Here is a 57,671-nt window from a genome sequence, read left to right as displayed (position 1 = left end):
TTGGACGTTGGGGATATTTCCCAGCAGAAGACAAAGTAAGAGCCGACGAGATCAATCAAGCTTTTGCTGATAAAGACGTAAAAGCGATCATCGCGCTAAAAGGTGGATGGGGTGCTGCACGCACACTTCCTTATCTTGATTTTGATCTTATTAAAAATAATCCAAAAATTTTAATGGGTTATAGCGATGTTACGGCATTATTAAATCCTATCTATGAAAAAACAGGTCTTATTACTTTCCACGGTCCAATCGCAGGTGGCGCATGGAATAAATTCACACAAGATAGCGTTCGTGAAATCCTATTCGAAGGAAAAGCACAACATATGGTCAACCCGCAGGAAAAAGGCGAATATTTGACCGTCCGCAATAACCGCATTCAAACTGTTGTTTCAGGAACTGCAGAAGGTCGCATGGTTGGTGGAAACTTAACTGTTCTAACTGCCCTTCAGGGAACGCCTTATTTTCCGACAATCAAGGATAACATACTGATCCTCGAAGACGTGGGTGAAAATATATACCGCGTTGATCGCATGTTAACACAACTTGCGCTTGGCGGTCATCTTGATGAATGTGCTGGCGTTGTTATGGGCGGATGGACCGATGTTGGCACAGATGGCGGTTATGGCGATTTCGCACTGATGGATATTTTTGAACATCATTTTGCATCACGTGACAAACCTGTGTTTACTGGCGCATTGTTTGGCCATATTGCGGACAATCGCACCATGCCAATTGGCTGTAATGTAAAAATCGATGCGGATGCGGGTTCAGTAACTATGCAGGAAAGCGCTGTTTCTTAATTTAATATCGGTGGCGTTTCACCCATGTTATCTATAGCTGGCGGCTCTGACTGGGTCGCCTCTTTTTCTTCGACAACATTTTCTTCAGGTAATATTACTTCACCTTCAGCGGCGTCAGTCGCTTCTTGTTGTTCAATTCTTTCCCTTGTTAAAAGCTCTTCTTCTGCCTCTTCTCGGGCTGTTGGTTCATTATCGCTCCCGCCTAATGCGCCGAAAATCTTCCTGAATATTCCTGGAGCCAATGCCATTAAGGGGTTAATATTTACTTCCGGATCATCGATTGTTCCACGCATATTATATGTCGCCGCGAATATCCCCTCATCTTTACCCCCTGTTAAAATGGTTCCAAGAAGCGGAATATTGCTTAATAGCGAATTCAACCCATAAGCCGGAATAATCGTTCCTTTTAATGATATTTCATCATATTTCTGATCCACATAACCATCCAATGTTACACCAAGTGTCGGTCCTTTTGCTGTACCATCAGAAACACGGAATATTTCATCATATTGCTCAAAATTTCCTTCAAAAGTTGCAAATGACAAACCGTTTTCTTCTAACTCTTCCTGAGCTCTGGCGAACTCTTTTTCTTTTAAAAGCTCGCTAAAGGCTGCTGAATCTGCAACTGTGAAATCACTGGCTTCAATTGTTCCTTTTAGGGTATACCCTTTTTCCATTTTGATCATATCCGCTGCAATCATCAGATTTCCTTGATCACCGCTGGTAAAGAAATCAAGCGCACGTAAAGCATTACCGGCATCATTCGTAGAAAGTGTTAGCTTCTGATCAAGGTCATCAATTTCTTCACCGCTGGTGATAATGATGGACATGTCCTTATCTTCGCCCCAATGACTATCATAAGCGAAATCGATCACTTCGTTATTCACATAACCAGTTAACACAGTCGCTCTTTCCACAACGATATCATTGTACATCCCTACTTTTCCAATAGCGCCGGATAGATTAAAATCAGGTAGATCCGTTTCTTCCTCATTTTCATCGATTGGACTTAAAATAATATCCATGATCGGAACAGCATTAAATTCATTGCCCTTTACGGAAACCTGATAGAGCTCATTTTCGTAATCCCAATCAAATAATGCGGAAAAATCATGCCCTTCCATCGTTAAGTCATCAATATATAATCGCGATGCACGTTCCCCATCATAGGTAAGCTGCAATTCAGAATTTAAATTTTCAGAATGAAACACAACATCATTCACATGAATTTTTTCATCTTCAAAATTAAGCGCAAATAATGTTTCAGCGTCATCCCCGTCTTCCTTAACCCAGCCAATAGGCTCAAATTCAATTTGAGTGCCGGTTAGGTTGATTTTACCTTCGCCAACTTTTAATCCTGCACCTTGACCAAGCAAGATAAGATTGGCCATCGCAGGACCATTTACATATGGCTCAAACGGCAAATGGAGTGTTTCCCATTCATCATTCGCAATCTCGCCATCAACAATATATGTGGTGGGATATTCGGACGACTTTGTAAAATCCTCATTCCAGATGGCATTAAAATCAATACCGTTAAGTAAGATGCTACCGTTTGATGATATACCGTCCCTGTTAACTGATAAAGTCATAGTTCCATCTGATAACTCTAACCCTTCAGAAAGTTCAGGAATATGTAGATCTTCAATATCAGCCTTTACATCAAACTCCACGTCTTTCAGTTTCAAACCTTTAATAAGTGGAAAATCTAATGTCAGGAATGCTTCTGCACGACCTAGTATACTGCCTTGTCTTATGCCATATAAACTTGGGTAACCAAGCGGGTCATAATCAATCACGTGAAGAATATCCTCAACGCGACCATTTACCGGAATTTCGAAATGAGCAAAAGATTCACCCTTTTTCGCGATATCATTAAAATGAAGCACAGCATCACGGATCATCGCATTCTCAACGACGCCACTTTGTATGTTCAATTGAAAATGATTTAGCTGCAATCTGGCTGTACCAATCATATCGGTAAGTTGCGGCATCGGTTTTAAAAAATGTGACACCCCGCCAAGCACTTTAAAGTCAAAAATAAATGCATCATCTGGCATTTGATCCATGGCCCACATTTCAGGGCGAATATTCACATCAATTTGCCCTTCTGGAACGATGCCACCTGTAATGTTATTTTCAATCCAAGTTCTGGCTCCGATTAGAAGCCCCGGCGGCCAGTATGTTTTCAAATTAATAAGTGGCATACTCGCCACATCAGCAACAATCATCACATCAGGGTCATTGCTGATTTGTCCGATAGTCCCTTCTGCGTTTAATTCCGCACCATCAAATTTTAAAAACAAGTCTTCAATGGATAATTCATCATCAAGCGTTATGAATTGCCCAATTAAATATGCCTCATCGATTTTGATCGGTTCATCATAAAGATCCAGCGGGTTAATCATCCCTTCACCGACGTCAAATTCGAAATCAATGACCGGAAGATCAAAATCTTTATCAATAGAAAGATCTACAATACCGCTTATTGGAATATCAAGTGTGGCGAGGTCAGCTAATCCTTCAACTTCGCCAGCGATATTAGTCGGAATAAAATTGGAAAAACGTAATTGGCTGGTCGCTTTTTCATAAGGGATGCTATATTGCACCGACATATGAAGCGGGATATCATTATCAGCTTCAAAATCAATCGTGCCATCCAGCATTAAACTAAACCCATCTTCGATACGTTTAATATCAAGTGCAGCATCTGGGATATGCCAGATATCGCCTGACAATTCATCTTGTAAATTAATGGTGGTATTCGCGAGATATACTTGTTGTAAATACCCGGTTGAATTTAGCGGATCTGGCGGCAGTAATATCTGTCTGGTTAATTGCGGAATTAAATCCGGTGAATTATTAAATTCATCCAGAAAAGCACGCATAGTTTCAATGAATTCATCCTGATCAAATGGTTCACCCGACCATGCTTCTTTAGGGAGTAATAAATTTAGTTCAATACCACTAAATTCCACGAACATTGGGGCGATAACCCCTCTAAAGATCGCAGCCATACTAAACTGCATTCCCGCCCGCGGGATCGTGACAACAGTTGATGTGCTTTCGTCTTCAACATTGATGTTTAAGAAACGTATTTCAAAACTGCCACTTCCAGTCGGGTTATCATCCGATCCACGCCACGTAAGAATACTGCTTTCAAATGAAACATTTGTGCCGATATTTTGGCTGATCAATAAATTTGATAGAAAGGGTGATCTGCCGTCTAATTCAACGGGGCCGTTACTAACCCGCCAGAAAAACAGAATCATAGCGATCGTTATGAGCGCAAACACCACAAGGAATGTTTTCACAATATATCGTAACGGCTTAATTACCATTTATTTCTCTTAAAATTATCTATGTTTCACTTGCATGAACACTCTTTGGTCATCATTATGACAAAACTTGTCAATTTTATGATTTTGGATTTTTCAATGCCCAAGGTGTCAATAGAAACATCAGATATAACCTTCCACTTCCCTCTTATATCGGACGAAACTTTCGCCACGCAGAAGTTAGATGATTTTCAATCACTTTACAATGATAGTTCCGCTGATGTGATCAAAAATATTCTTGGAAATAAGGATCATAAAAATCTAATACTGGCGATATTTTCTAATAGCCCCTATTTGACGCGATTATTATTCGTTCATTCTGAATTTGCCCTTCGTTTATTTAATGAAGATCATAACGATCTTTTAAATGAAGAACTTAAATTTCTTGATAATGCGCTTGAAGATATAAATAACATTTCAGATTTGATGGTTAAGCTTCGCATTGCCAAGGCACATATTGCCTTAATCATCGGTTTTGCTGATCTTAGCGAGAAATGGAAATTACCCAAAATCACAAGGGCATTAAGTGATTTTGCTGAACTTGCATTAAGGTTGTCAGTAAATTTCTTAATCAAAGACGGTATCAATTCCGGTAATCTTGACCATGATTATTCATCCGATGATTTCTCCACCAATTCGGGTTATGTCATTATGGCAATGGGTAAACTTGGGGGATATGAGCTAAATTATTCAAGTGATATTGACCTGATTGTTCTGTTTGATATGGATATTGTAAAATATTCAGGCAGAAGATCCCCGCAGGATTTTTTCATCAAAATGACGCAAAAGTTGGTCAAGATCATGTCTGACCGCACAGCAGATGGATATGTATTCAGAACTGATTTGCGTTTAAGGCCCGATCCAGGCGCAACACCCGTCGCCCTGTCGATGGAGGGGGCAGAGGTTTATTATCAAAGCGTCGGTCTAAACTGGGAACGTGCAGCCATGATTAAGGCACGCCCAATTGCTGGTGACATAGAAGCGGGACTTGGTTTTCTGGAACGTATCAGGGGTTTCGTATGGCGTAGGCATCTTGATTACGCGGCCATTGAAGATATCCATGCAATCAAAAAATTAATCCATGAACATCATAGCCATCGTGACATAATGTTAGAAGGACATGATGTAAAACTTGGACGTGGCGGCATACGTGAAATCGAATTTTATGCCCAAATTCATCAACTTATTTCAGGTGGTCGTGAGCCGATGTTACGCATTGCGCCAACCTGTCTTGCGCTAGATGCTTTGGCCTTGAATGGAAAATTAAGCAAAGAAGAAAATGACACCTTGCAAGAAGCTTATGTCTTCTTAAGAACACTGGAACACAGGCTTCAAATGATCAATGATGATCAAACCCACGAAATTCCGTTCGGTGAAGAAAACCTTCATCGCATCAGTAAATTTATGGGTTTTGAATTTTTCGCCGATTTTGAAGTCGCGGTTATTAAACGGTTTAACGCGGTTCACAAGCTTTTCAATGCACTATTGGAAGATACAAATCAAACACACGACGAAGACGATAAAACACTGTCATTCCCCCTTGATCAATATCATCCAGCAACATTGGAAGCCATTGAAACCGCGGGATTTCATGATGCAAAAAAAGCATATGAAATTATTCAAGGGTGGCTAGTTGGTCGCTACCGTGCGTGTCGCACAGATCGGGCACGTGATATTTTAAAGGTATTAACCCCAGAAATACTCAAAGCATTTGGGAAACACAGTGATCCGGATAATGTATTGGTCAAATTTGATGACTTTCTATCCCGTCTTCCTTCTGGTGTACAGCTATTCTCATTTATCAAAGCTCAACCTTGGCTCTTGGATTTATTGGCCCAGATTTTAGGGGTTGCGCCGTTCCTATCAAGTCAACTATCACGCAATCCATTGATGCTTGATGCCGTCCTTAATGCGGAAAATTTTAAAAAGAATTCTTCTTTACCCGACCTTCAAAACAGCCTTGATGAATTATTGATGACCGCACGTGATTTCCAGGACATTCTTGATTTATCCCGAAAATGGGCCAACGAAGCAAAATTCCAGGTTGGCCTACAAATCCTTCGCGGATCAACAGATATCATCCAATCCGGCAGAACACTGACCGACATTGCAGAAGTTATTTTAAGCACCATGCTTTTCCATGTGAAAAACGAATTTTCAAAAAAGCATGGCACGATTGAGAATTCATCACTTTGTATTTTGGGTATGGGTAAACTGGGCGGTTTTGATTTCACGACCACCTCTGATGCAGATATCGTTCTAATATATGATGCGGATGAAATGGATGTTATGTCCGATGGCCCCAAACCGCTTACAGTCAATCACTATTATGCAAGGCTTTCACAAAACTTCATTAACAGTATCACTGCCCTGACCGGTGAAGGAAAATTGTACGAAGTTGATATGCGACTGCGCCCATCTGGAACCGCAGGGCCGCTTGCTGTTTCCTTTGACAGTTTCAATGATTATCAACATGGTCAGGCATGGACATGGGAACATATGGCCCTAACAAGATCACGGGTTATTGCCGGGCCAGAGAATTTAAAAGAGAAAATTGAAAAATGTACATTCAATATCCTAACCCATAAAGGACGTGATCAAGAAAACTTGCTGCATGAAGTTGCTAAAATGCGAATTCGCATGGAAGAAAATCTTGGTACAGAAAATATTTGGGCTATGAAACAAGTGCGTGGCGGCATTATTGATATTGAATTTATATGCCAGTATCTGATCCTTGAATATGCATCAGAAAATCAAAATATTCTTAAACGCAATACATTGAAACAAATCAAAACCCTTACCGATGAGGGCTATATCAATCAAGAAAAAGGCAAATATCTTTATCAGGCCTGTTATACAATGCAAACCATACAAGCATTATTAAGATTATGCATGGGCACAACATCCAGAGACGACGACAGACCAAAACCACTGTTAAGTGCGCTTGCTGAAAGACTTGAATGTGATATTGATGATCTTGAGCCACAAATTCTTGCATTTCAAAAATCGGTTCTTGATTTATATAAGGAAATAATAGAAATTCCTGCGAGTAATTTAAAACCGCATGAACCAACCAATCCAATTGATACAAATAAGGAATAACCATGTTAGAAACAGGACAAAAAGCCCCCGATTTTAATTTACCTGATGAAACCGGTGAAAATGTGAGCCTTGCAGATTTTGACGGTAAAAATATTGTTCTTTATTTCTATCCAAAAGACAACACACCAGGATGCACGAAAGAATCCATTGCATTCAGTGAACTTAAAGGCGAATTTGAAAGCCATGATACGGTTATTCTTGGTGCATCAAAAGACAGCGTGAAAAAACACCAGAATTTCATTAAAAAACAAAACCTGACGGTTAAGCTATTAGTCGATGAAGAAGGTACACTTTGTGAAGATTATACCGTATGGGTACTTAAAAAACTTTATGGCCGTGAATATATGGGTATTGAACGCGCAACATTCCTAATCGGCAAGGACCGCACCATAAAAAACATCTGGCGCAAGGTAAAAGTTGCTGGCCACGCTGAAGAAGTTCTGGAAGCTGTAAAAGCATTATGAAAACAATAGCAGATGCAGCTTTTAATGCGTTAAGTGCCAAAACAGTTCAAGAAAAAATTGACCATACATTCCGCGGATCAAAAGCGTGGTTTGATGGCGAGCTTGCATCAGAATTTAATCAGCAGGCACCAGATAGACCAGGTCGCCCAGCGAAACCAGAACTACTTGCCCCCAAAGATATGCCAAAACGCCGCAATGCAGGGTCCGATGCAGCGCGCATTGCTATGCTACATGCAATTGCACATATCGAGCTTAACGCCATTGATCTTGCTTGGGATATCGTTATTCGTTTCGGTGAACAGATGCCAAAAGAATTTATTAATGACTGGGTTAAAGTCGCAGATGACGAAGCCCGTCATTTCGAAATGCTTGATGCGCGTCTCAAAGAAATGGATAGTTTTTATGGTGCCCTTCCCGCCCATGACGGATTATGGCAATCTGCTGAAAATACAGCCCATGACATTATGGCGCGCCTTGCGATCGTTCCACTGGTCCTCGAAGCGCGTGGCCTTGATGTGACACCATCGCTAATTAAGAAGTTCCAATCGGCCGGCGATCAAAAAAGCGTTGATGCGCTAGAAATCATTTACGAAGAAGAAATCGAACATGTACGTGCCGGACAGCGCTGGTTTAATTTTTTATGTGAAAATCAAGGGTTAAATCCACAGGAAAAATACCAACACCTTGTGATCACATATTTCGCCGGAAACGTAAAGCCACCCTTTAATAAAGCAGCCAGAGACACTGCTGGATTTGATGAAAGCTTCTATTTACCACTAGCAAAAAAAGGCTGATAAGCCGTTAAAATTGTTTGCATTCTTAACGGATTTGATATCAAATTCCCCTTTAATAAGTTTGATTCGTATCTATATCGGTTAATTCGATCAAACAATATAAATATATTTTGGTGGGTAGGAATTTTAAAATTAATAGTTTTATCAAAGACTTAAACGATAATATAAATCGTTACTTCCCTGACAGGCAGCTCTATTTCAGGGCCAATGGTGATGTGCGTTTTGTCACCGTCTCCAAAAATGTTCAGTTGATGATCGTTTCTGCACTGATATGTTTTTCCATCTGGTGTGCCTTTATTTCATATAAGTATATTTACCTTGATGAAATTTTGACCGCCAAAAATGGCGAAGTTGCAGAAGCAAACCGCAACTATGCTAAAATCGAGGCACAATTCACTGAACTTCAGCAAGAAATTCAAAAAACGGCGGCTGCACTTGAACAACGTCAGGCTTACATCCAGCAAGTGATGGAAGAAGATGGCGAGACGCTCATCCCAGCCGAAAGTTTTGATGATAGCAGCATCTTACCGGCCGGTGAATTTGTCGATGTAGATGAAAACAACGATCAAGAAGCAAGAAACAATAGACGTGATAACACTATAGAGCAGCTATTCATTGATCTTAAGAAAATTGAAATGGCACAAAATCAACAAGTTGCCAAACTATCCAATTCTATGGACAATAAGCTTGCGTTTCTTTCGGACACACTGACGAAAGCAGGTATTTCTCAAGATAAAATGATGGAACTTGCCAATGTGCCGCAAAGTGCAATTGGTACAGGCGGGCCGTTCATCGAAGCCTCTGAAATTATTGAAACTGATCTTAATAATACGTCTTTTGACACTCTTTTTCAAAAGCGTGCTAATCATCAAGATCTTATTCTGGCACTTGAACATCTTCCGATTTTAACGCCGCCGGAAAAACATTATGTTTCCAGCAACTTCGGAATGCGCCGTGACCCATTTACAAAAAAATGGGCCAATCACCGCGGCCTTGATATGGCAGCATGGCGTGGTACTCCAATAAATGCTCCGGGTGCTGGTGTCGTCACTATGGCTGGCCGAAATGGTGCATTTGGATTATTTATTGAAATCGACCATGGAAATGGATTTAAGACAAAATATGGCCATCTTTCAAAACTACAAGTGAAACGAGGCGATAAAGTTGACGCAGGACAGCTTATCGGAAACATGGGAAGTACGGGTCGTAGCACAAGCACCCATCTTCATTACGAAATCTGGTTTAATGGCGAAGCTATTGACCCACTGAAAGTTTTAAAGGCCGCGAAAGATGTTCAAAAAATCAAAGAACACAAATACGACGCATAATAGCCCAACACCATCACAGTCAAGGGACACAAGATCAATGAGACCACCTACAAATTCAATTCCATCCATCATCAGTTCAGACGTAATTATTAAAGGTAACGTCAGCACAGCAGGCGAAATCCAAATCGACGGCACTATCGAGGGTGACGTTAAAAGTAAAAACCTGACTGTTGGTGAAAACGGTAGCGTAAATGGCAAGGTAAATGCCGACGATGTGGTCGTTAAAGGCACCGTAAAAGGCAGCATCACTGGCCGCAGTGTCCGTCTTGAAAAAACAGCAAAACTAACCGGTGACATTTGCCATCAGACACTAAGCATCGAGGCTGGCGCCTACATCGAAGGGAACCTATCCCATCAAAGCGCACAACCAGCCGCAAGCAATGCACAAAAAGTAATGTCAGCAAATAAAGAGCCGAAAAAAGAAGAACCTAAAGAAGACAAGAAAGACCTTGTTGATCTGATTTAATTTATCTTAAATCATACGATTTTACGAACGGGCCTCTTGGCCCGTTTTTTATGTCCAAAAATATTATGTAAGTCTTGAAAAACGAAACTTCGAGTTAGGAAAATCAATACTCATAAATATCGCTACAATTACACCAAATGAAATCGCAACGAAGCTATTGGGAAAAGATAAAAGTGATTGCTGCGCTAACAATACTTGACTTGGTATCATTGTAAATATACTTCCTATTACCAGTAGCCCAATACTAATCCATTGATAAATTGTCAGGTTATTAACTATCAACGTTTGGGCCTCTCCCCGGAAACTTTCTTCTACAAATCTGAATATACTGAGCAACATTAAATATATTCCTATTATTATAGATGTTTGAGTTTCAATTACCATTAAACGAAACAAGATCAATCCAATGATTAAATTACCGATAATCGAATAAATCGGCGTTGGATGAATTGGCATACCTTTTAAGCTGGAAACACTACATACACGTGATTTTTCTTGATCAATCTTAATCCCGATGAAATCATTTGTTTTTCTACCGTGACAACATCCGTGAATAAGACAACGAACTCTTCCTATAGATTGGACCCAAGGTGCCGAAATACAAATTGCAGCAATTATAGTTAACCACGATAAACCTGAAAAATAATCCAAAAACATCCCGCCAATTATTGCACCAACCATACTCCCGAAATAACCAAATGGTCGTTTTAATTTTTCTGAACCTTCAACATACTGCCCCCAAAGCCCCGCCATAACTATTCCAAAAAAGCATAGAATAAATATTGGCAATAAGTATTCTTCACCCAAAATGTACGTGTTTAAAAAAATACAAACAGCGCCACCTAAACCTGTATAAAAAGCGTGATTAATAACTCTTATTGGCCCTACCCGCCATTCTTTCCATGAATTTGCAAGATTTTCACTTATTATTCTAATCGCAGCCCAAACTTGCTGATACGATGAAACAAATCCATATACTAATACGCCAGAAATTATATCCAATAATGCGTGCATTCCTGTAAGCCACGAACTCAACGCAATTAACCAAGCGATCATCCATATAAAAATTCGGGCATTTGGAAATCTATCACTCAGAAGTTTTGCGGATAAGAATGCCCAAATCACATGAAAAGCCGGAAAAGCAGTTGCCGGATTATCAATTGACTGCTGAAATTCTATTAATTCTCCCCAAATCGTTTTAGGTTCGAATTCACGAAAATCTGCAATAATGGGTACTGTTAAATAAAAAATTATCACTAGTATCGTTGCAAAAATTCCCGCAACAGAAAATTGCCTCAAGCTTCTTTTTGATTTTGCCAATAAAGGAGAAAAAACAACTAACGGATAGGTTAGAACATAAGGCAATCCCAGAAATTCTATCACAGGCATTCGATCATCAAAGGTAAATGAAGATATTAAGACAGGTTCAATTACCCCTATATAACTCACTACGCCTTCATATAAAACAAGCCAAGGAAGAAACACAAACAGTAATACTGAATAATAATCTTTGATATTTGGTTGTTCATTACTATCCGTAGGAATGGTAAGTTTATGTTCAAAATATATGTTGCCAAAAATTTTTATTAAAAACGGTCGCTCATATCCAAAAACAAGTGCCATGCAACTTAATATTACTATTGGAGTAATAATCCAAATTCCCCCTCTACATCCGAAGCTTAATGAAATACCAAGACACAATAAACAAAATCCAAAATATATTGGATGAGAAAGCCATTTAAACGCACCACTCGTAACATACCGTTTTGGCGGATATGCATTCATCGGAAGTCCTTCACCTTTGACCATAATTTCCCGAATGCCTAATGCTGATATTATAAAACCAATAAATACTAACATCTCTCCTAAGTAAGGAATATTAGGAACAGTAGGTAAATTCAGGTGCCCTAGGTTCTTTTCCCAAAAAATTAGATATGCAGGTAAAACAACAACAAATATCGCCCCATATAAGAATTTTCCAATATAATTATAAAAATTATGGCCAGGTGACTTTTTCATGTATTACCCATCCTATATCTTGATAATTACCATTTAAATCTAAGGTACCTTGGCTCAGATATTTTTCTTCAATTACATTTAACATTTCCAATGGTGCAACTCTTAATACAGGTGGTATTTTAGAGAGAACTGTATTTCCCAAATTGCCACTACGAATTATCTCTTTTTGTTTTAAAGCAAGTGAAAATTCATCACATTCAATTAATTGATCTGATATTTTGGCCCCTGTCATTATCTGACCATTAAAATTCAAAAGAATAAGAGGTTTTTTACCCTGCCATTCAATCCAGACAATAGAATTAGTTTCAGATACATATCTTCCCCAATAGAGTATTTTAAGGCCAATTTCCCATGGTTTTAATGTCATCTTCAAAAATTCAGAATAACCTAATCCTTCATAACTTTTTCCTGAATTTGTTTTTATTGTGACTTCAGCTTTGTTTTGCAAACATTCCCATTGAACAGAACCTGATGAATTATCTAATAGTGTATGCTGAAAAGATTCAGATTTTTGATTCCATTTTCCATCAATACCCAACTTGCAATTTTTCCAGTAAATACTATCATCTTGAATTATTGGCATTTCGGATGAATATAATACCGGACCTTGATTGATCCCATCAATATCCGCATGGTGAATTGTTGAAGCATATCCAAGTGTAAATGAACCATATTTTAATTTCGCGGCATATCCTATGATATACTGACCTTCTGATGTCACCATATCTAAATAATATTTTTCAAAGGAAAAATTATTATTCTTTTTTAATAGATTAGTTTCTTTTCCTACACTCATGAATAAGGGCGTTCCGTTCTAAATATGAAAGAAATACCTATTTGAATATTCATGACCGTTTTCCCCAATTTAAAAATCTATTCTATATCCTCGACCTCTTCGGTCGTGCCGTGCACTCTTGCGGCGAGAGCAGCATTTAAGAATGGATCAAGATCACCATCAAGCACTTTATCTGGTTGGCCACTTTCGACGCCTGTGCGTAAATCTTTCACCATTTGGTATGGTTGTAGCACGTATGACCTGATTTGATGACCCCAGCCGATTTCTGTTTTTCCGGCGTGTTCTGCGTTGGCCTCTTCCTCACGGCGTTGAAGCTCGGCTTCATAAAGGCGCGCTTTTAACATATTCATCGCTGTTGCACGGTTCTTATGTTGTGAACGGTCATTTTGGCACTGTACCACAATATTGGTTGGGATATGGGTAATACGAACGGCACTATCGGTTGTGTTCACGTGCTGCCCGCCTGCGCCGGACGCACGGTAAGTATCAATCCTTAGGTCACCTTCGTTGACCTCTACCTCAAAATTATCGTCAATCACCGGATAGACCCATACACTGGCAAAACTTGTATGTCTTCGTGCGTTACTGTCATACGGTGAAATTCGTACCAAGCGGTGAACGCCGCTTTCGGTTTTTAACCAACCGTATGCATTATCGCCTTTAATTTGAATGGTTGCTGATTTAATGCCTGCTTCTTCGCCGTTATGCATTTCCATTAGTTCCACTTTACACCCATGTGCGTTAGCCCAACGCTGATACATCCTAAGCAGCATATTGGCCCAGTCTTGGCTTTCTGTACCCCCTGCACCACTATTGATTTCAAGATAGGTATCATTGCCATCCGCTTCACCACTTAACAGTGTTTGCAGTTCTAACTCTTCTGCCTTTTCAGTAAGTTTATGAATTGCTCCTTCGGCTTCTGCGATGATTTCATCATCTTCTTCCATCTCACCAAGCTCTATTAGCTCAATATTATCATTAAGCTCGCCTTCAACCTCGCGGCAAAGGTTGATTGCCTGCTCAAGCTTTGTGCGTTCCTGCATTAATTTCTGGGCGTTTGATGGGTTATCCCAAAGGGTTGGATCTTCAGAAAGGGCGGTTAATTCATCGTATCTGTCAAGTGCGATGTCCCAGTCAAAGATGCCTCCTCAGCAGCTCCAAGGACTGCTTGATTTTATCAACAGAATTTTGAATTTCAGCTTTCATGAAATAAAGACCTAAATTTATTTTTATGATTAATAAATACCACCGGTTCCGGTGTTAAGTTTGGTCTTTGTTTGCACCAATGAATTAAATCCGTCAAGTACTTGTGCATTTTTCGTCGGGAATGATCCCTGACGGAATGCTTCAAGGATTGTGTTTTTCGCGCCTGCCCCGGCCAATTGCCCTGTTGTTGCATCAACACGCACGAGACGCACGCCTTCTGGAATACGGAATGGCGTTGGTGCCTCGTCCTTAAGCGCATCGCGCATAAAATCACGGAAAATCGGAACGGCTACTGATGAGCCCTCTTCCCCACGACCAAGGGAACGCGGCGCATCAAAACCGACAAACACACCGACCACCATGTCAGGGGAGAAGCCAACAAACCATGTATCAAAGCTGTCATCGGTTGTACCAGTTTTTCCCGCAAGCGGACGACGAAGCGCACGAATACGAACGCCCGTACCACGCTGCACAACCCCTTCCATCATAGAAACCAACTGGTAAGATGTTACAGGATCAAGAACATCATCACGTTCGTCCGGTAATTCCGGCGAATTTTGATATTGCCATTCTTCGGATACACAGCCAACACATGCACGGTCATCATGACGGTAAATTGTATTACCATACCGGTCCTGAATGCGGTCAATCAGGGATGGTTCAATTTTTTTACCACCATTAACGATCATCCCGTACGCCGCCGTTAGATCAAGTAACGTAGTTTCACCCGCACCAAGCGACATGGAAAGCAAATCCGGCATATCTTCTGTGATACCGAAACGTTCAGCGACCTCAACTACATTTTCCATTTTGACATTTTGTGCAATGCGTACTGTCATCAAGTTTCGAGATTTTTCAATACCAAGGCGTAATGTGCTTGGACCATAAAATTTATTACTGGAATTGCGCGGTTTCCATTTGCCCATACCGTAACCCTGATCAATCACGAATGGTGCATCAAGCACTAGACTTGATGGCGTAAAGCCCTGCTCAAGCGCCACACTATAAACAAATGGTTTAAAGGCGCTGCCTGGCTGACGCTTCGCCTGTGTTGCACGGTTATATTCGCTGCGGGTAAAATCATACCCACCAACCATGGCAAGTACACGACCCGTATGCGGGTCAAGCGCCACAAGCGCACCATTAATTTCCGGAATTTGACGAAGCCCGAAAGGAGAACCAATTGATGGTTCTTCCGTCTCGATAGCCTCAACGGCAATAATATCACCTTGTGCCAGAACTTCTGTAACAGATTCAACCTGTGGCCCACGGCGTTCACCCGGAAGCCATTTACGCGCCCATTTTACTTCAGCAAGGGAAATACTTTGTTTTGGTAATGCTTCAAATGTTTCACTATTCTTTAGGGCTTCTTTCGTGGCAATGATTGCCACTTCATCATTAACGTCAACGACCACAGCTTCTTGCCAGCTGTCAACACCAAGTGGTGTGCGTTTCTTTATAAATTCTTCTTTCCATGTTGGGTATGGGGCCGCAAATATATCCATATTCCCTAGTGGGCCACGCCAACCATGACGACGGTCATACGTCACAAGACCATTTTTCATTTCTCTTTCAGCAATTGCCTGAAGTCTTGGTGAAAGAGATGACCTTACGGCAAGACCACCACCATATAATTCATCATCACCATATGTTTTTTTAAGCTCGCGTCTTACATCTTCCGCGAAATAATTGGCTTGGAATGTACGGGCACGGCCACTTTCCACTGTTCCTAGTGGTAAGTTTTGCGCTGCTAGTTTTTCTTCCTCGGTGATGAAGCCTTCAATTTCCATGCGGCCCAACACCCAATCACGACGACCAACAGCATTGTTATAGCGTCTAACGGGATGATAATTACTTGGTGCTTTCGGAAGCGCTGCGAGATAAGCAATTTCCTGGACTTCTAATTCATCAAGTGATTTACCAAAATAGTTAAGTGCTGCGGCAGCAACACCATATGAGTTTTGACCAAGATAAATTTCATTTAAATAAAGCTCTAAAATCTGATCTTTGGAAAATGTTTGTTCAATCCTGTAAGAAAGGATCGCTTCTTTAATTTTACGTTCAAACCTGACTTCATTGGTAAGAAGAAAGTTTTTCGCAACCTGTTGTGTGATCGTTGATGCGCCAACCGGCCTACGGTTTGTTATGACATTTTTTACATTAACAAGAACCGCACGCAGTAATCCCTTAAAATCGATACCAATATGTGTGTAAAAGTTTTGATCTTCGGCAGAAAGAAAAGCCTGAATTACTTTTGGCGGAATGGCATTAATCGGAACAAATAAGCGCTTTTCACGGGCATATTCTTTAATCAAGCTACCGTCACCAGCATAAACACGGCTTACCACCGGCGGTTCATAATCCGCGAGCTGTTTATAATCAGGAAGATCACGTCCAAATGAGTATAAAATATATAATCCACCAACCACTGCGATAATGCCGCTCAGTAGCGTAAAGACGGCAAGGCCGCCTAATATATTTTTCCATTTCCTCGACAATTCGCTATCCACCGCTTCGTCATGTTTATTAACAGTATAGAATTTAGGCGCAAATTATGACAACCTTAAGGCACAATCAAGTGAATTCGCGTATATATTCAACTAATTATACGCGAAATTTTGTTGGAAATACTTATCCGTCGCTTTGAGGATCGCATTTCCGATTTTTTCATGGGTTTCTTTTTGCATTAATAGTTTCGCATCCGTTGGGTTGGTTAAGTATCCCATTTCAATTAAAACAGATGGCACATCAATCCCTTTAAGAACAGCAAACCCCGCTGAACGATGACTTCTTTTTCTAACACGAATTGATTTTTTAAGCTCTTTTGAAAGTTCCTGAGCGTATCTGTTCGAGAGATTCATTGTTTCTTGTTTCACCAAGTCGATAAGAATATTTTGAACGACATCAGTTTCATCCTGAAGATCAACACCGGCAATCACATCAGATTTATTCTCACGCGCGGCGAGCTTGGCTGCTTCACGGTCGGATGCTTTTTCAGTAAGGGTATAAATTGTCGCCCCCCTGACATCCGGGCTTCTAAACGCATCAGCATGAATAGATATAAAAAGGTCCGCATTATTCACATGCGCAACACGACTTCGGTCACGTAATTTCAAGAATACATCGCGGTTCCGTGTCATTATAACTTTATAACGACCGGATGCTTCTAATATTTTTTTAATGTTGCGTGACGCTGAGATCGTGACGTTTTTCTCGGAAATGCCGTTCACCTTTACACCGCCAAGATTGCCAGGATCATGCCCCCCGTGACCGGGATCAAGTACAATTATCTTTTTGCCATTGGATGGTACATTTGACGGTTTCCTTGTCGTCGCAACTCTTTGTGCCTGTACCGATGGTTTTGCAACACTTGCTGTAAAAGCCGATTGTGAAACGCGTTCAAAATCGAAAACAAGCCTGTTTGGTTTGCCGTTTTTGCCACTAATGATAAATGAATTTGAAATTTTTACCGGATTTTTAAGATCAAGCACCACACGTGATGTCCCCGGCATATAAAGGCCATACCGGTAGTTATTAATTAACCCCTTACCTGTTGCACCACCAGGGCCAATTTTCCATTCAACTTCATCAAGGTCGATAACAATTCTGTTCGGGTTGGCAAGAGTAAAGGTGCGAAACGCGCTATTGCCTGTCATTTCAATAACAAACCTTGTTTTTTGCTGATCACCGCCAAAGCGCACATCAGTCACAACAGGACCAGCAGCGAAAGCGTTACCCGCTGCAAAAAACATAATAATCAGTGCAGAAAAAATAAGTTTGATTGATAAATGTCGCAACAATTGTTGTTTATTATGTGCCATCAATTTCCAGCTTTTTCGCTCATTATACCCTAGAATTTGTAATACAGTAACAATTATTAGTTAATAATGGTTAATTTTTCTAATATAAAATGATGTTTCCAAAAAGATTTTTTATAAATTAGACTCTTTTCTATTGTTTAGTGCTGCAAGGTTCACTATGTTAACTTCATCATATATGGATGCAAAAAATGCCCAAAATATGATGCTGAGTGCAATTTCATTGAATGTATGCACCAGCGATTTTTAAAAAGAAGAAGAATATTAAAGCCTTATACAGGCAGAAAAAATTATGAATTTAAGCATTTCGAGCCAAAAGAGTAATCCCATAGAAGCAAGAGATTTTTCTATTGCCTATGGTGATGTGTTTGTTCTCTTTCATAAGCCTCTAAATGCCACAAACCCAACCAAATTTGAAACAACAACACAGGAACCTGCACGCTTGGTGGCTGCAAATGATCACCAGAGCTCGAGCGGTTTTTGTTATGGAGATACACTAAATGTCAATTCGTATGTTGATCGACGCCTCCCACCGGGAAGAGACCCGTGTGGCCATCGTCGACGGAAACCGTGTAGAGGACTTCGATTATGAGAGTTCTGCAAAAAAACAACTCAAAGGCAGCATCTATCTAGCAAAGGTAACCCGCGTAGAACCATCGCTTCAAGCAGCGTTCGTTGATTACGGCGGCAACCGTCATGGATTCTTAGCTTTTAGTGAAATTCACCCTGATTACTATCAAATTCCTGTAGCGGACCGTGAAGCGCTTATCGAAGAAGAAAAAGCAAGAAACGCTGATCTTCTTGAAGATGAAGAAAATAACAAAGCGGCTGTTAAATCAGAAAAAGATGAGCCTTCTGATGAAAATGATGAAGTAATAGCAGAAGAAAACACTGAAGCCGAAGAAAAAACAGTGGATGAATCATCATCTGAAGAAGCGGCGGTTCCTGAAGAAACATCTGATGACGTAAAAGCAGATGAAACTGCTGAAGCGACAGAAGAGGTTCAGGAAGAGGAAGAGAAACCAAAGCGTCGCCGTGGCCGCCCTCGCAAGAAAAAAACAGAAACCAAAGCTGAATCAACAAAAGAAGATGTAATTACATCAAGCGAAGAAGAAGCCAAAGAAGATGCTTCTGAAGCGGATGACGCAAACGAAGATGTTTCTGATGTTGAAGCAGAGAAAACGTCAGATGAAGAAAATTCTTCAGATGATGTTGCAGCCGAAGTTACTGAAGAAGCTGAAGAAAATAAACCTGACGAAGATGCATCAGATGAAGCAACTGATGAAGAAGAAACAAATAACGCTCAAAGCGAAGAAGACGAAGAGGAACGTCTTCGTATTCGTATGGCAAAAAGACTTCGTTATAAATATAAAATTCAGGAAGTGATCAAAAAAGGTCAAATCATTCTGATCCAAGTGGTGAAAGAAGAACGCGGCAATAAAGGTGCTGCGCTTACAACTTACCTTTCACTACCTGGTCGTTACTGTGTTCTTATGCCAAACACTTTGCATGGTGGCGGCGTTAGCCGTAAAATTGCAAATGTTAAAGACCGCAAGAAGTTAAAGAATGTTTTATCAAGCCTGAACCTGCCAAAAGGCCATGCTTGCATCATCCGCACAGCTGGCAGCGATAGAACCAAGGCAGAAATTAAACGCGATTATGATTATCTTAAACGGATGTGGGAAGCGATCCGGGAACATACCCTGAAATCCATTGCCCCTACCCTGATTTATGAAGAGGGTAATCTTATAAAACGCAGTATCCGCGATTTATACACCCGGGACATCAGCGAAATTCTGGTGGAAGGTGAACGTGGCTATAAAACGGCAAAAAGCTTTATGCAGATGTTAATGCCGAGCCACGCAAGAAAAATAAAGTATTACAGTGACCAGATTCCACTGTTCCAGCGCTATCAGGTGGAAAACCATCTGGATTCAATGTATGGCCCAACGGCGCAATTAAAGTCCGGCGGATATATTGTTATCAATCCAACCGAAGCCCTTGTTTCGATTGATGTGAACTCGGGCCGTGCGACCAAAGAACATAATATTGAAGAAACAGCGCTCAATACAAACCTTGAGGCCGCAGAAGAAATCGCAAGACAGTTAAAGCTTCGCGATATGTCCGGCCTTGTGGTTATTGATTTCATTGATATGGAAGAACAGCGCAACAACCGTGCGGTTGAGCGTAAAATGAAGGCATGCCTAAAATCAGACCGTGCTCGCATTCAAGTTGGCCGTATCAGTTCATTCGGCCTAATGGAAATGTCACGCCAGCGCTTGCGCACAGGTGTATTGGAAAGCAGTACAATACAATGTCCACATTGTGATGGTAGTGGCCTTCTTAGAACTGTTGAATCACAAAGTCTTCATATTCTTCGCATCATCGAAGAAGAAGGCATCCGTGCAAGAAATTCAAAATTCAAAGTATTCCTGCCTTCACGTGTTGCAATTTATTTACTTAATAACAAACGTAGAAGCTTAAGAGACCTTGAAGAACGTTATGATTTCTCAGTTGAGATTGCGATTGATGATGAATTAACTGCATCAGCATACCGCATGGACCGTTCTGGAAAACCATCCAGAAAATCCAAAAAGCGTCATGATGCTTTAAAACTTGGCAAAGATGTCAATAAGTTAATCGATGTTACGGAAGAAGATGTTTCTGCAGATGATGAAAAGCAGGATAAACCGAAACGTCGCCGCAGAAGAAGACGTAACCGCAATAACAAAAGACGCGAAAATCAAGAAAACCAAAGCGAAAACACAGAAGAGAATGAAGTAAGCGCAGAAGAAACAGACGCTGAAAACCAAGAAAATTCTGAAAAAGGTCGCCGTCGCCGCCGCCCTCGTCGTGGACGTGGACGCGATAAAGATAATGCGGAAAAATCAACTGAAGAAGTTACTGAACAAGACGCTTCGCCATCAGAAGTAAAAACAGAAGATGCGAAAACTGATGAAGTAAAATCTGACGAAGAAAAACCAAAAAGAAAACCACGCCGCACACGCAAAAAGGCAGACACTGATAAATCAGAAGAAGCAAATGCTGAAAAATCTGATGATGTAAAGGAAGAGAAGCCAAAACGCGCGAGACGCACACGAAAGAAAAAAGAAGATGCTGAAACTTCTGAAAAACCTGAAGAAGGCAAAACAGAAGAAAAGGCAGAAAAACCAAAACGTGCTCCGCGTAAGCGTGCTGTGAAGAAAACTGAAGAAAAGGAAGAAAAACCAGCTTCAGAAAACAAAAAAGAGACAGAAGCACCAAAGGCGGAAAAACCTAAAGAAGAGAAACCCGCCGATGACAAGCCTAAGAAAAAAGGCTGGTGGTCAAGAGCTCTTAGCTAAATTCAATTTTAAAGCCCGGTTTATCCGGGCTTTATTTTTGTCACATTTATGCATTATTACACATTCAGATTAGGTTCAGACAATTTCACATTAAATAGTGTTTAAATTGACGTACCTTCACTGAACAATTAGATTGGATATATGTTGATCAATAAATTTCGGCAATATGGCTACAAAGCCTTCATTTTGGTTATTATGACCTGTTTTACGCACGCCAATCTGGCCGTCGCGCAAGGCCGGGGTATATCCATTTTACGCGATGCCGAAATTGAACAAATTATCCGTGATATAACAGAGCCAATTTTCATTGCCGGTGAACTGGATGTAAATGCAGTAGATACCTACTTACTAAATGATAATACCATCAATGCTTTTGTTATGGGCGGGCAAAATGTTTTCATTAATTCTGGGCTATTACTAAAAGCGGAAAATGTTAATCAAGTAATTGGCGTCGTTGCCCATGAAACGGGTCATATTACCGGTGGCCACCTTTCGCGTCTTAGCGAAGGTATGAGCCAAATGGCGTCATATAGTCTAATGGGTATGCTTCTTGGTGTTGCGGCCATGGCTGCTGGCTCTGCTGACGCAGGCATGGCTTTAATGATGGGCGGACAACAGGTTGGTTATAGAACTTTGCTTAGATTTACACGTAATCAGGAATCTTCCGCGGACCAAGCCGCTATTACTTTACTTGATAAAACAGGGCAATCCGGTAGAGGACTTATAGAGTTTTTCGAAATCCTTGGCGAACAGGATTTGGTGCCGGAAAAATACCGTGATCCATACGCAAGCACCCATCCACTTACATCACAACGTATTGACCGCGTACGTGACCGCGTTCAAGAATCACCCTTTTATGATGCTGAAACTGATCCTGAACTCGAAGCCAAATTTCAATTATTACAAGCAAAACTATTTGGTTATTTAAAACCATTACACGCCACACTCGTCAGATACCCGAAAGAAGACAAAGGGTTACACGCAAGATACGCCCGCACATTTGGTTATCAACAAGCAAAAAAAATTGATGAAGCGCTGGTCGAAATTGAAGAGTTAATTGAAGATTATCCAGAAAACCCCTTTTTCCATGAAACATTAGGACAAATTTTATTCGAGGACGGCAGAATTGATGAAGCTATTATCGCCTATGACAAGGCCGTTAATTATTTGCCAGAATCTGGTCTATTACGATTATCACTTGCCAGATCACAGATTAGTTCTGAACAAGATAAATATCTGGAAAATGCGATTGAAAATCTTGAATATGCACTAGAAGATGATCCCAACAGTAGCTTTGGCTGGCAGCAAGCCTCAATTGCCTATCACCGCCTGGATAATCAGGCCATGACACATTATGCGACTGCCCAACATTTTCTGTTAACGGGTGATGTACGCGGCGCTATGATTAACGCGAAAAAAGCGGTAGATATGTTACCAAAAGATTCGCCAAAATGGGTTAAAGCACAAGATATCTTGATGACAACAGAAGCCAACATGTCTGACCGTGCTAGAAAAGCAAATGAAAAACGAAAAGACCAAGAACGTGAACAACGTAGAAAAGAACGACACAGGAGTATTCAATGAAGGGTAATCGAGTAGCAGTTATTGCGTTGTTATCATTAATATCCGCAGGGGTATTTTTTATTACTGGCTATCAATATAGCAGCAAAAGTGGCAATTCACTTGATAAAGAACAAGTGAACGCAATGATCCGTGATTATATTCTGACAAATCCGGAAATCATTCCTGATGCGATCGAAGTGTTGCGTGCCCGTCAAAATGCTAATGCGCTGTTGGAATCAGAAGAGCTTTTATATAACGATGGCTATAGCCATATTGAAGGCAATCCTGATGGTGATATCACCATTGTTGAATTTTATGATTATAACTGTGGATACTGTAAGCAGGTTCCAGAGGATCTCGCCCGACTTCTGGAAGAAGATGGAAACATCCGTGTCATTTTTAAAGAACTTCCCATACTTGCAGAATCATCAGAATATGCATCCATCGCTGCAATGGCCGCGCAGAAGCAAGGCAAATTCATGGATTTTCACAATGCCTTAATGCAAAACAGACGTCAGCTTACGGAAGAATTAATTCTTGAGATTGCCCGTGACAGCGGTATTGACGAAGAACAGCTTTTACAAGATATGGCAGATCCTGAAATTGAAGCGAATATCATGAAGAACAAATACCTTGTTCAAAACCTTGGCATTTCCGGTACACCAGGCTTTATCATTGGTACCCAGGTCATACCGGGATATATCCCTTTCGATAGGTTAAAAGACATTGTTGCTGAAGAAAGACAAACACAGCAGATGTAATTCTGAAAATCATTTCAAATTATTCCAAAACCGGACTTCACAGTCCGGTTTTTTCGTGTCATAAACGCTACTAATATTTTTAATACTTAATTTTCTGGAGCTAATTTTCCATGGCCACTGAACATAAAACCAAAGTTCTTATTATCGGATCAGGACCAGCAGGCTATACAGCCGCAATTTACGCAGCACGCGCAAACCTTGAACCTATTATCGTGCAGGGTATGGAACCTGGCGGGCAACTGACAATCACGACAGATGTGGAAAACTATCCTGGTTTTGCCGAGGCCATCCAAGGGCCATGGCTTATGGAACAAATGAAGGCACAAGCAGAAAATGTAAACACAACAATCATTACAGATTTCATCACAGACGTCGATTTTTCAAAACGCCCATTTGTCTGTAAGGGTGACAGTGGTGATACATATATTGGTGATACAGTCGTTATTGCCACTGGGGCACAGGCAAAATGGCTCGGGCTTCCATCAGAAGAAGAATTCCAAGGCCGTGGTGTATCAGCGTGTGCCACATGCGACGGTTTCTTTTACCGTGGTAAAGAAGTTATTGTTGTTGGCGGCGGTAATACTGCTGTGGAAGAAGCAATCTTCCTTACCAATTTTGCGTCAAAAGTGACCCTCATTCACCGCCGTGATGAGTTAAGATCAGAAAAAATTCTGCAAGACCGTCTTTTCGCCAACGACAAAATCGAATGTGTTTGGGATAGCCAGCTAGAAGAAATCGTGGGCGAAGAAGGACCTATGGGTGGCGTCACCGGTGTTCGCGTTAAAAACGTAAAAACAGATGAAATTAGTGAAATTTCTGCGCACGGTGTCTTTATTGCCATTGGTCATGCACCTGCAACATCGCTTTTTGCTGGAAAAGTTGATATAAATGAACGTGGTTACATTAACACTGCACCAGATAGCACGGAAACAAATGTTCCCGGCGTATACGCAGCGGGTGACGTAACCGATGAAAAATACCGTCAGGCCGTTACGGCAGCGGGTATGGGTTGTATGGCTGCACTTGAAGCAGAACGTTTTATTGCTGAAAACGAATAACAACCATAACCAAAATTAAGAAAGATTATGAATGGACTGGGATAAGCTAAGGATTTTTCACACAGTTGCTTCTGCTGGAAGCTTCACCCACGCGGGTGAAACACTGGGCCTTAGCCAATCCGCCGTCAGCCGCCAAATCAGAACACTTGAAGACAGTCTTCAAACATCACTGTTTAATCGCCATGCGCGGGGATTGATCCTTACTGATGAAGGGGAAACCCTGTTTGAAACCACCAAAGATGTGGTTTCTAAGATTCATGTAACGGAACAAAAAATCCTTGAAGGAACAGAATCACCACGTGGTAAATTAAAAATCACAACCACATCCAGTTTCGGTTCCACATGGATGATGCATAACATCAAAAAATTCATTGATAAATACCCCGATATTGATGTTCAAATGCTGGTTGGTGACCAGGATTATGATCTTTTAACACGCGAAGCCGATGTTGCAATTCGCTTTCACCCGACCGAACATTTAGATCTTATTCAGAAACAGGTCGCAACATTTCATTATCATTTGTTTGCATCGCCCAGCTATCTTAATAAATACGGCAGACCCCAAAGACCGGAAGACCTGGATGATCATGACTTGATTACATATGGCAGTAAATCAACCAGCCCCATCGAAGACATTGACTGGATTCTTGATTATGGCACAAATAAAAAACGTAAACCTGTTTTAGAAATAAACAGTATTTATGGCATGCTGCAAGCGGTGAAATCAGGCATTGGCATTGGTTCTTTACCGGATTATCTGGTGCAAGGATCAATGAACATCACACCTGTTCTCGAAGAATATGAAAGCCACGAATTCCCTGCATATTTCGTTTATACTCAGGAACTTAGGAATTCTAAACGTATTGCTGCTTTTAAAGATTTCATTGTGAGAGAATTCAAGAAGTCGATCTTCTAATCATTTTAGAACAATATGGTTAAATTAAGACACTAGCTATGCATTTTTTGCATGCCTGCAACAACATTTTACCCAGTACTCATTCCTGAAACAATCATCTATAACCATAATCAGATGTTGAGAAACATCGCTGAGTAATTCTTTAATTATTTCAGCTCTGCGGTGGGACGTATCCTCCCCCTTTTCGTCCACCGCCTGTTTCATATTCTCCCCCAAGATATGAAACCTCCCTATATTTTGTGAACTTGCCGGGTACTTGTTACCCGGCATTTTTTTTTGGCGTTTCACATTTTTGTAACAATGCATGCATTTCTTGCATAGCTGCAACGACATTTTATGCACTACTCATGCATCAAGGATTTGGCTATAACGGTAATCAGATGTTGATAGACATCCTGAATGGTTCTTTAATTATTCAGTTCGCGGCGGGCGTTTCCTCCCCCTTTATCGTCCACCGCTTGTTTCATATTCTCCCCCAAGATATGAAACCTCCCTATATTTTGTGAACTTGCCGGGTACTTGTTACCCGGCATTTTTTTATGAAATATGATTTAGAATGGCGCGCATATCATTGATCACTAGGCCGCCTGCTTTTTTAAGGTCTTCACATTTATTTCGCGTGCTATAGGCCATGACCTCCATCCCGGCCGCAACACCACCTTGAACGCCAGGTATGCTATCTTCAATAAGCAGGCACCGTGCGGGCTCAACACTCATTTGGTTCGCTGCATAAAGGAATAAATCAGGATATGGCTTTCCGCGTTTTACTTGTGATGAATTATAAATGCGATCACCGAAATATTGCTTTAGCCCCGTAATCCCAAGTGTTTTATCCATTTTTTCAAAACTGCCGCTGGACGCCACACAAAATTGAACATCACGCCTTTTAAGTTCTAGAAGCACATCTTCGATGCCATCCACCGCTTTTAATTCACGCTCAAAAGCGGCGAATGTTTTTTCTTGCAATACGTCCAGAAAATCATCCGGTAATTTTGATCCCAGCATTTCTTCTGAAATACTAACAACTGCCGCCATTGAACGCCCCACATAGGTATCAATGACCCGTTCAACCGTCATATCAAGCCCATGTTCCGCAAGCGCATCACGAAGCAGTACATTGGCGATCGGCTCACTATCAACCAACACACCGTCACAATCAAATATTACAAGATCAAATTGCATTTGTTATTTAAGTGCTTCCACAGCTTGCTTAATACGTCCGCATGCCTCTGTTAACACCTCTTCTGATGTCGCATATGAAATACGGAAATATGGTGATAGGCCAAATGCTTCACCATGAACAACAGCAACACCAACGGATTCCAGTAGATAAGTACTTACATCCAAATCACTTTCTAGTGTATTACCCTCAGGTGTCACTTTTCCGATTAATCCGGCACAGCTTGGATACACATAAAACGCCCCTTCCGGTGTTGGGCATTCAAGTCCTGGAATATCATTAATCATTCTAACCACCAGATCACGGCGTTTTTGAAACGCACCTGCGCGGTCTTTAAGATACCCTTGATCACCCGTCAATGCGACAACAGTTGCTGCCTGTGAAATTGAACACGGGTTTGATGTACTTTGTGATTGAATTTTACGCATTGCATTGATGATTTCCACTGGACCACCAGCAAAACCAATACGCCATCCTGTCATCGCATAGGCTTTGGCAACACCATTCATGGTTAATGTGCGGTCCTTAAGTCCCGGCTCCACTGCCGCTGGTGTCACGAATTTAAAATCGTCATAGACAATATGTTCATAAATATCATCGGCGAACACCCAAACATGTGGATGCTTCATAAGAACGTCCGTTAATGATTTCATTTCGGATGCGGAATAAGCTGCGCCAGTTGGGTTTGATGGTGAATTTAAAATCACCCATTTTGTTTTATCGGTAATGGCCGCTTCTAACTGCTCGCCAGTGATTTTGAAATTATTTTCAATGCCGGCTTCGATGACAACTGGTGTACCACCCGCAAGTAATGTCATATCAGGATAAGAAACCCAATATGGTGCCGGAATGATCACCTCATCCCCTGGGTTTAGCGTCGCCATAAGCGCGTTATAGATAGTGTGCTTACCGCCGCAATTTACAGTAATATTTTCGCGTTTATAGTCAAGACCGTTATCGCGTTTAAATTTTTCAATAATTGCGTCTTTTAATTCCGGCGTACCATCCGCAGCCGTATATTTGGTTTGTCCGTCATGAATGGCTTTAATCGCGGCTTCTTTTACATAATCAATTGTATCAAAGTCCGGTTCACCAGCACCAAGGCCAATAACATCTTTACCGGCGGCCTTAAGTTCAAGTGCCTTTGTGGTTACAGCAATGGTTGGAGATGGTTTTACACGGCCAAGCGTGTCAGAAATAAACGCCATTTTTCTTTTCCAATAAATGAATCAATTAAACAATCATTGAAAATTAAGTTATGGGGCATTTTTTTGCAATCTAATGTTTGCAGAATCGGTGCATTCATCACATATTACATCACATGATCAGAGAATATGACGAAACATCCCCCACGGTCCAAAGACCCCGTGAATATTATGACCGCCCGGCAAAGACCGAAGGCGGCATTAAATTCAAAATTGAAAGCGAATTTAAGCCATCAGGTGATCAACCGAAAGCCATCGAAGCATTGGTAGATGGCTTGGATAGTGGCCTTACCGATCAAGTACTGCTTGGTGTTACCGGATCCGGTAAAACATACACCATGGCGCAGATTATTGAACGCACACAGCGCCCTGCCCTGATTATGGCTCATAACAAAACACTGGCCGCCCAGCTTTACGGGGAAATGAAAAGCTTTTTTCCAAATAATTCGGTGGAATATTTCGTATCCTATTATGATTATTATCAACCAGAGGCCTACGTACCGCGTTCAGATACTTTTATTGAAAAAGACGCAAGCATCAACGAAAGCATCGACCGTATGCGCCATGCGGCGACCCGTGCGATCTTTGAACGCGATGACGTGATCATTGTCGCCAGTGTATCCTGCATTTACGGTATGGGCGCGGCGGAAACATATCTTCAAATGTCGATCCTGTTTGAACAAGGCATGTTATATGATCAGCGCCAGTTGCTACGTGATTTAGTGGAACTTCAATATAAACGCAATGACATGGCCTTTACCCGCGGCAGTTTCCGTGTTCGCGGTGATGTAATTGAAATATTCCCAAGCCATTTCGAAGACCGCGCCTGGCGGCTTGATTTCTTTGGAGATGAGCTTGAAAAAATCACCCAGTTTGACCCGCTCACTGGTGAAAAGGTAGAGGACCTACAAAGTGTGAAGCTATATGCCAATAGCCACTATGTCACACCCGGCCCAAGTATGGACCAAGCCATCAAAACCATTAAGGCGGAACTGGAACAAACGTTAAAAGAATATCAAGCCCGCGGCATGGTGCTTGAAGCAGCCCGTCTTGAACAACGCACCAAATTTGATCTTGAAATGCTGACCGCAACGGGCCTTTGTGCCGGTATTGAAAATTATAGCCGCCACTTAACTGGGCGACTGTCCGGCGAAGCTCCGCCGACACTATTTGAATATTTACCGGAAAATATGCTTTTGTTTATGGACGAAAGCCACGTAAGCGTTCCGCAAATCGGTGGCATGTCCCGTGGTGACTATGCCCGTAAAAGCACACTGGCTCAATACGGTTTCCGTCTTCCAAGCTGTCTTGATAATCGCCCACTTAAGTTTGAAGAATGGCAATATTTTAGACCCCAATCAATTTACGTATCCGCAACGCCCGGCACATGGGAACTGGAACAAACCGATGGCGAATTTGTTGAACAGGTGATCCGTCCAACCGGCCTTACCGATCCACCCGTTGAAATCAGACCCGTTGAAAGCCAGGTTGACGATGTAATGCATGAAGCAAGAGATGCAATTGCAAAGGGCCACCGCGTGCTTGTCACCACACTAACCAAACGCATGGCTGAAGACCTTACCGAATATATGCATGATAGCGGCCTTAAAGTCAGGTACATGCATTCTGATATCGACACCTTGGAACGTATTGAAATCATTCGTGATTTACGCCTTGGTGTATTTGATGTACTTGTGGGAATTAACCTGTTGCGTGAAGGTTTGGATATCCCGGAAACCGGCCTTGTTGCAATTCTTGATGCCGATAAAGAGGGCTTCCTGCGTTCAACCACATCATTAATCCAGACCATCGGCCGCGCCGCCCGTAATGTCGATAGCCATGTTATTCTTTACGCCGATAAAGAAACCAACAGCATTAAAGCCGCGATGGCGGAAACCGATCGCCGCCGCGCCATTCAAGAAGCCTATAACGAAGAACACGGCATTACACCGGCAAGCATCAAGAAATCAATTGACGATATCATCGGCGACACCGCAGAGGGCGACCACGTCACCGTAGAGCTAGACACCACAGACACCAACAATATGGTCGGTCATAATCTGCGCAGTTATATCGAAGACCTTGAAAAAACAATGCTGGATGCTGCCGCGAACCTTGAATTTGAAGAAGCAGCGCGACTGCGCGATGAAATCAAACGACTAGAGGAAAAAGAGCTCGGTCTTGATTTTGATCCAATGGCAAGAAACATAGGCGCAAGCCCAGCCCGCGATAAAGGCAGATCAACATCCGGCAAACCCGGTACCCGCCAGTATAGAAAGAAAAGCAACAAAGCGACCCCAAGAAAGTTTTAAAGCACCAAGTTTACTTTTCCTTGACCATTGAATGATTGTGATTACCATACTTTTAAAGGGAGATCACAATGTTCAGGCACGCAAAAGAATTCATTGATAACAAAATTGATCGTCGTACTTTTATGGCCAAACTTCGCGATGTTGGTGTTTCTTCAGTCGGTGCAGGAACAATTGCAAGCTCCCTATCAATTCCAACTGCAAATGCTGCACGCTCAGGTGAGAAACCGGAACAAAGTACATTCCGTGAAAACCTGACAGGCGGTGAATTGATGGCAGAGTTTCTGATTGAATGGGATGTGCCCTATGTATTTGGCCTTGCCGGATCAGAAGAAGTGGGTTTTCTGGATGCTCTGGTCGACCGTGATAAATTGAACTATGTCACTTGCATTCATGAAAATGCTGCCATGGCCATGGCCGATGGCTTTAGTCGTGCATCGGGCAAAACTTCAATCGTTAACCTTCATTCAGTAGCTGGGGCTGCGTATGCCCTTGGCCAAATGGTAAGTTGTTACCGGGACAGAACGCCTGTTGTGGTTACTGCGGGACGCCAAACAACCGAATACCGTGGTAGCAACGGTTTTCTTGAAGCACCAAATCTTCATAAACTCCCTTCCGAATATGCGCAGTGGACATGGGATGTGACAAGTGCGAACACAATTACAGAAACGTTACGTCGCGCATTTATGCTTTCTGAAGCACCACCGGGTGGACCGACATTTCTGACTTTTTCAAAAGACCATTGGGAAACCAACGTTGAAAAGGCAGAAATTATCCCGCGTTCAAGATCAATGGTTGATACAGAGGTCGCCGCAAAAGAAAGCGATATAAAGCGCATTGCCGATTTGTTAATAGCAGCAGATAAACCAATGCTGTTTATGGATGATGATTGTGTTCGTCACGAAATAAGCAGTGAAGTTCAGGAAATTGCAGAATTGATTGGCGCAGGCGTAAGTCTCGGTGCCCGCATGCCCTGTGTCTTCCCAAACACTCACCCCCATTTTTGCGGTAATTACGGTATTGATAAAGAACTTGCACAAACAATTGATTGTTTCTGGGCGCTTGGCGGCCATATGTTTAAAGTTGTCAATAAATCACCCGTACCATGGGTCAGACGTGATGCAACCACCATTCACACAAGCTTAGCCGCAACAGAAATTGGTCGCAATTACCCAGTCGATGTAGGCGTTGTCGCCAGTGTAAAGGCAACAGCAAAAGCCGTGCTTAAAGAATTAAAATCGAGGGATCTTTCCCCGAAAGACGCAAAATGGGTTACCGATTACACGAAATCCCGCCGTTCAAGACTGGATGAAAAAGCTACACGCGAACATGACTGGGCACCAATTTCAACATCACGCTTAATGAAAGAATTGGATACCCAAGTAGCGGATGATGCGCTCGTGACAACTGAACTAATCCTATCCAAATATCATTTATGGGATTATTTCAAGATCGATCATGAAAAACCATTTGAAGAACGCCGTTATAATCATGCAACAAATTCCGGTGTTCTTGGATGGGGTATTGCGGCCAGTATCGGTATCAAGATGGGAAAACCGGATAAAGAAGTTTGGTGTTTAACTGGTGATGGCGCTTTCAATTTTGGCTCACAAGCCCTTTGGAGCGCATCCAGATACGACGTGCCAATTGGTATTGTTATCTTTAACAATGGCGAATATGCTGCCAACCGTAAAGCTCAAAATTTCTACCGTGGCCGTTCAAGCGAAACCGGAAATTACATTGGCGTTAACCTTAAACACCCTGATATTCAATATGCCACGATGGCAGAAAGTTACGGCATAAATGGTGAACGTGTTGAAAACCCCGATGATTTAAAAGATGCTATTGCAAGGTGTCGTGCAGAAATGGGACGCGGTCGACCTTACGTTCTTGACGTACGGATTGAACGATTTGATAAAGGGATGGATAGCGAATATTACGATTATTTCTCTGTTGCTGATCAGGGATAATTAATTAACCCAAGGGAAATCACCGCGGGATGATTTAACATTTTGCATTTCCACGTCATCATTTCCATTTTCGGGAAGCCAAAGTGCATATCCGCCATTGTTATAAAAATCCCATCTATCCAGCACCACTTTTGCTGAACAATTTATCTCAACGGGAACCAAACTGATAATGACGTCTGAATTTGCACAATCCTCAGGCAATGCTTGTTCATCTTGCACCAATGATACTATCAAGTCAGATCGATTGGGACGGTAAAGACAGCTCATGGTATCGCAGGAAAGTTCCCTGCCCGCAGCCTGATCCGGTGTAAAGCTATCATATTCCCACCTTTCAAGTTCGGATAGACCATACCGTTGACGCCAGCGATCCTTAACAATACGGCTGCCATTCATACGGGATAAGGAAAGTGAATTATCATCCCCACGAATGGCAATGGTTTTACCAGCATTATCAATCAAGATATCCGGTTGTTTATAAGTAACCGCAAACACCAATCCCAGTAACATTATGGGTATACCCAAAAATCGCCAACGCAATTTCCATATCCCTAACCAAAGCGCGCCAAGCACCAAAAACACAAGCGCCTTTATATCAATAGCTGGTATTTCCAATGTTGATCCGGGCAGTCCCGAAACCCAATAGGCAACAGCCATTATAACTTCAAGCCCCCATGACATCGGCTCAAGCGCGAGCCATTCAAGACCAAACGGCATCAACACGAGCGTCACCACAATCCATGGCATCACCCACGACCCCATCACCGGCATTGCGATTAAATTAGCGAGCAAACCATATAGAACCACTTTATTAAAATGGTAAAGCGCAAATGGCGCAATGGCGAGTTCTGCAATCAATGACGTAAATAAACTGCCCACTACGAAGTAAACCAATTTTTGCCTTAAACCGCTGTCGCCACGGAATTTATTCATGAAATCATTACCGAACCGTTCAAATACGACAACGAGCGCGACCACAGCTGCAAAGGACATTTGGAAACTGACACCAATTAATGATTCAGGGGATGATACAAGCAAATATATCGCCGCAATCGCCACAAGCCTTAATGAAATGGCTTTACGGTCAGCAAGAATACCAAGGAATACAATGATCACCATAATAAAGGCACGCACCGTAGGAATTGATGCACCACTGATAAATAAATACCCAAGCCCCGCCAGTCCGGCGATAACCGCCGACCATTTCTTAATGGGATATCCAAGTGCTAATCTCGGAGAGAACGATAATATAAATCTGGCCGTGAAAAACACTACACCGCATAATAGACCCATATGAAGACCGGAAATGGCCAAAAGATGGGCTAGTCCTGCATCCCTCATCGCCTCCGCAAGGCTTTCCGGCATACCGCCACGAATGCCGGTAATAAGCGCGGCTGCCAATGTTCCCGTTTCGCCGGGCAAATGCCCTCTAATCCGTTCAGCCATGCGTTGACGAATTTGATTGAAGCTGCGGCTGACGCCTGTTCCTTTTTCGGTAATTTCAAGTGCCGATACGGAATACCCCACGGCACTTAAGCCCTGAAACCAGACTTGCCTGCCGTAATCATAATCACCCGGCATACTCGGCCCTGGTGGTGGCATTAGCCCTGCGCGAATTTTAATCTTGTCCCCCGGATACGGCATTTCATCAAATTTATTCACCCTGACATTCACCAATGTAAGCGGCGGCGTGTCATAAATTTCAGTATCTTTTAGCGTTAGACGGATTTTGCCATCTTCATAAAGGTGCACTTTTTCAACGGTACCCGAAATGTTGGTTGGTCTGATTTCTTTTTGAAGCGTAACTGTGCCAAGAGTGTTAACACGATAACTTGCAGATAAATTTCCAAGCGCGATAAAAAACGAAGCAAGAGTACATAAATTTATTAGCGCAAAATGTTTTCTGATCATCAATGAAATGACCAGCAAAGAAGTAGTAATGATGGATATGTTTATTAGAGGAAGTTTTAGGAAATTTGAAAAATAAGCACCAATACCAAGTGCCATTAATACGGGCACCATGAGTATATATTGCTCATGTTCTAAAAACAGATTTGACCGTATTTGCGTAAGAATTGCTTGAATTTCTCTTCTCCCCCTAAAAAAGCAATCTTTTTTGAATAAAAAGCTTCCATTTTCTGTCATTTATTGATACTAAAAGCCAACAAAATCAAGCAGTGATGGCATTTATATCATTGATGTATTTCTTATGCATTTCAATACGTTTGCTGCAAAAAATCAATATTTAATCCAAACCGGAGCTTCATGGACGCTGAAATGAAGAAAGTTGTAACACGATTTGCCCCTTCACCAACGGGTTTTTTACATATTGGCGGTGCCCGTACGGCATTATTCAATTGGCTATTTACGCGCCATCATGGCGGTGAATTCCGTATCCGCGTTGAAGATACGGATCGCAAACGTTCAACACCAGAAGCCGTTGATGCGATTTTCGAAGGCCTTGACTGGCTCGGGTTAATAGCAGACAACGATATTGTTTTTCAGTATGCAAACCGTGAACGTCATGCTGAAGTGGCACTAAAACTTCTTGAAGATGGTAAAGCATATAAATGTTATGCATCAAAAGAAGAACTTGCAGAAATGCGTGAAACCGCTAAGGCTGAAGGTCGCCCACTTGGTTATGATGGTCGCTGGCGAGACCGCGATCCGTCCGAGGCACCAGAAGGTGTCGATCCGGTTATCAGATTTAAAGCCCCACGCGAAGGCGAAATTGTCATCAAGGACCACGTACAAGGCGACGTGGTTGTACAAAACAAAGAACTGGATGATATGATCCTGTTACGTGCTGATGGCACACCAACTTATATGTTATCCGTTGTCGTTGATGATTATGATATGGGTGTGACCCACGTCATTCGTGGTGATGATCACCTTACCAATGCAGCGCGACAAGCACAGTTAATCAATGCCATTGGCTGGCCATTACCTGAATATGCCCATATTCCGTTAATTCATGGGCCGGATGGTGCAAAACTATCCAAACGCCATGGTGCACTTGGTGTGGACGCTTACCGTGATATGGGGTATCTGCCGGATGCGGTTAAGAATTATCTGCTTAGACTTGGTTGGGCACATGGCGACGAAGAAGTAATATCTGAAAAACAAGCTATTGAATGGTTTGATCTTGATGGCGTTGGTAAATCACCATCCCGTTTTGATTTCACAAAGCTTGAAAATATGAACGGTATTTACATGCGCGAATTTGCAAGCAATGCTACACTAGCAACAGCGTGCCTGCCGTTTTTACAAGAAAAACTGGAACGTGAATTAAATGATGATGAAATTGCGACACTAGAAAACGCAATATCAGAACTTAAAAACCGCGCGAAAAATTTGATCGATCTAGCGGAAAGTGCAAAATTCCTGTTTGCAAGCTGTCCGCTTGAAATTGTACCGAAAGCGGCCAAAGCACTCAATGAGAATGGCAAAGAGGTTCTAGCAAAAATCCACGCTGATTTAACAGCCGTTTCGGACTGGAACAGGGATTCATTGCAAAAATTGATTGAAGATTTCGTTGAACGCGAAGAAATTGGATTTGGCAAAGTCGCACAACCATTAAGAGCAGCACTGACCGGAAGTAATGTTTCACCAGGTATTTCAGAGGTTCTTGATTGGCTTGGGAAAGATGAAAGTTTAACCAGGATCAAGGATCAGTTGTAAGAATTTGCTAATTTCACATAAATTAAACAATTTGTTTATAATTAATGTATATACACACTCAAGATTAAGCATGGCAATAATCGCCAGGCATCGATAAGGAAGGATGGAGACATATGGCAAAATATGAAAAAACAGTCGCCGATGATACGGCAACATTAACAATTAGAGGCGAAAGCTATGAATTACCAATCTATGGTGGTTCTGTAGGTCCAGATGTACTTGATATCCGCGCGCTTTACGGCAACACAGGCATGTTTACTTTTGACCCTGGCTTTACGTCAACAGCCAGCTGTGAAAGTGCCATTACATATATTGATGGTGGTAAAGGTGAACTTCTTTATCGTGGTTACCCAATTGAACAGCTTGCTGAAAAAAGTGATTTTCTTGAAGTCGCATACCTTCTTCTTAATGGTGAATTACCAAACAAAGAACAAGATGCAAAATTTAAGCATGACATCACATATCATACAATGGTTCATGAACAACTAAACCGTTTCTTCGGTGGTTTCCGCCGTGATGCCCATCCAATGGCCATCATGTGTGGTGTTGTTGGCGCGATGTCAGCATTTTATCATGACAGCACTGATATTTCTGATCCGGAACAGCGCCGTGTTGCATCAACTCGTTTGATCGCGAAGATTCCGACAATTGCGGCGATGACTTACAAATATTCAATCGGCCAGCCGTTCGTATACCCACGTAACGATCTTAGCTACGCTGAAAACTTCCTTTACATGACATTCGGTGTTCCTGAAAGCGAAGAATATAAGGTAAGCAAAACACTTGCCGATGCAATGGATAAAATCTTTATCCTTCACGCAGATCACGAACAAAATGCCTCAACGTCAACTGTGCGTCTTGCCGGTTCATCTGGTGCAAATCCATTCGCATGTATTGCTGCTGGTATCGCATCCCTTTGGGGCCCTGCACATGGCGGCGCGAACGAAGCATGTCTGAATATGCTAAGTGAAATTGGTTCTGTTGACCGTATTCCTGAATATATCGCGAAAGCAAAAGACAAGAGTGATCCTTTCCGTCTTATGGGCTTTGGTCACCGTGTTTATAAAAACTTTGACCCACGTGCGAAAGTGCTTCAACAGGCTGCCCACGACGTTCTTGCAGAACTTGGTGTTAATGATCCGCTTCTTGATGTTGCACAAGAGCTTGAAAAAATTGCGCTAGAAGATCCATACTTCGTAGAAAAGAAACTATATCCAAATGTTGATTTCTACTCAGGTATCATCCTGAAAGCGATGGGTTTCCCAACATCTATGTTTACAGTGTTATTCGCGCTTGCACGTACTGTGGGCTGGATTTCACAGTGGGGCGAGATGATCGTTGATCCAACACAAAAGATCGGTCGACCTCGTCAGCTATTCATCGGTGAAGGTGCTCGTGATTATACAGATATCGAAAACAGATAAGCTGTAATTCACATTACGAATAAATGAAAACCCGGCTTTATTAGCCGGGTTTTTTTATTTCTTTTCAATAAGTTCGATCATATAACCATCAGGATCTTTGATAAATGCGATCACCGACCCACCATGTTTCATCGGTCCAGGCGGCCTTGGAATTTCAAGACCCTCTTTTTCAAGTGCCTCGCAGGTTTGATAAATATCTGGCACACCGATCGCTAAATGGCCAAAGCCCTCACCCTTCTCGTAATCGTCTTCGCGATCCCAGTTATGGGTAAGTTCAACGACAGTGTTGTCTTCTTCGTTACCATACCCGACAAACGCGAGTGTAAATTTGCCGCTTGGGTAATCCTTACGGCGGATCAGCTGCATCCCGAGATGGTCACAATAAAAGGCAATGGATTTATCCAAATCCTTAACCCTGATCATTGTATGAAGGAATTTAAACCCGTCAGACATTAATCTGTCGCGATCATGGCTTTAAAACTTGCTTCAGCGACGACTTGACCGTCAACGATACCTTTACCAGAAAACTTCCAAATGTTGCGGCGATTTTGTTCTTTTTGAACATGAAGTTCAAGCATGTCACCCGGCTCTACAGGCTTGCGAAATTTTACGCCATCAATCGACATAAAATACACAAGCTTGCCTTCTGCATCTTCACCTAGGCTTAACATTACAAGAGCAGCAGCGGATTGTGCCATTGCCTCAACAATTAATACACCCGGCATCACAGGTTTTTCAGGAAAATGTCCCTGAAAAAATGGTTCATTTGCCGTTACGCCTTTTTTACCGACAGCACTTTCGCCTGCTTCAATATCACAAAGCTTATCAACAAGTAACATTGGATAGCGGTGCGGAATTAATTCTTTAATGCGATTGATGTCAATATCTTCAATTTTTTCGGTCATAATAGCCCCTAAGATTTTTCTTTAATCAGTATAAATATATCAAAAATAATATAAAGCACCATTTTAAAACAAAAAAACCTGCCACTTACATGACAGGTTTTTCTGTAAATATTATGGAATATTAATTTGCAGCAGGTTGGCCTGCTTCAAGTGCAGCAGCAACATCCGCTGGTAGTTCAGGCAGCACAACAGTCGTTGTTGGCATTGCAAGATCTAATTCTTCAATCACACGTGTAGTCACATCAAGACCAGGTGCTTGTTCAAGAACAAATGCTTTTTCAAGAAGAATTGTTGCACCTGTTTCCTGTAGGATTTTTTGTAGGATCGGCTTTAGTGCACGCTCAACTTCTGTGTTTGCAGTAGCAATAGCCACTTCAAGTTGACGGCTTTTCAGCTGAACTTCACGTTGATAAGCAACAGCTTTTTGCTGAAATTCTGCGACTTTTTGATTATATGCTTCTTGTGGCATAATCGCAGACTGGCCTTTTAACTCTTCTTCTTCAGTGCGAAGAGCATTACCTTTAGTCTGCATTTCAGTTTGCATATCTGCCTGAATTTTTGCCACTTGTCTGTTGATATCGATTGCAACAGCAGCATTTGAACTGATAAGTCTGTTATCAACAACCGCAATTTTTGCCTCCGGAATAGCTTGCGCATTTGACGTTGTGGAAAAAGCCACTGCTGTAAAAGCAAATACGGTAGCTAAAATATATTTCATGTTCATTTTTTTAATCATTTTTAAAATCTCGTTCCGACATTAAATTGGAAAAACTCTGTTTCATCACTTGGCTGGTTTTTAACAGCTTTTGCCAAGTCAATTCTAAATGGTCCAAATGGTGACTGCCATGAGAACCCAATCCCGACTGTAACCCTTGGTGTCGCATTATTACCGAGCAAGTTATATACCAGACCTGACTGGGATATCAAGGTATCTTCTGCATCAACATTAAATACCGCACCTACATCTGTATAAATACTCGCTTCAATGCCCAAATCACGGGCACCACCACCAAGCGGGATAAAGAGCTCAGCAGACGCTTTATAGAATGTATTACCACCTAGGTTAAAGCCTCTCCATAGCTCATTATAACTATCTGTATATTCACGAGGGCCAACACCAGATTCTTTAAAACCACGAATTCTTGGGTTACCAAGGAAGAAACGGTTATTAAGTCTTACGGTTCTACCTAACCCTTCTACATGACCACCTTCCGCTGATAAGTTCAAAATCCAGAACTTGTAAATCGGATAGAAGAAATCATAATTACCAGTTGTTCTAAGGTATTTTTCATTTCCGCCTAATCCTGCAACTTCTTGCGATAATTGCAACAATTGACCACGGTTCGGTTTTTGCGGATTATCCAAGCTATTATAGGCAATTCCATAGCGTAGAGACGACGTCAAGAAGTCACCTGAGTTATCCCTAATATACGGGCTATCAGAAAATAAGCTGGTTCTAACGCGATCTTGCCTGATGTTATAGGCAACATTCATCATTACATATTCTGTAATAGGGAAACCTGTACGTAATGATCCACCATATGATCTTTGTTGATATCCACTTTCAATAAAGTTTGTATCACGAATGTACACATCTACACCCGCAGCAAGTCTTCTGTTCAGGAAATACGGTTCTGTAAAACTTACATCAACCTGTTTTCGGCGTTTAGAGATTTGCGCCCCTAATCTATATTGCTGACCTTTACCGATAAGGTTACGATCACCAATACTGAAATTAACCATCAATCCTTCAAAGCTGGAGTAACCAAGACCAACTGAAAGCTCACCAGTTGGCTGTTCTTCAACAGTAATTTCAAGAATTGTTTTATCGGCTGCGGTACCTTCTAGTTGCTCAATTTCAACTTCCTGGAAGAATTGAAGGCTTTGTACACGAATTTCAGAACGATTAAGCTTTGATGAGTTATATGCATCACCTTCTACCAATCGTAATTCACGTCTAATCACACGGTCATGCGTTCTGACGTTATCGATGATTTTAATTTCTTCAACGTAAACCCTTGGTGCTTCGTTGATTACATAAGTGACATCAACTGTCTGATCATTTCTGTTACGTCTAACCTGTGGTCTGATGTCTACGAACGCATATCCTCTTAGACCAGCGATATCGGTTAGCATTTCCACAGTATCATCAATTGCGGTCACGTCATACTGCGCCCCTTCACGCGTATAAACCAATCGTTCTAACAGCTCATTTTCAAGCTCTTCGATTTGGCTATCAACCTTGATCTCACCGAAATTGTAAAGATCACCTTCTTCAACCGAAATATTGATGAAAAAGTTTTTCTTGTCCGGCGACAACTCTGCAACAGCAGATGTTACACGGAAATCGGCATATCCTTGTTCACGGTAAAAATCACGAAGAAGCTGTTTATCATAATTCAAACGGTCTGGATCATATGTATCTTCCGATGCAAGAAACTTCCACCAGCGGCTTTCAACTGTCGCCAGTTTAGAACGTAGAATATCGTTATTAAATACTTTGTTCCCTAGGAAGTTAATCTTACCGATAACACTTTTAGCACCTTCGGAAACCTCAAACACAAGGTTAACCCTGTTTTGTTCAAGCTGAATTACTTTTGGCTCCACAGTCGCTGCGAAACGGCCGCCACGTCTATAGATTTCTAAGATGCGCTGAACATCGGCACGTACTCTCGCACGAGAAAAAACGATACGCGGGCGAAGCTGGATTTCTTCATAAATATCTTCGTCGTCTTTATATTTATTACCCTCAAAAACGATTCGGTTAATGATTGGGTTTTCTGCGACTTCAACAACCAGAGTGGTTCCACGGCGACCAACATCAACATCAGAAAATAAACCAGTACCAAACAATCTTTTTAGTGAGGCGTCACCTAGCTCGTCTGTATAAGTATCACCAATATTTAACAACAGGTAAGTTTCAATTGTGCTGGTTTCAATACGTTGATTTCCTGAAACCTCAATACGATCAATAATAGGTCCTTCAGCTGCAGCCGTAGAAACTTGAGCATGGGACATGGCAGGCAAGACAGCATGCATTGCAAGTGCAAAGAATATCACACATAAATTAAAAAATTTATCTCTTAGAAATATCACTAAATCTTACCCTATTTATCTATCAAATATTAAATAATTACCGTTTTAACTCGTAAACAAATGCGACAAATCATTATAAAAAGCAAATATCATTAAGCTTAATACTACAAGCGCACCAATCTTGAAACCAAATTCTTGCGCTTCTTCGCTCATTTTCTTTCTTTTTACCGCCTCGATCGCATAATAAAGTAAATGCCCGCCATCTAGCATCGGAATAGGAAACAGGTTAATCATTCCTAGACCAATCGAAACCATTGCCATAAAATTAATTAACGACACAAAACCATATTCCGCAGTTCTGCCAGCAACCCTTGCAATTGTAATTGGGCCACCAAGTTCTTTCGTCGAGCGATCGCCCATTACGATTTGGCCCAGACCCTGCAAGTTTCTAATGGTTAGGTTTTTCGTCGTAATACTTGCTTCCCATAATGATGAAAATATGCCGTATTCCTTAAGAACTCGGTCATCAGGATTTGTACTACTACGAATGCCGATTTGGCGGACTTTTGTTTTCTTGCCCAGAATATCTTCATCATCGGCAATATCTAGAACAAAGTTTAATGCCAATATATCTCCGCCACGCATAACTTCTACAGAAACATCATCTACAACCTTGAACATAAGATGTTCACGAATTTCCATAAATGTTTCTATTTCCACGCCATCAATCGTTACAATCCTGTCGCCTGCCTTAATACCTGCTACATCTGCTGCGCCGCCTTCGACAACATCACCAACGACAGGTGCCAGTTCCATTCGGCCATAAGAAAAATAAAGTCCCGCAATAATAAGAATAGCAAACAAGAAATTAATCGCCGGCCCTGCAAAGACAACAGCTGCTTTTTGTGAAAGCCTTTTATGATGGAAGGAAACTTTTTTCTCTTCTTCAGTCATTTCGTTTTGGGTACCATCGGGATTACTAGCTGGCCCCGCATCACCGAAAAATTTTACATATCCGCCAAGCGGAATTGCACTTATTTTCCAGCGGGTTCCCTTTTTATCAGTACGTCCCCAAATTTCCGGCCCAAAACCCACAGAAAAAACATCAACACGAACGCCATTAAGACGTGCCACAATATAATGCCCCCATTCATGTACGAACACGAGTACCGTCAAAATGAACAGAAACGATAACAATGTCTGACCAAATGAAAAAATTGCGTCCATATTACTTAGTAAATCCAGTTATTATCTCGCCAGCAACTATTCTGGCCTCTTCATCCACGTCATGAACGTCGCTTAAACTATTCATATGGTGAACGGTAATTTTGTCCAATGTGTGGCCAACAATTTTTGCAATATCCAAAAAGCGTATTTTTCCGTTTAAAAACGCGCTTACAGCCACTTCATTAGAAGCGTTCAGGATAGTAGGCGCACTGCCCCCCTTTTGCAAGACCTCTCGTGTTATATTGATAGAAGGGAATTTTACTTCGTCAGGTTTAATAAATTCAAGTTTTCCAATTTCCGTAAGATCCAGCTTTTTAGATGGTGTTTTTATCCGGTGCGGCCAACCAAGCGTATAAGATATTGGAATTCGCATGTCTGGTGTACCAAGCTGCGCAAGCACAGAACCATCAATATAGGACACCATACTATGAATAATCGATTGAGGATGAATGATAATATCAAGCTGATCTTTTTCCACAGGGAACATGTAAAATGCCTCAATCAGCTCTAAACCCTTATTCATCATTGTCGCGCTATCAACGGAAATCTTTGCACCCATTGACCAGTTCGGATGCTTCACAGCCTCTTCTGGTGTAATATCGCCCAACTCCGAAACGTCCCTGTTCCAAAATGGGCCGCCTGACGCGGTTAATGTAATTTTGTCCACTTTTTCGGCTTCATCAAAATCGAACACCTGAAAAATGGCATTATGTTCAGAATCAACAGGCAGCAGGGTCGCGTTATTTGCGTCAACCTGCTCCATCATAAATTCACCGGCACAAACCAAGCATTCTTTATTGGCGAGGGCAATGGTTGCACCGCGTCTTACCGCTGTTAGGGTTGGTCTCAAACCAGCTGCGCCAACAATGGATGACATCACCCAATCTGCTGGCATGTCAGCTGCTTCGTTAAGGGCGTCCTTGCCAGCAGCTGCAATGATATTCGTTCCCGACAAGGCTGTTTTTAAGTCATCCAACTTACTATCATCGGCAATCACCGCCATTTCGGCTTTATGCTCTTTTGCCTGTTTCGCTAGTTCTGCAACATTGCTGTTCGCGGTTAATGCTTTAACGGTATATTTTTCTGGCTCTCGCGCGATAAGATCAAGCGTATTACAGCCAATTGATCCCGTCGAACCCAACACGGTTATTGTTTTATGATCACCGGAACTTGAAAGATTCACACGGTCTATATCGCGTACTCCAATATTCATTTTCTAATAAACCCTTAACTGTACGCTATATAAAATTGGTGACGATTAAAATGGACGGTGCCACAAACAATAAACCATCAACACGGTCCATTATCCCACCATGACCAGGAATAATGGCACCGGAATCTTTTACTGAAAATTTGCGTTTTATCGCTGATTCAGCAAGATCACCCATTTGACTTAAAATCGCGAACGCACCGCTTAACACCACTAATACGATAACATCATCAAACAAGGCTGATTGAGCACCTGTATATTTGACGAACATGTATCCAAGCACCATAGCAGTGATTGTTCCGCCAATTAATCCTGCCCATGTTTTATTGGGGCTGATTTTTGGTGACATTTTTGGCCCGCCAATATTCTTACCAGCGAAATAAGCCCCTGTATCCATCGCCCAAATCACAATCATCATCCAAAGCACAACTAAACCGCCAGCATGCTGATGCAAAATTAAAAAAGATGCAGAAGGCACCAGTGCATATAAATACCCAAGCACCGACCATTTGAGTGTGGATTTTGTTAACGTGGAAATCAGCACGATTAACACAATACCAATAATGAAAGAATAAATCAGGTAAGGGCTTGAAATCTCAATCATGAAAAGTACAGATAAGGAAGATATGACCTGCGCCAAAAACAATGGGGAAAACGCCGTTTCTTCGCATATACCATTCCATTCATAAAGAATGATCGTCGTAAAGATGCTTACAAGTGCGAAAAGAAGCACGCCACCTTGTAAAATAATGAATATTGCCGCGGGTAACATCACAAGCGCAGACAATATTCGAATAAGCATTTTATTCTTTTTAGGGTCTTGCGCCATAACGCCTGTCTCGTTTGTAATATTCATCGATAGCATCACATAGCGTGGCTTTTGTATAATCAGGCCAATAAACATCCTGAAAAACAAATTCCGCATATGCTGCTTGCCAAAGCATGAAGTTACTAAGGCGCTGTTCGCCGCTGGTTCTGATGATTAAATCTGGTTCTGGAAAATCAGCTGTGTACAGGTTTGCTGAAAAAACGTCTGAATTAATATCATCCGGCTCCAGTGAACCTTGCTTAACTTGTTCCGCGATTTTCCGTGTTGCATTAACGATTTCTTCCTGTGCACCGTAATTAAGCGCCAGCGTTAATCGTAATGTCTTATTATTTTTGGTTCTTTCTTCCGCCTCATCAATCAGCGAAAGAATATTTTTACCCAAACGGTCACGACTACCGATAAAGCTGATGCGAATATCCTTGGCATCAAGATCATCAATTTCTTTAGTAAGATATATTTTCAATAACCCCATAAGGTCATTGATTTCTTCGATCGGGCGTTTCCAGTTTTCTGATGAAAACGCATAAAGCGTTAAATATTTGATATCCAGATCGCAGCATGCCTCGACAATACCACGTACAGCATCAGCCCCTTTTTTATGCCCGGCAAATTTCGGAAGACGGCGCGATTTGGCCCAGCGGCCATTACCATCCATAATGATGGCAACATGCTGAAGAGGATCGCGGTCACCTTCAGCATTATTTGCGTGTCTATGTTCTTCTTTTACCAGCAGCATAAATGGTTTGCCTTATACCTGCATAATTTCTTCTTCTTTGTCGGCTGTAACGACATCAATTTCTTTTACCATGTCATCGGTTAGCTTTTGCACATCATCTTCGTGCGCTTTTTGCTCGTCTTTACCGATATCGCCATTTTTTTCCAACGATTTAATGGTTTCCATGCCGTCGCGACGTACATTACGTACTGCGATTTTTGCTTGTTCGGCATAGTTTTTCGCCAGTTTCGTCAGTTCCACACGGCGTTCTTCCGTCAAATCCGGAATTGGAATACGAAGCGTATCACCATCAACAACAGGGTTAAGGCCGATACCTGAATTACGGATTGCCTTTTCAACGGATGTTACAAGCCCCTTATCCCAAACATTTACGCTGATCAAACGCGCTTCTGGTGTGGAAACAGTGCCAACCTGGGCAATTGGCATCTGAGCACCATATGCATCAACCATCACAGGGTCGAGCAGGTTTACAGACGCTCTTCCGGTTCTAAGTCCTTTGAATTCGCTCTTCAAATTTTCAATAGCACCATTCATACGGCGCTTTAAATCTGCAAGATCCAGATCACCAGACATTTTCTAACTCCTGTCTATTTTTTCTTATATATAATTTAAAAATCATTTCCCCAAGATGAACAACTTAATATTCTAGTCGCAAATCTTTGTGTGCGGCCCTGTGCCTTTTAACACATTTGCAAAATTGCCGTGCTCGTGAATTGAAAATACCAAAATCGGAATATTATTTTCACGCGCAAGCGAAATTGCGGATGCATCCATGACCTTAAGATCATTTTTAAGCACATCCATATAACTTAGAGTATCGTATTTTACCGCATTCGGGTCAAGTTTCGGGTCTGCGTTATATACGCCGTCCACTTGTGTCCCTTTCATAATCGCATCACAGTTCATTTCAGCAGCACGAAGTGCAGCCGCACTATCTGTTGTAAAGAACGGGTTACCCGTACCCGCAGCAAAGACAACAACGCGGCCTTTTTCCATATGGCGGATCGCTTTACGGCGGATGTATGGTTCACAAACAGACGCAATTGGGAAAGCGGATTGAACGCGAGTATCAATGCCGATTTGTTCAAGTGCATTTTGCATCGCAAGACTGTTCATCACAGTCGCTAGCATTCCCATATGGTCGGCGGATGTTCTATCGAAACCACTGGCAACGCCAGTCATCCCGCGGAAGATATTCCCTGCCCCAACAACCAGACAAACCTGACTGCCCATTTCCACAACCGTTTTTATTTCCTCAGCAACTCTTTTAACGACATCTGGCGAGATACCGTAATCCTGTTCACCCATTAAAGCTTCACCGGATAATTTTAGCAAAACGCGTTTGTACTGAGGCTCACTGGTCATGAATATTCTTCTCCCTTTATTCTTATGTGTACTTTGCTCTTAAATTACACATATGTCCATTATGTTTTTCGTTTTTTTAACGTCTAAATACAATTCGGGCCCAAATTCGATAATCACAATGTGAATTCGAAAATTGAGCCCGAAAAAATTCTTATAAAGTTAGCCTTGCATTGCAGCTACTTCAGCAGCGAAGTCATCTTCTTCTTTTTCGATGCCATCGCCAACTTCAAGTCTTACGTAACCAGCAAGCTTGATGTCTGTGCCAGCATCTTTAGCAGCATTTTCGATAACTTTCTTGATCTTTGTTTCGCCATCGATCACGAATGTTTGCTCAACAAATACAACTTCCTGATAGTATTTGTTCATGCGGCCAACAATCATTTTTTCGATGATGTTGTCAGGCTTACCTGATTCGCGTGCTTGCTCAACAAGAACAGCTTTTTCACGCTCAACAGCAGCAGGATCAAGTTCTTCAACAGTCATTGATGCTGGGTTTGTTGCTGCAACGTGCATTGCAAGCTGTTTACCAAGCGCGTCAAGTGTCGCTGCATCAGCATCTGATTCAAGCGCAACAAGTACAGCAAGTTTACCAAGACCAGGGGCCGCAGCGTTATGGATGTATGTTGAAACAACACCGCTTGAAACAGTAAGACCAGCAGAACGACGGAATGTCATGTTCTCACCGATTGTACCAACTGCTTCTGTTACTTCTGCTTCTACAGAATGTGAAGTACCAGGGTATTCAGCAGCGTTAGTCGCGTCAAAATCGCCACCGTTTTCAAGCGCAACACCAGCAACACCCTTAACAAGTGTTTGGAACTGCTCGTTACGTGCAACGAAGTCAGTTTCTGAGTTCACTTCAACAGCAACACCAGTTGTACCGTTTGATGCAACAGCAACAAGACCTTCAGCCGCCACACGGCCAGATTTCTTTTCAGCTTTTGCAATACCCTTTTGACGAAGCCAGTCCATTGCTGCTTCGATGTCACCATCATTTTCGCCAAGAGCTTTTTTACAATCCATCATACCTGCGCCAGATTTGTCACGCAGTTCTTTAACAAGAGCGGCAGTAATTTGAGCCATTTGTTTATCCTTGTTTTAAAATCTAAATATTAACGAAGATTATTCTTCAGTTGTTGCTTCTTCAGCTGGCGCTTCTTCAGCAGCCGCTTCTTCTACAGCAGGGATTTCTTCAACTGGTGCTTCCATTGCGCCAACATCAACGCCCTGACCAGCTAGTTCTTGTTGGATACCTTCAAGAACAGCACCTGCAACTAGGTTACAGTAAAGATCAATTGCGCGTGTCGCATCATCGTTACCCGGGATTGGGAAATCGATATTTTCTGGATTACAGTTTGTATCAAGAACAGCAATAACCGGGATACCAAGTTTCTTGGCTTCTGCGATTGCAAGTTCTTCTTTGTTTGTGTCGATGACAAAGATCGCTGACGGAATACCGCCCATTTCTTTAATACCACCAAGTGAACGCTCAAGCTTATCACGCTCGCGTGTCATTTGAAGTGTTTCTTTCTTCGTAAGACCCGCAAGGTCACTGGAAAGTTTCTCGTCAAGAACGTTAAGACGTTTGATTGAGTTAGAGATTGTTTCCCAGTTTGTAAGCATACCACCTAACCAGCGGTGATTTACGTAATACTGACCACAACGTTTTGCAGCTTCTGCGATTGGGCCAGAAGCTTGACGCTTTGTACCAACGAAAAGAACACGACCACCCGCAGCAGTAACGTCACGTACTTGCTCAAGCGCACGGTGAAGAAGTGGAACAGTGATTGATAGGTTAATGATATGTACTTTGTTACGTACACCAAAGATGTAATCACCCATACGTGGGTTCCAACGGTGTTTTTGGTGACCAAAGTGAACGCCAGCTTCTAATAGCTCGCGCATAGTAAATGTAGGCATCGCCATAATAAAATTCCTTTTCCGGTTAATCCTCTGCAGGTGCTGAGTTCCGAAGAACACCGGTGTGTCGATCCCAATATGTAGGGGATAAACAAATACCTGCATGTGAAAGTAAGGGGGTAATACACGGGGGAGCGAGGGATTTCAAGGATTTTTTTGCATTTTTGGTGAAAAAACGACAAAAAATAAATATCACCATTTTTTATCCCCGAAAACCTTTAAAACATCCCTATTTAAGCCCCCTCATCGTCATACTCGGACTTGTTCCGAGTATCCATTTATATACATGAGGAATCTTTCAAGCTGCGGAATAGACTCTCGGAACAAGTCCGAGAGTGACGAAGTAATTTTATTAGTCTTCCCAAAGATCTCAATAATCAAGGTCTGAGAACGCAATTTCTGCAGCGCGCGACAGATTCCGCAGAGGTGCATTGTAAACGAAACAAAAGAAAATTAAGTTCACCTATTCTTTATCGTCAACCCCTTCATATATCCTACGACGAATATACTTTGGTAATGTTAAATAAAAATAATAAAAAGGAGAAAAACCCACCCCCACTACCAAACCATAAACTATTGGCGATATGTCGGGTGGTAATTTCCACAAAGTATAAATTGGTATAGGCATATTAATAACGATACATATGAAACACCATATATCTGAACGATGCTTAGATTTATCTATTTTTATGAAAACTCGTTTTAATATATTCATTTAATCGCCCCTCACTCCTATATGAATACCATCCTGATCCACCTCATCATACCCGGCATTAGGATCAATGACGCGTTTTCCGTCGATAATTTTGGGTTCAACAGTCACGATTTTTCGTACTCTCGATTGTTCAAACGCCTCATCCATATTCCCCGCCTGAGATAATAACTTAAGATTCATGATGGTGGGGAACATCATGTCTTCTCGCGCTTCCTCAATAAACTCTAGGGGCTTCACCCATTTTAAATCAACGGCTTCGCGTCCATCCGGTGTTGCAACTTGCCCCGTTGGTGCTTTGGCTAGGAAGAAGCGGGTGTCGAAGCGTTTGGGGTAGATGCGTGGTGTCACCCATCTGGCGAAAGGAACCAAGGCATCCATGTTGAATGTGATGTTTGCTTTGTTGATAATTTCGGCGAAAGTGATTTTATCATTTAACAAGTCATCGCGATATTCGCTCGCGCTCGTTTGTTCGCCGATGATCAAGCCTGATTCTTCGAAGACTTCGCGGAAGGCGGTGTGGGTGAGTTCACTGTATCCGTCGGGATATTCTGGAATATTATTTGCGAGTTCTATGTCTTCAGGATCGACTTTGCCGCCCGGGAAGACATATGCACCGCCGGCGAAGGCGATGTCTTGGTGACGTTTGATCATCAGGACTTCTAGGCCGTCATCGCCATCACGGATGACGAGGATGGAGGCGGAATCAATTAGTTCCGCCATATTAAATTTCTCTGGCGTCGATCACGCCTTTTAATGACGCCACCGCATTACGGATGGATGGGGAGATTTTATATTTATCTTTAAGTTCCACATCCACATCGCAATCTGGAAAATCTTCGTGTTTGACGTTTAGCTTGAATGTAACGCGTCCACGTCCCTTTTTATGGGGTTCAAGGATTTCCTTAATTGCATCAAGATTACTTGCATCTTTAAGATAAACATCAAGCCCTGCGCCCGTGCGCAGTGCCACGTTATCGATGGTTTCAATGCCTTGCGCGGTAACACGCAGGCCACCATCATCGCTATGGCGTACTTCGGCGGTAATGATCACGGAATTACCGCCCGTCAGGATTTCATCAACAGCGTCTAGCAGTTCCGAGAATAACGTCACTTCAAAACCACCATGGGCATCGGAAAGACTTAAGAACGCGTATGCCTTACCACGCTTGGATTTCATTTTGCGGATACCTTGGATGGTTCCGGCAAGGCGCACCACACCGCCCTTACCCGTGGCGCGTTCGGCAATTTCGGTGCTTGGGATAACTTTTTGACGGGCGAGCACGGATGTATAGGCATCAAGCGGATGGGCGGAGAGGTAAAAACCAACCGCTTCTTTTTCGCATTTCAGTTTTTCTATCAAATCCCAATTGTTAACTTCTGGTAGGACAATTGAATGTTCCTCAACCTGATCACCGAAAAGGCTTACTTGATTTGAATTTCTTTCCTGTGTCGCGAGGCTCATTTCACGGAGCATCATTTCTACGCCCTCGTGCAGTTGCGCACGGTTCGGGTTGATGCTGTCGAAAGCACCGGCCTTAATCAGATTTTCAAGGGCACGTTTGTTAATCTGTCTCGTATCAACACGGTTACAGAAATCATCCATATCTTTAAACGGGCCGTTTGCGTCACGTTCCGCCACAAGGCTTTCCATCGCCGCTGCGCCCACATTTTTAAGACCCGCAAGCGCATAACGCACACCACGCAGTTTACCGTCACTCATGTAACCGCCGACCTTGTCATCATCGGTTTCACCCTCGATGACCTCTGCGGTGAATTCGACCTGTGATTTATTGACGTCTGGCGGCAGGATTGGAATATTCAGGTTATTCAGTTCCTGTTTAAAAATATGAAGCTTGTCTGTGTTGGTTAGATCAAGTGTCATGATCGCGGCCATAAATTCAACCGCGTAGTTGGCCTTTAAGTATGCCGTATGATAGGAAACAAGCGCATAAGCGGCGGCGTGACTTTTGTTAAAACCATAACCCGCGAATTTCGCCACTTGGTCGAAAATGGCGGCGGCCTGTTTCGGGTCTACGCCCTTTTTATCGGCACCGTCCTGGAACCTTGCGCGCTGCTTATCCATTTCGGACGCGATTTTCTTACCCATCGCACGGCGCAGCAAGTCCGCATCACCAAGGGAATAATCCGCGAGAATCTGCGCGATGATCATCACCTGTTCCTGATAAATGATCACGCCATATGTTTCGGTGAGGATTTCCTCCAAGAGCGGATGCATATAATCCGGTTCTTCTTCGCCATGTTTACAAGCAATGTAACGCGGAATGTTATCCATCGGACCAGGACGATAAAGCGCCACCACCGCGATGATGTCTTCGAACATGTCGGGTTTCATGTTCATCAGAACGCTCTGCATCCCTGTACTTTCAAGCTGGAACACGCCGACCGTGTCACCGCGACAAAGAAGCTCATAAGATGGCCCATCATCAAGTGGTGTTTTTTCAAGGTCGACCACAATGTCACGATTGGCGATATATTCGACCGCCTTTTTTAGAACCGTAAGCGTTTTTAATCCCAAGAAGTCAAATTTAACAAGGCCCGCCTGTTCCACGAATTTCATATTAAATTGTGTTACCGGCATATCGGAACGCGGATCGCGGTAAAGCGGCACCAATTGATCAAGCGGCCTATCGCCAATCACCACACCGGCGGCGTGGGTCGATGCATGGCGGAATAATCCTTCAAGCTGAAGCGCGATATCAATCAGACGAGATGTATTTGGATCACCCGCAATTTCTTCGCGTAATTTTTTTTCGCTTTCGATGGCTTCTGACAAGGTCATCGGGTTCGCAGGGTTACTCGGGATCAATTTTGAAAGTCTATCGACCTGCCCATATGGCATTTGTAGCACGCGACCCACATCACGCACCACCGCGCGGGCTTGCAGCTTACCGAAAGTAATAATCTGCGCCACTTGGTCGGCGCCGTATTTTTCCTGCACATAATCAATCACAAGACCGCGTTTATCCTGACAGAAGTCAATATCGAAGTCAGGCATCGACACACGTTCCGGGTTCAAGAAACGTTCAAACAGAAGTCCGAAACGCAATGGGTCAAGATCGGTAATTTTAAGAGCCCATGCAACCACAGAACCCGCACCGGAACCACGGCCCGGCCCCACGGGAATGTCATGATCCTTGGACCATTGGATAAAATCCATAACGATCAGGAAATAACCCGGGAAATCCATATTGATAATGATGCCCAGTTCATATTCCATACGTTCGTAATATGGCTTGGCCATTTCGGCTCGTTTTTCTTCGTCTGTTTCGCCGTGAAATACATGCGCCTCTAACCTTGCGTCTAACCCTTCTTTGGTAACCTGACGCAGGCTGTCCGCCTCACTCATGCCCTCACCGATTGTGAATTTTGGCAGGATCGGGTCAATGGTTGGCACTTTGTATGCGCAGCGCTGTGCAATCACGACGGTATTTTGAATGGCTTCCGGCAGATCTTCGAAAAGCTTCACCATTTCATCGGTAGATTTGAAATAATTTTCCGGCGTTTCTTTACGGCGGTCGGTTTGTTCCACATAATTACCACCAGCAATGCAAAGCAGCGCATCATGGGCTTCATACATTTTACGTTTTGGGAAAAACACCTGATTGGTCGCGACCAGCGGAATGTCGTATTTATAGGCCAGATCGATAAAAGTACCCTCAAGCTGATCTTGAACCTTAAGCCCCGTGCGGGCAATTTCCATATAAAGGCGGCCTGCGAACATGCTGTTTAAATGCTTTAAACATTCTTCCGCCTTTTCGTTCTCTTCGTCCTGTAAAAACTTACCTACCGGGCCATTAACGCCCCCCGTTAAACAGATCAGATCACCCGTATGGCCGCTTAAATCATCAATGGCAATCTGCGGTGTTTCTGATGGATCAGAATCAAGATGAGCTTTACTAACAAGCACCATCAGATTTTCATAACCCACCTGCGTTTGCGCAAGCAACACGATCCAACCCGGCTCCGGTGCAGGTTTATTGATGTTATCGCCAGTAAGCTCATGACGGATTGCGATGGTACACCCAATAATCGGCTGCACCCCTTGGGGTGGTAAGTTCAGTGACGCATCAAGCGCACCAAACATGTTATTGGTATCTGTAATCGCCACCGCGGGCATTTTATTACCAACGCAGTGTTTACCAATTTCCTTTACGGGCACAGCCCCTTCCGCCAGTGAATATGCAGAATGTAATCTTAAATGAACGAATTGCTGTGCCGCTGACATACTTGGCCCTACATTAATGTTAAAATCAGTGCCATTGTCACAAATTCAGCGACGCACTGTGTGGCATAAATCAGGAACAGTTTTAACGTCCGCCCTTCAAATGCATATGAAAGCCCCATTTGCGCGCATGTTACCCCCAGCGCCATGATCACGGTCACTGCGATCGTTGTACGCATATCAAGCGCCATGATTTGAAAGAGTACCGCCAAAGAAAATGCAACCAGCAAACAAAGGCCAAAACCAATGGACATGGCCTGTTTTGGGCTGCCTAACTCTTCTTCCTTAAGGCCCGTTTCAATTAACCATGCTTTACCGAAAAGAATTGGTGAAAACCATAATCCACCAACCATGAATTTTGCAATTGCGGCAAGCAAAATTGCCAGAAAATTTAGTTCCCCGAAGCTCAGCATTTCAATTCCCTTTCCCAGATTTTACCTTGATGATATTTCAATTAATCTGTTCAGTTCAGCGTTCATTTCTTCCACGATCTGCTCTGAACCTTCTTCAGAAATGATGTTTTTCAATTCATATGGATCGGCCTTTATATCATATAACTCGTCCATACCTTCAAGGTCCTCATATCTTATGTATTTATATTGTTCTGAGCGAACCGCTTTATATCCCATATGATCCATACGGTCAAAAACTGTATCAGAATAATATTCAATCATAAAAGTATCTCGCCAACTATCAACCTGTTCACCAGATAATATTGGCACCAGCGATCTGCCGTGACGAACTTTTTCAATATTCAAGCCCGCAAATTCAATCAATGTTGGCGCTAAATCAAGCGTTAAAGCGGTCTGTGTTGGTTTATCACCCGCTTTAATTTTTGCGGGATATCTGATCAATAGCGGTATTCTAATCCCTTCTTCATATGCCATTCGGCGTTCCGCCCCAAGCGCATGTTCACCGTACCAGTACCCATGATCAGACGTTACAATGATTATTGTATTATCGAGTTTTCCTGAAGTTTCTAACTCGGATAATAATCTGCCTAACCCTTCGTCAATTGCCATTAACATTTCATGGCGTTCATGTATTGTCTTATCCGGTGTAACCGTATCTATACTTAATGTCGGAACATTTTCTATGTTTCGCATAAGTGCCGGTTTATCGGTTGGGACAATCCCGTAATTTGGCCTTCGGGGTGGCACTGCGTCCTGATACATTCCAACATGCCTGTCAGCGGCCACAAATCCTGTTCTGGTTTGTCCTTCTGGCAAATCTGCTGCACTTCCATCATCGGCTTGAAATACATTTGGATGCAGAGCCTTATGCGACAAATATAGCATAAACGGGTTATCACGTTCTTTTTTGATGAAATCAATTGAGAGATCATGAAGGATATCAGTAACATATCCTTTGATTTGTTTACGCTCTCCATCAATATTAAAGGTAGGGTCTATTGCCTCACCCTGTCCCCTCATCCCGGCCCAATCGGTAAAACCGGGTCGTGCCGTATCATCATTACCCATATGCCATTTACCAATGAATGCCGTATCATATCCATTTTCTGATAAACGTTGCGGAAATGTTTCTAGGCGATGGCTTTGTTCATTTCGGGCAAGGTTATCCGTAATGCCATGATAATGCGCATGTTGCCCGGTAAGTAATGTTGCTCTACTGGGCGAACATAAAGGATTCACTGTAAATGAATTTTCAAAATGCGCCCCTTCAGCAGCAATGCGGTCAATATTTGGTGTCTGAATGTATGGGTGGCCTGCTGCGCCAATTTCATCAAAACGCATATCATCAACCAAAACAACAATCATGTTTGGTCTGTTATCTTGTGTTTCTGTTATCGTTGTGGTTTCTGTATTATTCTCGTTCGTTCCACAAGAACTTAATGCTGTTAACATAATAATTAAGGCCAGTTTTGGCCTGTTAATAAATCTAATTGTCATAACCTGTCCCTATGATTATTTTTCGATTAATTAATTATTACTATGTACTACCCCTTCTTTTAAGCTTACCGTACGGTCCATCCTGTTCGCAAGATCATTATTATGAGTGGCGATTAATGCTGAAATCCCCTCGTCCCTGGATAGTTGCAAAAGAATATCCATCACTTCGTTCCCTGTGACCTCATCCAAATTACCTGTTGGTTCATCCGCAAGGATTAATCTGGGTCGGTTTGCAAGACCGCGCGCAATGGCAACGCGTTGCTGTTCACCTCCGGAAAGTTCAGATGGTCGGTGATCTAACCGTTCTTTTAGGCCCATTTTGGTGAGCAATTCTTCTGCACGTTCTGCGGCTTCACGTTTTGAAACGCCCGCGATTAATTGCGGCATTATTACATTTTCAAGCGCGTTAAATTCCGGCAGCAAATTATGAAATTGATAAATAAAACCGATCTCGTGCCGTCTGATTTTTGTGCGTTTTACGTCATTTAAATCTTTTGTCGGAATACCTGACATTAAAACATCACCACGGTCTGTGCGTTCAAGTAATCCCGCAATATGAAGCAGTGTTGATTTACCCGCACCCGACGTTCCCACAAGAGCAACCACCTCACCACTAGCAATGGTCAGGTTCACACCTTTTAAAATTTCAAGCGTATGTTCCCCTTGGGTAAAGCTTTTATAGATATCTGTAATTTCAATAATGTTACTCATACTTCAATGCCTTTACCGGATCAGTGTTGGCAGCACGAAGCGCCGGAAAAATAGTCGCGAGTAACGAAAGGATTAACGCAACCATCGTTACGGCAATCACTTCGCTCGGGTCCACTTTGGACGGAATTTCAGTAATAAAACGTGTTTCCGCATCCCAAACGGATGATCCGGTCATGGCTTCGATTAAATCCACAACCCATTGCAGATGATTGGCAAGGTAAATACCGCCAAGCACGCCAAAGAACGTACCGATCACACCAATGCTTGAGCCAATGATAAAAAATATCCGTGTCACAGATGATCGTGACGCGCCCATTGTTCTTAATACCGCGATGTCACGGGTCTTGCTTTTCACCAACATGATCATGGTCGAAATCACGTTAAACACCGCAACTAGAATAATAAGCGATAGGATAATGAACATGGCATTGCGTTCAATTTCAAGGGCATTGAAAAAGGCACGGTTTAATTCCTGCCAATCAATCACACGACCCGCCAATCCCATATCCGCTATGCGTGCGGCAAGTTCCGGATAGACGACATTTACCATATCGGCATGGGTTAATGTGACTTCTAACCCGCCCACTTGATCATCATATTGGAAATATGATTGCGCTGCCTCAAGCGGTACAAAGAAATAACTACTGTCGTAATTATATTCACCGACCTCGAATATGCCGGTGACATAAAATTGTTGAATACGTGGTACAGTGCCAAATGCCGTAACGCGTCCTTTCGGTGACATAAGTGTCAGATCACTGCCGATTTCCAGACTATATTTTTCAGCAAGTCTTTTACCGATGATAATATCATTACCGCCTTCGCCAAAATCCGCAAGGGTGCCGGCGACCATATTGTCGGCGACCAGTTTTTGCGTGCGCAAATCTTCTGGCTTAACACCACGCACAAGGGCAAATGTACCATAGTCACCCATCATGGCCATGGCCTGCCCTTCAAGGATAGGGCGGACCTTCACCACATTTTCAATGTTTGATAATTGTTCAGCGGCCTCGTCATAATCGGCCATTTTTCCACCGAATGGCTGATAAAGAACATGACCGTTAAAGCCAATCACCTTACCCAGAAGTTCTTCACGGAAACCACCCATCACCGACATGGTGACGATTAAGGCCCCAACCCCAAGAAAAATACCGAATAATGAAAAAAGCGCGATAACAGTAACAAAACCATCATGACCTTTTACACTTAGGTATTTGAGTGCGACTTTCCACTCGTAACTATTGAACATATATTATCCTAATTTTTCGAGCAGTTCTTCCTCTGTCAGCTCCACTCGTTCCCCAGTACGGCGATTTTTAAGTTCA

The 57,671-nt window shown here is 42.4% G+C and carries 42 protein-coding genes and 1 pseudogene (2 of these 43 only partly in view); 15 read left to right on the top strand and 28 right to left on the bottom strand.

All coding sequences use genetic code 11. The features are described 5' to 3' along the window. A protein-coding gene (locus KW060_RS05620; RefSeq protein WP_249035389.1) for a S66 peptidase family protein crosses the window boundary here: on the top strand, positions 1-800 show its 3' portion. Its footprint begins 247 nt before the window's first position; the window shows 800 of its 1,047 coding nt (coding positions 248-1,047); its start codon lies beyond the left edge, outside the window; the stop codon is at positions 798-800. On the opposite strand, the gene KW060_RS05615 is transcribed toward KW060_RS05620, so the two are convergent. Further along, entirely contained in the window at positions 797-4,141 is a 3,345-nt protein-coding gene (locus KW060_RS05615; protein WP_249035388.1) for a YhdP family protein, read from the bottom strand. The two genes, KW060_RS05620 and KW060_RS05615, sit on opposite strands and share 4 nt — an antisense overlap. Before the next feature lie 96 nt (positions 4,142-4,237). Between KW060_RS05615 and KW060_RS05610 the strand changes: the two genes are divergently transcribed. The 5 genes from KW060_RS05610 (at position 4,238) to KW060_RS05590 (ending at position 10,292) form a co-directional block, all read left to right on the top strand. Beyond that, a complete protein-coding gene (locus tag KW060_RS05610; protein WP_274757323.1) occupies positions 4,238-7,240 on the top strand; it encodes a bifunctional [glutamine synthetase] adenylyltransferase/[glutamine synthetase]-adenylyl-L-tyrosine phosphorylase in 3,003 nt (1,000 codons plus the stop codon). After that, a complete protein-coding gene (bcp, locus tag KW060_RS05605; RefSeq protein WP_420833179.1) occupies positions 7,237-7,704 on the top strand; it encodes a thioredoxin-dependent thiol peroxidase in 468 nt (155 codons plus the stop codon). Before KW060_RS05610 ends, bcp begins: the two co-directional genes overlap by 4 nt. Then, positions 7,701-8,498, top strand: coding sequence for a ferritin-like domain-containing protein (locus tag KW060_RS05600; protein WP_249035385.1), 798 nt, complete (start codon positions 7,701-7,703; stop codon positions 8,496-8,498). Before bcp ends, KW060_RS05600 begins: the two co-directional genes overlap by 4 nt. A gap of 113 nt (positions 8,499-8,611) precedes the next feature. Beyond that, a complete protein-coding gene (locus tag KW060_RS05595; protein ID WP_249035384.1) occupies positions 8,612-9,826 on the top strand; it encodes a M23 family metallopeptidase in 1,215 nt (404 codons plus the stop codon). Positions 9,827-9,863: 37 nt separating this feature from the next. Continuing rightward, complete coding sequence (locus KW060_RS05590) at positions 9,864-10,292, top strand: bactofilin family protein (RefSeq protein WP_249035383.1); 429 nt, start codon at positions 9,864-9,866, stop codon at positions 10,290-10,292. 63 nt (positions 10,293-10,355) lie between these two features. Here the strand turns inward: KW060_RS05590 and KW060_RS05585 are convergent, their stop codons facing one another. The 5 genes from KW060_RS05585 to KW060_RS05565 all read right to left on the bottom strand — a co-directional run bounded on the left by KW060_RS05585 (position 10,356) and on the right by KW060_RS05565 (position 18,134). Then, on the bottom strand, positions 10,356-12,311 hold the full coding sequence (locus tag KW060_RS05585; RefSeq protein ID WP_249035382.1) for a prolipoprotein diacylglyceryl transferase family protein: 1,956 nt from the start codon (positions 12,309-12,311) through the stop codon (positions 10,356-10,358). Continuing rightward, positions 12,289-13,107 carry a hypothetical protein gene (locus tag KW060_RS05580; protein ID WP_249035381.1) on the bottom strand — a complete coding sequence of 273 codons (819 nt, stop codon included), beginning with the start codon at positions 13,105-13,107 and terminating at the stop codon, positions 12,289-12,291. The genes KW060_RS05585 and KW060_RS05580 overlap by 23 nt, the downstream gene beginning before the upstream one ends. Before the next feature lie 77 nt (positions 13,108-13,184). Continuing rightward, positions 13,185-14,313 (bottom strand): peptide chain release factor 2 gene (prfB, locus tag KW060_RS05575; protein WP_249035380.1). Its coding sequence is split into 2 segments (ribosomal slippage): positions 13,185-14,243 and positions 14,245-14,313, totalling 1,128 coding nucleotides; the frame shifts between segments, so codons are not numbered across the junction. A 29-nt stretch (positions 14,314-14,342) separates the two neighbouring features. After that, positions 14,343-16,811, bottom strand: a complete 2,469-nt coding sequence (locus tag KW060_RS05570) for a penicillin-binding protein 1A (protein WP_249035379.1) — start codon at positions 16,809-16,811, stop codon at positions 14,343-14,345. A gap of 102 nt (positions 16,812-16,913) precedes the next feature. Further along, entirely contained in the window at positions 16,914-18,134 is a 1,221-nt protein-coding gene (locus tag KW060_RS05565; protein ID WP_249035378.1) for an N-acetylmuramoyl-L-alanine amidase, read from the bottom strand. A 497-nt stretch (positions 18,135-18,631) separates the two neighbouring features. On the opposite strand from KW060_RS05565, the gene KW060_RS05560 reads away from it, so the two are divergent. The 5 genes from KW060_RS05560 (at position 18,632) to KW060_RS05540 (ending at position 25,773) form a co-directional block, all read left to right on the top strand. Beyond that, complete coding sequence (locus KW060_RS05560) at positions 18,632-21,475, top strand: Rne/Rng family ribonuclease (protein WP_249035377.1); 2,844 nt, start codon at positions 18,632-18,634, stop codon at positions 21,473-21,475. Positions 21,476-21,670: 195 nt separating this feature from the next. Continuing rightward, positions 21,671-23,059, top strand: coding sequence for a M48 family metalloprotease (locus tag KW060_RS05555; protein ID WP_249035376.1), 1,389 nt, complete (start codon positions 21,671-21,673; stop codon positions 23,057-23,059). Continuing rightward, positions 23,056-23,799, top strand: a complete 744-nt coding sequence (locus tag KW060_RS05550) for a DsbA family protein (protein ID WP_249035375.1) — start codon at positions 23,056-23,058, stop codon at positions 23,797-23,799. The genes KW060_RS05555 and KW060_RS05550 overlap by 4 nt, the downstream gene beginning before the upstream one ends. Positions 23,800-23,909: 110 nt before the next feature. Continuing rightward, complete coding sequence (gene trxB, locus KW060_RS05545; RefSeq protein ID WP_249035374.1) at positions 23,910-24,857, top strand: thioredoxin-disulfide reductase; 948 nt, start codon at positions 23,910-23,912, stop codon at positions 24,855-24,857. 31 nt (positions 24,858-24,888) lie between these two features. Beyond that, on the top strand, positions 24,889-25,773 hold the full coding sequence (locus tag KW060_RS05540; protein ID WP_249035373.1) for a LysR family transcriptional regulator: 885 nt from the start codon (positions 24,889-24,891) through the stop codon (positions 25,771-25,773). 537 nt (positions 25,774-26,310) lie between these two features. Here KW060_RS05540 and KW060_RS05535 read toward each other — a convergent pair. Continuing rightward, entirely contained in the window at positions 26,311-26,955 is a 645-nt protein-coding gene (locus KW060_RS05535) for an HAD family hydrolase (RefSeq protein ID WP_249035372.1), read from the bottom strand. Between the two features lie 3 nt (positions 26,956-26,958). After that, on the bottom strand, positions 26,959-28,161 hold the full coding sequence (locus tag KW060_RS05530) for a pyridoxal phosphate-dependent aminotransferase (protein WP_249035371.1): 1,203 nt from the start codon (positions 28,159-28,161) through the stop codon (positions 26,959-26,961). 113 nt (positions 28,162-28,274) lie between these two features. On the opposite strand from KW060_RS05530, the gene uvrB reads away from it, so the two are divergent. Beyond that, entirely contained in the window at positions 28,275-30,470 is a 2,196-nt protein-coding gene (gene uvrB / locus KW060_RS05525) for an excinuclease ABC subunit UvrB (protein WP_274757322.1), read from the top strand. A gap of 68 nt (positions 30,471-30,538) precedes the next feature. Continuing rightward, positions 30,539-32,437, top strand: a complete 1,899-nt coding sequence (locus KW060_RS05520) for a thiamine pyrophosphate-binding protein (RefSeq protein WP_249035370.1) — start codon at positions 30,539-30,541, stop codon at positions 32,435-32,437. Here the strand turns inward: KW060_RS05520 and KW060_RS05515 are convergent, their stop codons facing one another. Next, on the bottom strand, positions 32,438-34,456 hold the full coding sequence (locus KW060_RS05515) for a ComEC/Rec2 family competence protein (protein WP_249035369.1): 2,019 nt from the start codon (positions 34,454-34,456) through the stop codon (positions 32,438-32,440). It lies immediately after the preceding gene. A 255-nt stretch (positions 34,457-34,711) separates the two neighbouring features. Between KW060_RS05515 and gltX the strand changes: the two genes are divergently transcribed. Together gltX and KW060_RS05505 are read left to right on the top strand one after the other, a co-directional pair. After that, positions 34,712-36,115, top strand: coding sequence for a glutamate--tRNA ligase (gltX, locus tag KW060_RS05510; protein ID WP_249035368.1), 1,404 nt, complete (start codon positions 34,712-34,714; stop codon positions 36,113-36,115). Positions 36,116-36,228: 113 nt separating this feature from the next. Beyond that, entirely contained in the window at positions 36,229-37,539 is a 1,311-nt protein-coding gene (locus KW060_RS05505; RefSeq protein WP_249035367.1) for a citrate synthase, read from the top strand. A 54-nt stretch (positions 37,540-37,593) separates the two neighbouring features. On the opposite strand, the gene gloA is transcribed toward KW060_RS05505, so the two are convergent. The 19 genes and pseudogenes from gloA to proS all read right to left on the bottom strand — a co-directional run. Then, positions 37,594-37,992 (bottom strand): lactoylglutathione lyase, encoded by a 399-nt coding sequence (gene gloA, locus KW060_RS05500; RefSeq protein WP_249035366.1) that lies wholly within the window; start codon positions 37,990-37,992, stop codon positions 37,594-37,596. Further along, the gene (gene fabZ / locus KW060_RS05495; RefSeq protein WP_249035365.1) at positions 37,992-38,444 is read right to left on the bottom strand and encodes a 3-hydroxyacyl-ACP dehydratase FabZ; all 453 of its coding nucleotides are present in this window, start codon (positions 38,442-38,444) and stop codon (positions 37,992-37,994) included. The genes gloA and fabZ overlap by 1 nt, the downstream gene beginning before the upstream one ends. A 121-nt stretch (positions 38,445-38,565) precedes the next feature. Continuing rightward, on the bottom strand, positions 38,566-39,180 hold the full coding sequence (locus KW060_RS05490) for an OmpH/Skp family outer membrane protein (RefSeq protein ID WP_274757321.1): 615 nt from the start codon (positions 39,178-39,180) through the stop codon (positions 38,566-38,568). A 2-nt stretch (positions 39,181-39,182) separates the two neighbouring features. Next, a complete protein-coding gene (gene bamA / locus KW060_RS05485; protein ID WP_249035363.1) occupies positions 39,183-41,540 on the bottom strand; it encodes an outer membrane protein assembly factor BamA in 2,358 nt (785 codons plus the stop codon). 45 nt (positions 41,541-41,585) lie between these two features. Further along, entirely contained in the window at positions 41,586-42,707 is a 1,122-nt protein-coding gene (gene rseP, locus KW060_RS05480; protein WP_249035362.1) for an RIP metalloprotease RseP, read from the bottom strand. Between the two features lies 1 nt (position 42,708). Next, entirely contained in the window at positions 42,709-43,920 is a 1,212-nt protein-coding gene (locus KW060_RS05475; RefSeq protein ID WP_249035361.1) for a 1-deoxy-D-xylulose-5-phosphate reductoisomerase, read from the bottom strand. A 25-nt stretch (positions 43,921-43,945) separates the two neighbouring features. Then, positions 43,946-44,773, bottom strand: coding sequence for a phosphatidate cytidylyltransferase (locus KW060_RS05470; protein WP_249035360.1), 828 nt, complete (start codon positions 44,771-44,773; stop codon positions 43,946-43,948). Continuing rightward, positions 44,730-45,482 carry an isoprenyl transferase gene (locus KW060_RS05465; protein ID WP_249035359.1) on the bottom strand — a complete coding sequence of 251 codons (753 nt, stop codon included), beginning with the start codon at positions 45,480-45,482 and terminating at the stop codon, positions 44,730-44,732. Before KW060_RS05465 ends, KW060_RS05470 begins: the two co-directional genes overlap by 44 nt. A 12-nt stretch (positions 45,483-45,494) precedes the next feature. Then, positions 45,495-46,055, bottom strand: a complete 561-nt coding sequence (frr, locus tag KW060_RS05460; RefSeq protein WP_249035358.1) for a ribosome recycling factor — start codon at positions 46,053-46,055, stop codon at positions 45,495-45,497. Positions 46,056-46,127: 72 nt separating this feature from the next. Next, on the bottom strand, positions 46,128-46,847 hold the full coding sequence (gene pyrH, locus KW060_RS05455; protein ID WP_249035357.1) for a UMP kinase: 720 nt from the start codon (positions 46,845-46,847) through the stop codon (positions 46,128-46,130). Positions 46,848-47,006: 159 nt separating this feature from the next. Continuing rightward, complete coding sequence (gene tsf, locus KW060_RS05450) at positions 47,007-47,930, bottom strand: translation elongation factor Ts (RefSeq protein ID WP_249035356.1); 924 nt, start codon at positions 47,928-47,930, stop codon at positions 47,007-47,009. A gap of 39 nt (positions 47,931-47,969) precedes the next feature. Further along, positions 47,970-48,773: a 30S ribosomal protein S2 gene (gene rpsB, locus KW060_RS05445; RefSeq protein WP_338050554.1), complete on the bottom strand. Its 804-nt coding sequence runs from the start codon at positions 48,771-48,773 to the stop codon at positions 47,970-47,972. 709 nt (positions 48,774-49,482) lie between these two features. Further along, on the bottom strand, positions 49,483-50,202 hold the full coding sequence (locus KW060_RS05440; protein ID WP_249035355.1) for an NUDIX hydrolase: 720 nt from the start codon (positions 50,200-50,202) through the stop codon (positions 49,483-49,485). A 1-nt stretch (position 50,203) separates the two neighbouring features. Further along, positions 50,204-53,728, bottom strand: a complete 3,525-nt coding sequence (gene dnaE / locus KW060_RS05435) for a DNA polymerase III subunit alpha (RefSeq protein ID WP_249035354.1) — start codon at positions 53,726-53,728, stop codon at positions 50,204-50,206. Positions 53,729-53,736: 8 nt separating this feature from the next. Next, positions 53,737-54,138 carry a DUF1761 domain-containing protein gene (locus tag KW060_RS05430; RefSeq protein ID WP_249035353.1) on the bottom strand — a complete coding sequence of 134 codons (402 nt, stop codon included), beginning with the start codon at positions 54,136-54,138 and terminating at the stop codon, positions 53,737-53,739. 21 nt (positions 54,139-54,159) lie between these two features. Next, the gene (locus KW060_RS05425; protein WP_249035352.1) at positions 54,160-55,635 is read right to left on the bottom strand and encodes a sulfatase-like hydrolase/transferase; all 1,476 of its coding nucleotides are present in this window, start codon (positions 55,633-55,635) and stop codon (positions 54,160-54,162) included. Between the two features lie 30 nt (positions 55,636-55,665). After that, positions 55,666-56,247: pseudogene (locus KW060_RS05420) on the bottom strand (ABC transporter ATP-binding protein); the annotation flags it as partial. A gap of 91 nt (positions 56,248-56,338) precedes the next feature. Further along, the gene (locus KW060_RS05415; RefSeq protein WP_249035350.1) at positions 56,339-57,595 is read right to left on the bottom strand and encodes a lipoprotein-releasing ABC transporter permease subunit; all 1,257 of its coding nucleotides are present in this window, start codon (positions 57,593-57,595) and stop codon (positions 56,339-56,341) included. Between the two features lie 3 nt (positions 57,596-57,598). After that, a protein-coding gene (proS, locus tag KW060_RS05410) for a proline--tRNA ligase (RefSeq protein ID WP_249035349.1) crosses the window boundary here: on the bottom strand, positions 57,599-57,671 show its final stretch. 1,229 nt of this gene lie beyond the right edge of the window; only the last 73 of its 1,302 coding nucleotides appear in the window; its start codon lies beyond the right edge, outside the window; it ends in the stop codon at positions 57,599-57,601.

The sequence above is a fragment of the Pseudemcibacter aquimaris genome (genome assembly GCF_028869115.1).
Lineage (GTDB): Bacteria > Pseudomonadota > Alphaproteobacteria > Sphingomonadales > Emcibacteraceae > Pseudemcibacter > Pseudemcibacter aquimaris.
This window is presented reverse-complemented; position numbering and strand designations above follow the sequence as displayed.

What these genes read in the sequence shown, in the direction of transcription:
- KW060_RS05600 (WP_249035385.1), top strand. Translation starts at nt 7,701, where the DNA reads ATGAAAACAATAGCAGATGCAGCTTTTAATGCGTTAAGTGCCAAAACA.
- KW060_RS05530 (WP_249035371.1), bottom strand. Translation starts at nt 28,161, where the DNA reads ATGGCGTTTATTTCTGACACGCTTGGCCGTGTAAAACCATCTCCAACC.
- gloA (WP_249035366.1), bottom strand. Translation starts at nt 37,992, where the DNA reads ATGTCTGACGGGTTTAAATTCCTTCATACAATGATCAGGGTTAAGGAT.
- KW060_RS05565 (WP_249035378.1), bottom strand. Translation starts at nt 18,134, where the DNA reads ATGGCACATAATAAACAACAATTGTTGCGACATTTATCAATCAAACTT.
- pyrH (WP_249035357.1), bottom strand. Translation starts at nt 46,847, where the DNA reads ATGACCAGTGAGCCTCAGTACAAACGCGTTTTGCTAAAATTATCCGGT.
- KW060_RS05440 (WP_249035355.1), bottom strand. Translation starts at nt 50,202, where the DNA reads ATGGCGGAACTAATTGATTCCGCCTCCATCCTCGTCATCCGTGATGGC.
- KW060_RS05560 (WP_249035377.1), top strand. Translation starts at nt 18,632, where the DNA reads ATGTCAATTCGTATGTTGATCGACGCCTCCCACCGGGAAGAGACCCGT.
- KW060_RS05585 (WP_249035382.1), bottom strand. Translation starts at nt 12,311, where the DNA reads ATGAAAAAGTCACCTGGCCATAATTTTTATAATTATATTGGAAAATTC.
- KW060_RS05535 (WP_249035372.1), bottom strand. Translation starts at nt 26,955, where the DNA reads ATGCAATTTGATCTTGTAATATTTGATTGTGACGGTGTGTTGGTTGAT.
- tsf (WP_249035356.1), bottom strand. Translation starts at nt 47,930, where the DNA reads ATGGCTCAAATTACTGCCGCTCTTGTTAAAGAACTGCGTGACAAATCT.
- KW060_RS05580 (WP_249035381.1), bottom strand. Translation starts at nt 13,107, where the DNA reads ATGAGTGTAGGAAAAGAAACTAATCTATTAAAAAAGAATAATAATTTT.
- KW060_RS05610 (WP_274757323.1), top strand. Translation starts at nt 4,238, where the DNA reads ATGCCCAAGGTGTCAATAGAAACATCAGATATAACCTTCCACTTCCCT.
- KW060_RS05515 (WP_249035369.1), bottom strand. Translation starts at nt 34,456, where the DNA reads ATGGTGCCCGTATTAATGGCACTTGGTATTGGTGCTTATTTTTCAAAT.
- fabZ (WP_249035365.1), bottom strand. Translation starts at nt 38,444, where the DNA reads ATGACCGAAAAAATTGAAGATATTGACATCAATCGCATTAAAGAATTA.
- KW060_RS05540 (WP_249035373.1), top strand. Translation starts at nt 24,889, where the DNA reads ATGGACTGGGATAAGCTAAGGATTTTTCACACAGTTGCTTCTGCTGGA.
- KW060_RS05475 (WP_249035361.1), bottom strand. Translation starts at nt 43,920, where the DNA reads ATGAATATTGGAGTACGCGATATAGACCGTGTGAATCTTTCAAGTTCC.
- gltX (WP_249035368.1), top strand. Translation starts at nt 34,712, where the DNA reads ATGAAGAAAGTTGTAACACGATTTGCCCCTTCACCAACGGGTTTTTTA.
- KW060_RS05425 (WP_249035352.1), bottom strand. Translation starts at nt 55,635, where the DNA reads ATGACAATTAGATTTATTAACAGGCCAAAACTGGCCTTAATTATTATG.
- KW060_RS05430 (WP_249035353.1), bottom strand. Translation starts at nt 54,138, where the DNA reads ATGCTGAGCTTCGGGGAACTAAATTTTCTGGCAATTTTGCTTGCCGCA.
- KW060_RS05615 (WP_249035388.1), bottom strand. Translation starts at nt 4,141, where the DNA reads ATGGTAATTAAGCCGTTACGATATATTGTGAAAACATTCCTTGTGGTG.
- KW060_RS05490 (WP_274757321.1), bottom strand. Translation starts at nt 39,180, where the DNA reads ATGATTAAAAAAATGAACATGAAATATATTTTAGCTACCGTATTTGCT.
- KW060_RS05555 (WP_249035376.1), top strand. Translation starts at nt 21,671, where the DNA reads ATGACCTGTTTTACGCACGCCAATCTGGCCGTCGCGCAAGGCCGGGGT.
- KW060_RS05470 (WP_249035360.1), bottom strand. Translation starts at nt 44,773, where the DNA reads ATGAATATTACAAACGAGACAGGCGTTATGGCGCAAGACCCTAAAAAG.
- KW060_RS05465 (WP_249035359.1), bottom strand. Translation starts at nt 45,482, where the DNA reads ATGCTGCTGGTAAAAGAAGAACATAGACACGCAAATAATGCTGAAGGT.
- KW060_RS05520 (WP_249035370.1), top strand. Translation starts at nt 30,539, where the DNA reads ATGTTCAGGCACGCAAAAGAATTCATTGATAACAAAATTGATCGTCGT.
- KW060_RS05415 (WP_249035350.1), bottom strand. Translation starts at nt 57,595, where the DNA reads ATGTTCAATAGTTACGAGTGGAAAGTCGCACTCAAATACCTAAGTGTA.
- uvrB (WP_274757322.1), top strand. Translation starts at nt 28,275, where the DNA reads ATGATCAGAGAATATGACGAAACATCCCCCACGGTCCAAAGACCCCGT.
- frr (WP_249035358.1), bottom strand. Translation starts at nt 46,055, where the DNA reads ATGTCTGGTGATCTGGATCTTGCAGATTTAAAGCGCCGTATGAATGGT.
- KW060_RS05550 (WP_249035375.1), top strand. Translation starts at nt 23,056, where the DNA reads ATGAAGGGTAATCGAGTAGCAGTTATTGCGTTGTTATCATTAATATCC.
- rseP (WP_249035362.1), bottom strand. Translation starts at nt 42,707, where the DNA reads ATGGACGCAATTTTTTCATTTGGTCAGACATTGTTATCGTTTCTGTTC.
- KW060_RS05505 (WP_249035367.1), top strand. Translation starts at nt 36,229, where the DNA reads ATGGCAAAATATGAAAAAACAGTCGCCGATGATACGGCAACATTAACA.
- rpsB (WP_338050554.1), bottom strand. Translation starts at nt 48,773, where the DNA reads ATGGCGATGCCTACATTTACTATGCGCGAGCTATTAGAAGCTGGCGTT.
- KW060_RS05590 (WP_249035383.1), top strand. Translation starts at nt 9,864, where the DNA reads ATGAGACCACCTACAAATTCAATTCCATCCATCATCAGTTCAGACGTA.
- trxB (WP_249035374.1), top strand. Translation starts at nt 23,910, where the DNA reads ATGGCCACTGAACATAAAACCAAAGTTCTTATTATCGGATCAGGACCA.
- dnaE (WP_249035354.1), bottom strand. Translation starts at nt 53,728, where the DNA reads ATGTCAGCGGCACAGCAATTCGTTCATTTAAGATTACATTCTGCATAT.